This window comes from Gorillibacterium massiliense (assembly GCF_000455485.1).
In the GTDB taxonomy this organism is placed as follows: Bacteria; Bacillota; Bacilli; order Paenibacillales; family NBRC-103111; genus Gorillibacterium; species Gorillibacterium massiliense.
Genome location: NZ_CBQR020000176.1, coordinates 1 through 48,894, shown reverse-complemented (window position 1 = coordinate 48,894; position 48,894 = coordinate 1). Strand labels below are relative to the sequence as shown.

At 51.6% G+C, this 48,894-nt stretch carries 46 protein-coding genes and 1 tRNA gene; 3 read left to right on the top strand and 44 right to left on the bottom strand.

The window, feature by feature from the left end:
• Positions 1-275 precede the first annotated feature (275 nt).
• From lysS to TJ79_RS24955, 25 genes are all read right to left on the bottom strand, one after another.
• Complete coding sequence (lysS, locus tag TJ79_RS25080; RefSeq protein WP_040953077.1) at positions 276-1,769, bottom strand: lysine--tRNA ligase; 1,494 nt, start codon at positions 1,767-1,769, stop codon at positions 276-278.
• 217 nt (positions 1,770-1,986) lie between these two features.
• Positions 1,987-2,463, bottom strand: coding sequence for a transcription elongation factor GreA (gene greA / locus TJ79_RS25075; protein ID WP_040953076.1), 477 nt, complete (start codon positions 2,461-2,463; stop codon positions 1,987-1,989).
• A gap of 292 nt (positions 2,464-2,755) precedes the next feature.
• Entirely contained in the window at positions 2,756-3,808 is a 1,053-nt protein-coding gene (gene dusB / locus TJ79_RS25070) for a tRNA dihydrouridine synthase DusB (protein WP_052340006.1), read from the bottom strand.
• Positions 3,802-4,032, bottom strand: a complete 231-nt coding sequence (locus tag TJ79_RS25065) for a helix-turn-helix domain-containing protein (protein ID WP_040953075.1) — start codon at positions 4,030-4,032, stop codon at positions 3,802-3,804. Before TJ79_RS25065 ends, dusB begins: the two co-directional genes overlap by 7 nt.
• A complete protein-coding gene (gene folK, locus TJ79_RS28595; protein WP_040953074.1) occupies positions 4,020-4,862 on the bottom strand; it encodes a 2-amino-4-hydroxy-6-hydroxymethyldihydropteridine diphosphokinase in 843 nt (280 codons plus the stop codon). Before folK ends, TJ79_RS25065 begins: the two co-directional genes overlap by 13 nt.
• A gap of 12 nt (positions 4,863-4,874) precedes the next feature.
• A complete protein-coding gene (gene folP, locus TJ79_RS25055; RefSeq protein ID WP_040953073.1) occupies positions 4,875-5,723 on the bottom strand; it encodes a dihydropteroate synthase in 849 nt (282 codons plus the stop codon).
• A gap of 18 nt (positions 5,724-5,741) precedes the next feature.
• Positions 5,742-6,620: an aminodeoxychorismate lyase gene (gene pabC, locus TJ79_RS25050; RefSeq protein WP_040953072.1), complete on the bottom strand. Its 879-nt coding sequence runs from the start codon at positions 6,618-6,620 to the stop codon at positions 5,742-5,744.
• Between the two features lie 2 nt (positions 6,621-6,622).
• Positions 6,623-7,204 carry an aminodeoxychorismate/anthranilate synthase component II gene (gene pabA, locus TJ79_RS25045; RefSeq protein WP_040953071.1) on the bottom strand — a complete coding sequence of 194 codons (582 nt, stop codon included), beginning with the start codon at positions 7,202-7,204 and terminating at the stop codon, positions 6,623-6,625.
• Positions 7,205-7,233: 29 nt separating this feature from the next.
• On the bottom strand, positions 7,234-8,799 hold the full coding sequence (locus TJ79_RS25040) for an anthranilate synthase component I family protein (RefSeq protein WP_155988033.1): 1,566 nt from the start codon (positions 8,797-8,799) through the stop codon (positions 7,234-7,236).
• 188 nt (positions 8,800-8,987) lie between these two features.
• Positions 8,988-9,926 (bottom strand): cysteine synthase A, encoded by a 939-nt coding sequence (gene cysK, locus TJ79_RS25035; RefSeq protein ID WP_040953070.1) that lies wholly within the window; start codon positions 9,924-9,926, stop codon positions 8,988-8,990.
• Between the two features lie 82 nt (positions 9,927-10,008).
• Positions 10,009-10,956 (bottom strand): peptidylprolyl isomerase, encoded by a 948-nt coding sequence (locus TJ79_RS25030; RefSeq protein WP_162162990.1) that lies wholly within the window; start codon positions 10,954-10,956, stop codon positions 10,009-10,011.
• 59 nt (positions 10,957-11,015) lie between these two features.
• Entirely contained in the window at positions 11,016-11,882 is an 867-nt protein-coding gene (hslO, locus tag TJ79_RS25025) for an Hsp33 family molecular chaperone HslO (protein ID WP_040953069.1), read from the bottom strand.
• Between the two features lie 47 nt (positions 11,883-11,929).
• Positions 11,930-12,694, bottom strand: coding sequence for a type III pantothenate kinase (locus tag TJ79_RS25020; protein ID WP_040953068.1), 765 nt, complete (start codon positions 12,692-12,694; stop codon positions 11,930-11,932).
• A complete protein-coding gene (gene nadC, locus TJ79_RS25015) occupies positions 12,691-13,557 on the bottom strand; it encodes a carboxylating nicotinate-nucleotide diphosphorylase (protein ID WP_040953087.1) in 867 nt (288 codons plus the stop codon). Before nadC ends, TJ79_RS25020 begins: the two co-directional genes overlap by 4 nt.
• A gap of 52 nt (positions 13,558-13,609) precedes the next feature.
• Positions 13,610-15,268 carry an L-aspartate oxidase gene (gene nadB / locus TJ79_RS25010; RefSeq protein ID WP_040953067.1) on the bottom strand — a complete coding sequence of 553 codons (1,659 nt, stop codon included), beginning with the start codon at positions 15,266-15,268 and terminating at the stop codon, positions 13,610-13,612.
• Between the two features lie 80 nt (positions 15,269-15,348).
• Positions 15,349-16,287, bottom strand: coding sequence for a quinolinate synthase NadA (nadA, locus tag TJ79_RS25005; protein ID WP_040953066.1), 939 nt, complete (start codon positions 16,285-16,287; stop codon positions 15,349-15,351).
• 123 nt (positions 16,288-16,410) lie between these two features.
• Positions 16,411-17,166, bottom strand: a complete 756-nt coding sequence (locus TJ79_RS25000) for an alpha/beta fold hydrolase (RefSeq protein WP_081757150.1) — start codon at positions 17,164-17,166, stop codon at positions 16,411-16,413.
• A 2-nt stretch (positions 17,167-17,168) separates the two neighbouring features.
• The gene (locus TJ79_RS24990) at positions 17,169-17,603 is read right to left on the bottom strand and encodes a pyridoxamine 5'-phosphate oxidase family protein (RefSeq protein WP_040953065.1); all 435 of its coding nucleotides are present in this window, start codon (positions 17,601-17,603) and stop codon (positions 17,169-17,171) included.
• A complete protein-coding gene (locus TJ79_RS24985; RefSeq protein WP_238323144.1) occupies positions 17,604-18,095 on the bottom strand; it encodes a MarR family transcriptional regulator in 492 nt (163 codons plus the stop codon). It abuts the gene before it with no gap.
• A gap of 63 nt (positions 18,096-18,158) precedes the next feature.
• Entirely contained in the window at positions 18,159-18,992 is an 834-nt protein-coding gene (locus TJ79_RS24980) for an alpha/beta fold hydrolase (RefSeq protein ID WP_040953084.1), read from the bottom strand.
• A 178-nt stretch (positions 18,993-19,170) separates the two neighbouring features.
• On the bottom strand, positions 19,171-21,195 hold the full coding sequence (ftsH, locus tag TJ79_RS24975; RefSeq protein WP_040953063.1) for an ATP-dependent zinc metalloprotease FtsH: 2,025 nt from the start codon (positions 21,193-21,195) through the stop codon (positions 19,171-19,173).
• 98 nt (positions 21,196-21,293) lie between these two features.
• Positions 21,294-21,830: a hypoxanthine phosphoribosyltransferase gene (hpt, locus tag TJ79_RS24970; RefSeq protein ID WP_040953062.1), complete on the bottom strand. Its 537-nt coding sequence runs from the start codon at positions 21,828-21,830 to the stop codon at positions 21,294-21,296.
• Positions 21,831-21,935: 105 nt separating this feature from the next.
• On the bottom strand, positions 21,936-23,378 hold the full coding sequence (gene tilS, locus TJ79_RS24965) for a tRNA lysidine(34) synthetase TilS (protein WP_052340001.1): 1,443 nt from the start codon (positions 23,376-23,378) through the stop codon (positions 21,936-21,938).
• A 46-nt stretch (positions 23,379-23,424) separates the two neighbouring features.
• On the bottom strand, positions 23,425-24,363 hold the full coding sequence (locus TJ79_RS24960) for a protein kinase domain-containing protein (RefSeq protein ID WP_040953061.1): 939 nt from the start codon (positions 24,361-24,363) through the stop codon (positions 23,425-23,427).
• Positions 24,353-25,117, bottom strand: a complete 765-nt coding sequence (locus TJ79_RS24955) for a vWA domain-containing protein (RefSeq protein ID WP_040953060.1) — start codon at positions 25,115-25,117, stop codon at positions 24,353-24,355. The genes TJ79_RS24960 and TJ79_RS24955 overlap by 11 nt, the downstream gene beginning before the upstream one ends.
• A 149-nt stretch (positions 25,118-25,266) precedes the next feature.
• Here TJ79_RS24955 and TJ79_RS26405 point away from each other — a divergent pair, with 149 nt between their 5' ends.
• From TJ79_RS26405 to TJ79_RS24940, 3 genes are all read left to right on the top strand, one after another.
• Positions 25,267-26,127 carry a TetR/AcrR family transcriptional regulator gene (locus tag TJ79_RS26405; RefSeq protein ID WP_052340000.1) on the top strand — a complete coding sequence of 287 codons (861 nt, stop codon included), beginning with the start codon at positions 25,267-25,269 and terminating at the stop codon, positions 26,125-26,127.
• 153 nt (positions 26,128-26,280) lie between these two features.
• On the top strand, positions 26,281-27,756 hold the full coding sequence (locus TJ79_RS24945) for a DHA2 family efflux MFS transporter permease subunit (protein WP_081757149.1): 1,476 nt from the start codon (positions 26,281-26,283) through the stop codon (positions 27,754-27,756).
• 101 nt (positions 27,757-27,857) lie between these two features.
• A complete protein-coding gene (locus TJ79_RS24940) occupies positions 27,858-28,121 on the top strand; it encodes a universal stress protein (RefSeq protein ID WP_052339998.1) in 264 nt (87 codons plus the stop codon).
• A gap of 58 nt (positions 28,122-28,179) precedes the next feature.
• Here TJ79_RS24940 and TJ79_RS24935 read toward each other — a convergent pair whose 3' ends face one another.
• The 19 genes from TJ79_RS24935 to TJ79_RS28350 form a co-directional block, all read right to left on the bottom strand.
• Positions 28,180-29,736 carry an MDR family MFS transporter gene (locus tag TJ79_RS24935; protein WP_040953059.1) on the bottom strand — a complete coding sequence of 519 codons (1,557 nt, stop codon included), beginning with the start codon at positions 29,734-29,736 and terminating at the stop codon, positions 28,180-28,182.
• A gap of 155 nt (positions 29,737-29,891) precedes the next feature.
• Entirely contained in the window at positions 29,892-32,402 is a 2,511-nt protein-coding gene (locus tag TJ79_RS24930) for a family 43 glycosylhydrolase (RefSeq protein ID WP_081757148.1), read from the bottom strand.
• A gap of 189 nt (positions 32,403-32,591) precedes the next feature.
• The gene (locus TJ79_RS24925; protein ID WP_040953058.1) at positions 32,592-34,358 is read right to left on the bottom strand and encodes a glycoside hydrolase family 2 protein; all 1,767 of its coding nucleotides are present in this window, start codon (positions 34,356-34,358) and stop codon (positions 32,592-32,594) included.
• A gap of 6 nt (positions 34,359-34,364) precedes the next feature.
• Positions 34,365-35,441: an acyltransferase family protein gene (locus TJ79_RS24920; RefSeq protein ID WP_238323143.1), complete on the bottom strand. Its 1,077-nt coding sequence runs from the start codon at positions 35,439-35,441 to the stop codon at positions 34,365-34,367.
• Positions 35,442-35,443: 2 nt separating this feature from the next.
• Complete coding sequence (locus tag TJ79_RS24915; protein WP_040953056.1) at positions 35,444-36,250, bottom strand: carbohydrate ABC transporter permease; 807 nt, start codon at positions 36,248-36,250, stop codon at positions 35,444-35,446.
• A gap of 1 nt (position 36,251) precedes the next feature.
• On the bottom strand, positions 36,252-37,139 hold the full coding sequence (locus TJ79_RS24910; RefSeq protein WP_040953055.1) for a carbohydrate ABC transporter permease: 888 nt from the start codon (positions 37,137-37,139) through the stop codon (positions 36,252-36,254).
• 81 nt (positions 37,140-37,220) lie between these two features.
• Positions 37,221-38,567, bottom strand: a complete 1,347-nt coding sequence (locus tag TJ79_RS24905) for an ABC transporter substrate-binding protein (protein ID WP_040953054.1) — start codon at positions 38,565-38,567, stop codon at positions 37,221-37,223.
• Positions 38,568-38,757: 190 nt separating this feature from the next.
• A complete protein-coding gene (locus tag TJ79_RS24900) occupies positions 38,758-39,696 on the bottom strand; it encodes an ArsR/SmtB family transcription factor (RefSeq protein WP_040953053.1) in 939 nt (312 codons plus the stop codon).
• Between the two features lie 489 nt (positions 39,697-40,185).
• Complete coding sequence (spoIIE, locus tag TJ79_RS24895) at positions 40,186-42,624, bottom strand: stage II sporulation protein E (RefSeq protein ID WP_272944768.1); 2,439 nt, start codon at positions 42,622-42,624, stop codon at positions 40,186-40,188.
• Between the two features lie 372 nt (positions 42,625-42,996).
• A tRNA-Met gene (locus TJ79_RS24890) sits at positions 42,997-43,073 on the bottom strand.
• Positions 43,074-43,140: 67 nt separating this feature from the next.
• Entirely contained in the window at positions 43,141-43,929 is a 789-nt protein-coding gene (locus TJ79_RS24885) for a formate/nitrite transporter family protein (protein ID WP_040953051.1), read from the bottom strand.
• 91 nt (positions 43,930-44,020) lie between these two features.
• Complete coding sequence (locus tag TJ79_RS24880) at positions 44,021-44,542, bottom strand: S1 domain-containing RNA-binding protein (RefSeq protein ID WP_040953050.1); 522 nt, start codon at positions 44,540-44,542, stop codon at positions 44,021-44,023.
• 125 nt (positions 44,543-44,667) lie between these two features.
• On the bottom strand, positions 44,668-44,988 hold the full coding sequence (locus TJ79_RS26400; RefSeq protein ID WP_052339995.1) for an FtsB family cell division protein: 321 nt from the start codon (positions 44,986-44,988) through the stop codon (positions 44,668-44,670).
• 374 nt (positions 44,989-45,362) lie between these two features.
• The gene (gene yabQ / locus TJ79_RS26390; protein WP_052339991.1) at positions 45,363-45,593 is read right to left on the bottom strand and encodes a spore cortex biosynthesis protein YabQ; all 231 of its coding nucleotides are present in this window, start codon (positions 45,591-45,593) and stop codon (positions 45,363-45,365) included.
• Positions 45,590-45,871, bottom strand: coding sequence for a sporulation protein YabP (yabP, locus tag TJ79_RS24865; protein WP_040953049.1), 282 nt, complete (start codon positions 45,869-45,871; stop codon positions 45,590-45,592). Before yabP ends, yabQ begins: the two co-directional genes overlap by 4 nt.
• Positions 45,872-46,080: 209 nt before the next feature.
• On the bottom strand, positions 46,081-46,338 hold the full coding sequence (locus tag TJ79_RS24860; protein WP_040953048.1) for an RNA-binding S4 domain-containing protein: 258 nt from the start codon (positions 46,336-46,338) through the stop codon (positions 46,081-46,083).
• The gene (locus TJ79_RS24855) at positions 46,338-46,610 is read right to left on the bottom strand and encodes an HU family DNA-binding protein (protein ID WP_040953047.1); all 273 of its coding nucleotides are present in this window, start codon (positions 46,608-46,610) and stop codon (positions 46,338-46,340) included. The genes TJ79_RS24860 and TJ79_RS24855 overlap by 1 nt, the downstream gene beginning before the upstream one ends.
• A 97-nt stretch (positions 46,611-46,707) precedes the next feature.
• Positions 46,708-48,276 (bottom strand): bifunctional methyltransferase/pyrophosphohydrolase YabN, encoded by a 1,569-nt coding sequence (yabN, locus tag TJ79_RS24850; RefSeq protein ID WP_040953046.1) that lies wholly within the window; start codon positions 48,274-48,276, stop codon positions 46,708-46,710.
• A 116-nt stretch (positions 48,277-48,392) separates the two neighbouring features.
• Entirely contained in the window at positions 48,393-48,554 is a 162-nt protein-coding gene (locus tag TJ79_RS28350) for a hypothetical protein (RefSeq protein ID WP_238323142.1), read from the bottom strand.
• Positions 48,555-48,894: the final 340 nt, after the last annotated feature.

Sequence of the window (48,894 nt, the reverse complement as noted above, 5' to 3'; positions counted from 1 at the left end):
ACCGAGTTAATCTTTGTCGTTTGCGCCATGTTTCAGCGGCGACTTGATTAATATATCACAGGTGGCAAAGGGTTTGCAACCTGTATTTTTTTCCAGCTGCTCATGATCTTTGTTTCAATCCGAAGCAGCAAGTGATACTGTACCACAGCCGCCACTTCGTTGGCAACAGTAATTTCTATTCCGCCCAAACTGGAGCCACCATCGTAACAAAAAAGCGCAGCCCTGAAGACCATAAACATGATCTTCAAAGACTGCGCACTCGGTTCAACTAATAATTACTCTTGACGATCCCGCATCAGCGGGAACAGCAGCACATCGCGGATCGAAGGTGAATTGGTCAGCAGCATGACCAGACGGTCAACACCGATTCCGAGTCCCCCTGTAGGCGGCATGCCGTATTCCAAAGCACGAACAAAGTCATCATCCATTTCATGAGCTTCATCGTTGCCCATTTCCCGTTCTTTCAGCTGAGCTTCGAACCGCTCCCGTTGATCGATGGGATCGTTCAGCTCAGTAAAGGCATTAGCATGCTCGCGAGCAACGATAAACAGCTCGAAACGGTCCGTAAAGCGTGGATCGTCGGCATTTTTCTTGGCAAGAGGAGAAATCGCCACTGGATGGCCGGTGATGAAAGTCGGCTCAATCAGCGTTTCCTCAACGAAGGCTTCGAAAAACTGGTTGACGATATGGCCAAAGCCCATGCCCGGTTCTACCGGAACATGATGTTCTTTTGCAAGACGAATGGCTTCTTCATCCGACATTTGGACGCTGAAATCAATGCCTTTTACTTCCTTGATGGCATCCACCATGGAAACCCTGCGCCATGGTTTGCCCAAGTCGATTTCGGTTCCTTGGTAGTTGATAACGGCAGAGCCCAATACGTCCTTGGCGATATGGACGACCAGATTCTCCGTCAACTGCATGATGTCTTTGTAATCGGCATAGGCCTCATACAGCTCGATCATCGTAAATTCCGGATTATGGCGCGTCGAAACGCCTTCGTTCCGATATACCCGTCCGATTTCATATACTTTTTCCAGCCCGCCGACAATAAGCCGCTTCAAATGCAGCTCGATGGCGATCCGCATGTAAAGCTGCATGTCGAGAGTGTTGTGTTTGGTGATAAAAGGCCTTGCCGCAGCGCCGCCGGCAATGGCGTGAAGGGTCGGGGTTTCCACCTCGAGATAGCCTGCGTTATCCAGATAACGGCGCATGGATTGAATGATCCGCGAACGCAAAATAAAAGTCGTCTTCACGTCTTCGCTCATGATCAAATCCACGTAGCGTTGGCGATAGCGCATCTCGATATCTTTAAGTCCATGGAATTTATCCGGAAGCGGGTACAGCGATTTCGTCAATACCACGACCGAATTGGCTTTGACTGTGGTTTCGCCGGTTTTCGTCTTGAAGACGGTACCCTCGACGCCGATGATGTCGCCGATGTCCAAGAGATCGAAGGCTGCATATTCGTTCTCCGGCACGGAGTCCTTGCGGACGTAAATTTGAATTTTACCGCTAAGGTCCTGGATATGGGCAAAAGACGCCTTCCCCATGCTCCGTTTCTGCATGATGCGGCCGGCGATGTTTACCGGAATAGCCGCTTCCTCCAGCTCGTCATGGGTCTTGTCGCCATAGGTGCTCAAGATCTCCTTTGCACTAGCGTTCCGATCAAATTTACGGCCAAAAGGATCGATTCCGAGAGCCCTCAGCTCGTCCAGTTTGTTGCGGCGAATCACCAGCAGCTCGTTTAATTCCAATTCCTCACTCATGACGCTGTCCCCCATTTATACATATCTGCATTTCCTTCACCTATCTGACCAGGATAAACGAATGATGCCATTCTTTTAGAACGAGCGACGTTTAGCTTAGTCGAACAAGGCTTTTTATAGTGCCAAGCTTATTATTTCCTATAAAGTAAAGGGAAAAAGCTTCCCACGGAAGCTTTTTCACAAAACCAGATGGAAAGTCGTTGATCCGTTTATCTTCTTACTTCTTAATATCGATAATTTGGTATTGAATAATACCTGCTGGAACGCTGACTTCCACGTTAGAGCCTTTTGTCTTGCCCAGAATCGCCTTGCCTACCGGGCTTTCATTCGAGATCTTGTTTTGAAACGGATCGGATTCAGCTGTGCCTACGATATTATATTCAACGAAATCCCCGAACTCAAGGTCCTTTAACGTGACGATGGACCCTACGCTCACCGTATTGATGTCGACTTCATCATTGTTGATGATGCGGGCATTCCGCAGCATTTTCTCCAGGGTGATGATGCGGCCTTCAATAAAGGCTTGCTCGTTCTTAGCATCTTCATATTCGGAGTTTTCGCTGATATCCCCGTAACCGATTGCAATTTTGATGCGCTCTGCTACTTCGCGCCGCTTCACGGATTTGAGGTTCTCCAGCTCTTCCTCCAGTTTCTTTAACCCTTCTGGGGTTAGGATAACTTCTTTCTCACTCATTCCTTCAAGTCTCCCGTCGTGTAATTTAACGAAATGCGCCGCAGACGGTTGACGACGCCAGCGGCTTACCCTTTACTCTATGAAAAGCGGCCGTACTTGATGACTTGCGGCCAGCAGCCTTCGGCTTCCGTACTCCAAAGGATGGTCGATTTATCGTTCCGGTTTGAAGGCTAATCAGACAAATCCGTGCTGTACAAGCAGCACGGCTCTGTTTATTGCCTGATTATATTGCAAGGTTAATGAATTGTCAATCATCTGGAAATCCAAGGAAAAGGTTGCAGACACTGGTCTTTTATTGTACGGAGCAAGCCTCATCGGAAGGGTAATCCGCCAATTCGGCATCACGGTCAGACAGGCTGTCCGGCATGTCATCTGAGTTGAGTTTTATGACGAACTCTTCCAAGGTATCAACCAGCAAATCACGGCTGGTCATCTCCATGATCACGTCTTTCACCCGTGCCGCCCCCGGCAGCCCCTTCAAGTACCAAGCTAAATGCTTGCGCATTTCCTTGACCGCAACCAGTTCTCCCTTCAAGGAGATCAATCGGTCCATATGCAAAATCGCGATACGGATCTTTTCTTCCGGTGCCGGCTCGGCAGGCAGGACGCCTTTGGTCAAATACTCTACCGTCCTGTACAGCATCCACGGGTTGCCCAGGGCACCCCGGCCGATCATGACGCCATCCACCCCGGTCGTGTCCAGCATTCGTTTGGCATCCTCGGGAGTAAACACGTCGCCATTGCCGATAACCGGAATGGACACGCTCTGTTTGACTTCTTTAATGATATCCCAGTTAGCTGTTCCGCTATACATTTGCACGCGGGTGCGCCCGTGAACGGAAACAGCTGCGCCTCCGCCATTTTCTACCGCTTTGGCGTTGCGCAGTGCATAGATATGGTCATCATCCCAACCAATGCGCATCTTTACCGTAACCGGTTTGGATACGGCGGCAACAACGGTAGAGACCATCTCTTCGATTTTGTCCGGAACCAGGAGCCAGCGGGCTCCAGCGTCGGATTTCGTGATTTTGGGGACAGGACAGCCCATGTTGATATCGATGATATCGGCGTTTGTCTCCTGATCGACCACTTTGGCCGCTTCGACCAACGATTCCGTGTCCCCTCCGAATATTTGCAGGCTGAGGGGTTTTTCCCGCTCATCCACATATAACATCTCCATCGTCCGCTTGTTGCCGTGTACGATGGCTTTATCGCTAACCATTTCCGCACAGACCAAGCCTGTGCCGAACTCCTTCGCAATCAGCCGGAAGGCGGGATTGCAGACGCCGGCCATAGGTGCAAGAACCACGTTGTTCGGGGCGACTACGTTTCCGATTTTTAGCACTCCATTCTCCTTTCCTGACGGGAAGAAAGCAAGATCTCCTCTTCTCCGACATGCAAGACTTCAGCGATCCGCCGAATAAGCGCGGCATCAGGCTTGCGAGCGGCTCTTTCCACCGCACCAATCACCGATACCGATACGCCCATTTTGTCAGCTAGATCCGTCTGGGTCAAGCCCTTCAGTTTGCGAAACGCCCGAACCCGGTGTGAAATGCCTATGCGATCCATATGCGCACACCGTCCTTTCCCTCCAAATGTTTCAAACGCTCCGCAAGCGAATCGATTCCCGGCACGGCATCATCTGCCACGATTTCCGCCAGAGGGATGAGCACAAACGCCCGCTCGCCCATACGAGGATGAGGGACTGTCAATTGGGGAGTCCCCTTGATCTCTTTTCCGTACAAAATCAAGTCCAAATCAAGGGTGCGCGGACCAAAGCGAATCTCCCGAACTCGACCTAGAACCTGTTCCGTTTCCAGCATAAATGCAAGAAGCTCTTCGGCTGTAAGATCCGTTTTAACAGCCACGGCCATATTCAAAAACGGCCCCTGGTCCGTGTAGCCGACCGGGTCGGTTTCATAAACCGCTGAACGGCGGAGAACCGAAACATTCGGATGTTGATCCAGGAGGCGAATCGCCCGCTCCAAATAATCCATCCGATCACCCAGATTGGAACCGAGGGAAATGCACGCTTCGACCGGACGCCTCCGTTTGATCTCGACCGTAACCCCTGCAAAATAGATGGCAAAAGGAGGATTCGGTTTCGTCACCCGAATGGCGACTTCGCTCAATTCCGGATAGCGCTCAAGTAGCGCATCAGCCAGCTTTTCAGCCAGAGCCTCAATCAGCTTAAAGGGAGGGCCTTCGACAATTCCTTTAATGAGCTCATAGGCTTCCGCGTAATTGATCGTCTCTGCCAGGTCATCGTTCCTGCCTGCGTTTGATAATGGTAAGACAAGTTCAGCATCGACAATGTAACGCTGACCCAATTTATTTTCTTCCGGAAAGACTCCATGATATCCAAAAAAGGCCATGGCCGACATCACGATTTTGTCCATTGTTCCCACTCCTCAATTGCCGCTACGGTAGCGTTTAACCGCATCGGCCATTTGTGCGGCCCGTTTATTTGCCGTTATATCATGAACGCGGACGATGCCGGCTCCTTGCATGATGCCCATCACCGTCGTGGCCAAAGTTCCTTCCACGATATCATCGGCAGGTAAATCGAGAACCCAGCGCAGGGTGCTTTTCCGCGAAGCAGCCAGCAAGACGGGGTAACCGAGTCCGGTGATCCGGTCCAGGTTCGCCATCATCGCCAGGTTCATCTCATGGGTTTTGGCGAAACCGATGCCGGGGTCGAGGATGATCTGCTCCTCCCGGACGCCCGCTTGCCGCGCTAACTCCACGCTTTCCAAAAGATCTCTGACAACATCTTCGAGAAAATCACCGTAATTCATATCCATTCGATTATGCATCAAAATAATCGGGCAACCGTACTCCGCCGCTACGTTCAGCATATCCGGATCCTTTTTACCGCCCCAAATGTCGTTGATAATATGTGCCCCGGCGGAAAGCGCTAGCCGCGCCACCTCCGCTTTATACGTGTCGACAGAGATTGGCTTGCTCAAACCTGCCCGGCTCAAGGCCTCGATCACCGGCAAAATGCGCGCCAGCTCCTCCTCAGCCTCCACTTGTGCATGGCCGGGCCGGGTGGACTCGCCCCCTACATCGATGATATCGGCACCTTCCGCCGCCATGGCAAAGGCCCGCTCGACAGCTGCCTCTACCTGCAAAAACCGGCCGCCATCGGAAAAGGAATCCGGCGTCACGTTTAAAATACCCATGATTTGTGTTCTTGCACTTATATCTAGGCGAAACTCTCCGAATTGCAAGGAGTTCCCTGCCGCATTTTTCATCATGCTCCGAACCTTCCTTTCCTAAACCTGATGCTTTGAGGTCCCGATCCAATACCGGTCTTGCAGACGTTTGGTATAAGATGTGGGGAGCCCGTCGGGACATAGATCCCGAACCGTGCCGTCCAGGTCAAAAAGCCGGGTAACGGGAACGATCTCCTGAATGGAGCTGGTAAAAAACGCCTCGTCCGCCTGCCATAGATTTTCCCATGTATAGTAGCCTTCCCGGCACAGCCATCCTTCATCGGAAACCAGCTTCATTATATAGGCACGGGTGATTCCAGGCAAAATGCCGGTACCCACCGCAGGTGTATGCATGACACCGTCTTTTACAAAGAAAAGATTACTAACGATCCCCTCCGCCAAATACCCGTCGCCATTCAGCAGCATACCCTCCGCCGAAGCGGCGGCAGCCCAAGGGTAGCGGACCAGCTCTCTTTTAGCCAGTATATTATTCATGTAGTGAAAGGATTTCTCCCGTACGGTTCCTTCCGGCGTGTTCCTCCTGAGTTGGAGCAACTGCAACGGACGGCCTCTCGCCGCAGACGGGGGAAGGGGCTTCACATACAAGACGATCTGCGGGGACTCATAAGGCTTTACGGTCAACCCCAGCTCTTCCCGGCCTGCCGAAACGGACAAGCGAAAATAGCCGTCTTCCAGATGGTTTACCTCCAGCAGCCGGAGGACAATGCTGTCGATTTCCTTCTCATCCGGCTCATAGACGATACCGAGCGAACGGCAGCCCTGAAGCAGGCGGTCCAAATGCTCCCTGAGCAAAAAGGCTTTGCCGCCGTAGGACCGGAACGTTTCGAACAATCCGATCCCATAGAGATAGCCGTGATCGTATACCGAAACCACGGCTTGATCCTCCGATACGAAGGCTCCATTTAGATAGATGATCATCGTTAAACTTGCGCCTTTTCCTTAAGCGCCAGGAAATTGCGCAGAATGGTCTTGCCGCTTTCCGTAATGATCGATTCCGGATGGAACTGAACGCCTTCCACTTGATAGGTTTTATGGCGCAAGCCCATGATTTCTCCCTCTTCCGTCCAGGCGCTAATCTCCAGATCGGCGGGCAGCGTTTCTTTTTTAACGATAAGGGAGTGATAGCGGGTCGCCGTAAACGGATTGTCCAATCCGGTGAACAGCGTTTTGCCGTCATGATGGATTGGCGAGGTTTTGCCGTGCATCAGCCGATCCGCCCGTACCACGTCGCCGCCGAAGATTTGGCCGATGGCTTGATGGCCGAGACAGACCCCCAATATCGGAAGCTTCCCTACAAAATGGCCGATGGCCGCGAGACTGATTCCCGCCTCATTGGGAGTGCAAGGCCCTGGAGAGATCAGAAGGTGGTCGGGACGAAGCGCTTCAATCCCTGCCAGATCCACTTCGTCATTGCGGCGGACGATAACCTCGGCACCCAATTCTCCTAAGTATTGCACCAGATTGTATGTGAATGAATCATAGTTGTCGATAACCAAAATCATGTGAGCCGCCCCTTTCTCTTACATTCCATTTACGGCGTTTCCGAGTTGCATTCGGTACCGTCATCGATCTCGCTTTCGCTCCACTGGACTGCCTGCCATACAGCTTTGGCTTTACTGATGGACTCCCGGTACTCCCGTTCCGGCACGGAATCGATAACGATTCCCGCCCCTGCCTGGAGGTGGCCGTTCCCGCCGGCAACAGCCAGTGTGCGTATGACTATATTTAATTCCATATTGCCGTTATAGTCAATCCAACCCATCGAGCCCGTATAGGGGCCGCGGCGGACAGGCTCCAGTTCCTCGATGATTTCCATGGTGCGGACTTTCGGCGCCCCCGTTATCGTCCCGCCCGGAAAAACCGCCGCTATGACGTCAAAGGCATCTTTTCCCGCCGCAAGCGTTCCACTCACCTCGGATACGAGGTGCATGACGTGGGAATACCGCTCGATGGCCATGAGCTCGTCCACTTTGACGGTGCCATATTCGCAAATTTTCCCCAAATCGTTTCGTTCCAGGTCAACCAGCATGATATGCTCGGCCCGTTCTTTTTCGCTTTCGGCCAATTCTGTGGCGAGCCTCCCGTCATCCTCCGGCGTTAACCCGCGGCGGCGAGTTCCGGCAATAGGCCGGGTGCGCAGCCGCGCCCCTTCCTTCTGTACCAAAAGCTCCGGCGAAGCACTGACCAGTTGATAATCCGGAAAGCGGAGCATTCCCATATAGGGAGACGGATTAACAACCCGTAACCATTCATAGACGGCTTCAGGGGAAGAGTGCAATTGGAAGGTTTGACGGACGGACAAATTCACTTGGAAGACGTCGCCCGCGCGGATGTAATCTTGGATGCGGCGAACAGCCGAAACGAAGCCCGGTTCATCGAATGCGCGTTTGACTCGGGATAAGGGTAAAGATTCGCCTGGAGGCTCGCCGGAACGCACTGCTTTTTGCCGGCTGCGGTATCGCGCCATAGCGGATGGCTCGCGACCCGCGGCTATGATCTCATCCCATAAACGCTTCATTTCATCGGCAGCCGCCCTGGATTCCGCAAATAAGTGAGAAAGTTGAGCTTCATCTGTAGTCGATGCGGAGGAAGCTCCCGGGTTCTCCGAGGCGCTACGGGGGACCGATTGATGAACGGCGCAAAAGAGGCGACTTTCCCGGTGATCGATGATCCACAGCCGTTCGATGCGCATGAATGCATAATCGGGAAAACCGGCAAAGTCCCCATCCTCCGCCGCCAGCATCGGCAACCGTTCCAAGGAACGAACCAGATCGTAACCGAAAAATCCGGCGCAGCCCCCTAGCCATTTGGGCAGCCCGTCCACTTGCGGTGAGCGGTACGGCGCCATCCACTCCCGTACCACGTCGAGAGGCTTCCCTTCCCGTTTTAGACGCATTCCTTTTTCCCGAATGACCGCATGATTGCCTTTGCCTTGTATGACGGAAGCGGGAGAGAAGCCGAAAAACGTATATCGGCCGTCCTTGCCACTTTCCCAAACGAAAGCCTCGTCATTCCCGGCGATCCTCCACAAGCCAGACCATTCCGTCGGAAGTGTTTCGCCTTCCTTCAGATCATAACCTTGCACGTAAGGGAGCATCGTCCAACCTGCACAGGCCCATTCCACCCATTCTCCCCAACTCGTCAACTGCAACGTTGTCACCAACCATTTCCTTTTGTATGAAAAAGACCTCCCGAGGGGCTTGAGTCGTACCCGGGAAAGTCACTCGTGATGATTTTCCCGGGTAATCCAAAAGCCCCAAAGGAGGTCAATCGCATCCATACGGATTAGTTTTCGAAATTGTAGAGCGGGGTGCTCAGGTAACGTTCGCCATTACTCGGGATAATCGCTACGACACGTTTGCCTTTGCCCAGTTCCTTTGCAACCTTCAGCGCGGCGAAGATCGCGGCGCCGGAAGAGATACCGCCCAAAATGCCTTCTTCCTTGGCAACACGGCGGGAAGTTTCAAAAGCGTCATCATTTTCAACCTGGATGATTTCATCATAGATGGAGGTGTTGAGAATGTCCGGCACAAAACCTGCGCCGATACCTTGGATCTTGTGAGGTCCCGGTTTGCCGCCAGAGAGAACAGGAGATGCAGCCGGCTCAACGGCATAGATTTTAATGTTCGGGAAGTTTTCTTTCAAAACGGTGCCTGCACCGGTAATGGTGCCGCCAGTGCCGATGCCGGCAATAAAGGCGTCCAGTTTGCCGTCGTGGGATTTGATCGCTTCCACGATTTCCGGACCGGTGGTTTCCCGGTGAACTTTAACGTTAGCAGGATTTTTAAATTGCTGCGGGATGAAGTATCCCGGATTTTCCGCTTGAATTTCTTCTGCACGTTTGATTGCGCCTTTCATGCCTTCTGCTCCGGGAGTCAAAACCAGCTCCGCACCGTAAGCGCGAAGCAGATTGCGCCGTTCCAAGCTCATCGTTTCCGGCATAACCAGAATGGCCTTGTAGCCCTTAGCTGCTGCCACCATGGCAAGCCCGATACCCGTGTTTCCGCTGGTCGGCTCGATAATCGTATCTCCCGGTTTCAGCTTGCCTTCTTGCTCAGCCACTTCGATCATGCTGATGGCAATACGGTCTTTGACGCTGGCGCCAGGGTTTTGGTATTCAAGTTTCAAATAGATTTCCGCGCTGTCTTCCGGAACAACCCGATTCAAACGGACAAGGGGCGTATCGCCAATCAATTCCGTTACGCTTTGCACTAACTTCGCCATATTAAACATCCTCCTCTATATTTCCGAGTAATCCAGTAGGTATTTATAATATTAGCAACCAAAGCGAACCTTGTCAACTGAATTATTGGCTTGGAGAGGGAGTGGTATTCGTTTCGGGGGCTAGAATCCGGGCATTGTATTTTATTCGCAAGGAATCGATATATTCGTTGATTGGCGTTGCTTTTTGCAAGGCCAGTTGCTGGCGCACCTTCTCCCGCAGCTCTTGCTGGGAGCCCTTGTTTACGGTCTTGCGGTCCGACAAGCGAATCACCGCGTAGCCTGCATCGATTTTCAGCGGCTTGCTGATCTCACCGATTTCCATAGTTTGAGCCGCCTTCATAATCGGCATGGGGACAAATGGATCATTCTCGTCTACCCAGCCGAGATCGCCGCCGTCATTGGCCGTGTTTACGTCGAGCGACCGTTCCTTCGCAAGAACGGAAAAATCTCCGCCTTGCTGGGCTAGCTCGTAGGTCCGGTCCGCCTGTTCCAGCGTTTCGTTGATAATTTGCTGCAGCCGGAGCTGCACCGTATCGCCGAACTCCTCGGGGTGTGCGGTGAAGTAATCATCAATTTCCGCATCGCTAACAACAATATCTGCCGTAACCAACTTTTCCGAAAGCAGCTTGTAAAAGACATCCTCCCGCAGTTCGTCCCGGCTCATCCCCACCTGTTCCAACATGGCGCTGTAAAATTCGTCCTCGCTATTATAGCCTTCCATCATGGTGGTGAGTTCTTTGTTGATCTCGTCATCGCCGACTTGTATGCTGCGGGCTGCCGCTTCCAATTCCAGAGCCTTCCGATCCAGCATTTGATTCAACTGCTGCTGGCTGTATTTTTGATAAACCTTATCCTGCAGAGCACCGGCATTTATCTCTTTATCGCCGATAACAGCCACGACGGCCGCTCTTTCATCCTCCACTGCTGGAGGGAGAACCCGATCTGCCCGGAGATTAGCCATACGTGCCAGCACCAGACATATCGCGACAAGCAGAACGATCGTACCCCATAACAGTTTGACGTTTCTCATTTCCATCCCCCGGTCGGACGCTTCATGCCCCATCCCATAACATGATGCCGCCTTATCCCTTACATTTTGTCTAGTAGACCCTTTATTTCCTGTTCCGAAAAATGATACGCCTCATTGCAGAAGTGGCATACGATTTCCGTTTGCCCGTCTTCTTCCAAAATCGCGTTCAGTTCGTCTTTCCCCAGACTGATCAGCGTTTGTTCCACTCTTTCTTGGGAGCAGCGGCATTTGAAGACCAGATCCATCGTCTCCAGGACCTGAACCCCCTCCACAACTGACGAAAGAATTTCTTCCAAAGTTGCACCTTGATCAAGCAGCGTAGTAACCGGCTTGAGGGACGCCAGCTTGCGTTCCATCTCTTCAATTTCTTCCTCATCCAGACCAGGCAAGAGCTGCAAAATAAAGCCGCCGGAGGCTTTGATTTTGTAGTCCACATCCACCAGCACCCCGAGGGCAACGGCAGATGGAGTTTGTTCTGACTTAGCAAAATAATACGTAAAATCGTCGGCAATTTCCCCGGAAACGATAGGGGTACTGCCTTGGTAAGGCTCCTTCAATCCCAAATCCTTCGTCACATAAAGAAACCCTTCGCCAACAGCCGCAGATACGTCCAGCTTGCCATTAGGCTTAAGCGGAAGGTCGACAACTGGATTTTCCACATAACCCCGCACTTCACCGTTTGCATTGGCGTCGACGACGATTTGGCCAACAGGGCCATCTCCCTTGATTTGCAGCGTCAGGCGCTCGTCGCCTTTCAGCATCGCCCCCATCATGGCGCCCGCCGTTACGGTACGGCCTAAAGCCGCAATCGCGACGGGAGAAGCTTGATGTCTTCTTTGCAGTTCATTGACAATGCCCGTTGTCAGCGCGGCAAAAGCCCGGACTTTTCCGCCAAGTGCGGTGGCCCGGATCAAATGGTCGTTCATGATCCACCTCTATATTCTAAGTTGTGTATTTGTTTTCCAAATAACCTTTACATATTCCGTTCGTATATAATTCGCAAGCCTTCCAACGTCAATAACGGGTTCACTTCTTCGATGGTTCGGGATTCGGGAGCGATCATTTCCGCCATCCCGCCTGTTGCTACAACCCGGGGATTCGTCTTAAACTCCTCGCGAATGCGGGTTACGATGCCGTCCACCTGCCCGGCGAAGCCGAAAACAATGCCGGCTTGCATCGATGCGACGGAATTGCGTCCGATAACGCTCTTCGGCTTCGCCAGCTCGATGCGGGGCAACTTGGCTGCCCGCTGATACAACGCCTCGGCCGATATTCCGATACCCGGGGCAATAGCTCCGCCGATATATTGAGCCCGTTCGTCAATATAATCGAAGGTCGTCGCCGTTCCAAAGTCGACAATGATGAGCGGCGCCCCGTACAATTCGATGCCCGCCACTGCATTGACAATCCGGTCCGCTCCCACTTCCCGCGGGTTCTCATAACGGATATTCAAACCGGTGCGAATGCCCGGCCCGATGACCATGGGCGTGCGCTTCACGTATTTGCTGATTAAACTTTCCAAAACGTTCATGAGCGGCGGAACAACGGAGGAAACGATGACTCCCTCCACCTGATCGATCCGGATTCCCGCATGCTGAAACAGGTTGAACACCGTCATGCCATATTCATCGACGGTGGCGGAACGATTGGTGCTGAGCCGCCAGTGATGCAGCAGCTGCTTCCCCTCGTAAATGCCCAATACGATGTTGGTGTTGCCAACATCCACAACCAGAATCATTCCGGCCGCCCCTTTCGATCATTCAGGTCGAGGCTGATATCGAGTGCATGAACAGAATAGGTGAGCCGGCCGACAGAAATGACATCGATGCCGGTTTCGGCAATGGTCCGGACAGTTTCCAGTGAAACGTTGCCTGAAGCTTCCGTTGTGATGTGGGGCGCCTTGGCACGGATGCGTTGTACCGCTTCCTTCATGGAGGCAGGGGGCATGTTGTCCAGCATGATGATATCGGCGCCGGCTTCCAAGGCTTCCTCCAGTTGGACGAAGCTTTCCACTTCCACTTCGATCTTCATGGTGTGAGGAATTTGCTCCCGCGCTGCTTGCACCGCTGGGGTGATGCCGCCGGCGCCTTTGATGTGATTGTCCTTGATCATAACGGCGTCATAGAGGCCGAACCGGTGGTTGTGGCCACCGCCGACCCGCACCGCATATTTCTCCAGCATGCGGTGGCCCGGCGTTGTCTTCCGGGTGTCGACCAGCCGAACCGGCAGCCCTTCCAAGGCATCGACAAACGCGCGGGTGCGCGTAGCGATGCCGGATAGCCGCTGCATCAGGTTGAGGGCGAGTCGCTCACCCAGCAGGATGCTGCGTGTGCTGCCGGTGACTTCGGCTAGAACCTGACCCTTGGCAACAAGGCTGCCTTCGGCGGCCTTGGCTGCAAACGTCAGGTCCGGGTCGACCACGCGGAAGACGGCTTCCGCCACCGGTAGTCCAGCCAGGACGCCATCTTCCTTCACGTGGATAATGCCGACGGATCGGTTTTCTGCGGGAATCGTGGACATCGTCGTCACGTCGCCCGATCCGATATCCTCATCCAGCCAATCACGGATTAGCTCCGCCAGCTTCTTTTTATTTATTTCCATTATTCCCGTTCCTCTAGTCGCATTCGTCTCGGAGGAAGAAAAAAGTGTCCGCTCATCCTTCAAGGTCTATCGCCTCCTCCGATCTGCCATGTACCCGGTTGAATACGATATGCTTCCGCCAAACCTGATCGTCTCTCTCCGGAAAATCCTCCCGATAATGACCGCCCCGGCTTTCCTCCCGGGCAAGGGCCGCCTCGCCGCTAATCAGCGAAACCGTCAGCATGTTGGCAAATTCAAATTCCTCGCGGCTGATAAGCTGGGCATCGAGAATGGAAAGCTGCCGCTTCATATCCTCCAGCCCTTTTTCCAAACCGGCTGCCGTCCGCTTCAAGCCTACACAGCGCAGCATCACCTTTTGCAGCTTCAATCTGCGTTCGATGACAGGAGACATCAGCGGTTCCTTACCATGCTTGGATGCACCGCTCCAATCGCTGCTCGCCGCCGCTTCTTCCTCGGATAGCGGGGGAATGGGCAAATCGGAGATGGAAGGCAGTTGGCGGATTTGACTCACGATTCTCCGGCCGAAAACGATCGCTTCCGACAGCGAGTTGCTCGCTAAGCGATTGGCTCCATGCACACCGGTAGAAGATACTTCGCCGCAGGCAAAAAGCCGGGCAACGGAAGTCTCTCCGTTCAAATCGGTTTTTACCCCACCCATCATATAATGGGCAGCCGGCGCCACAGGAATCCAGTCGGTGGTCATATCAAGACCGTACTCGAGACACGTGTCGTAAATCATCGGAAACCGGCTCTTAACCATTTCCGGATCTTCATGGGTTATATCTATATAGACAAACGTATTTTTCGTTCGTTCCATTTCACTTACAATAGCCCTCGCAACAATGTCCCGCGGCGCTAATTCCAACTGCGGATGATACTGCTCCATGAACCGTTCCCCGTTGCTGTTGCGCAGGATTGCGCCTTCACCCCGAACGGCTTCGGAAATGAGAAACCGCGGCGCTCCCGCATAGCAAAGAGCGGTCGGATGAAACTGGATAAACTCTGCGTCCCGGATATCCGCACCGGCACGATAAGCGATAGCGATTCCGTCCGCCGTGGCGATCTCTGGATTAGTGGTGTAGCGGAACAATTGCCCGGCTCCGCCGGCACATAATATCGTTGCGTCGCCCCTGGCTAAAACCCGGCTGCCGTCCGGCCGCTGCACGATAGCGCCCCGGCATTCGCCGTCTACGGTGACCAGATCGATCACGAAGTGATCGTTCCACAGCTCGATGCGGGGATGCTGCAGCACCTTTTCCGCCAAAGCCCGGACAATTTCCAAACCCGTGGAATCGCCATGGGCATGCAAAATGCGCCGCTGACTGTGCGCCCCTTCCCGGGTAAGCGCCAATTCGCCGTTCTCTTTGTCAAACTGAGCACCCAGTCCGATCAAATCGCGCACGCCATCTGGTCCTTCGTGAACCAGCACATCAACGGCTTCCGTGCTGCATAGCCCGGCTCCCGCAAACAACGTGTCCTGCAGATGGGAGTCGAAGGAATCCTCATCGGAGATGACCGCTGCAATTCCCCCCTGGGCGTAGCGGGTGTTGCTTTCAAGCAGCGCCTTTTTCGTGATCATCAGAACATTTTTCGTCTCAGCCAAGCGAATGGCCGTGTACAAACCGGCGACGCCGGAGCCGATGATGATGACATCTGCTTCATGAACGGGAAGCGATGCCGGGTCCGTATCTGTCAAATAACGAGGAATCAATGCCTTCACCTGTTTCTATAATATATAAAATAGAAAATAAACACGAAGTTTACGCCCCAAATGACGCAAAGCAGCGCATGCTACTTCACTTGCAGCATGCGCTCTAACGATTGAATGGCTTTTGCGGCAACCGATTCCGGAACGTGGATCTGCGGGGATAACGTCTCCAGGCAGCGGGCCACTTTTTTAAGGTTATTCACCTTCATGTTGGGGCAAACCAGGTACTTCGAAGCAAAATGGAATTCTTTATCCGGGCTATCCACTCGCAATTGGTAGCCGACTCCATCTTCGGTTCCGACAATGAATTCCTTATGGTCCGACTCCCGACAATATTTGAGAATGGCCGTTGTGCTGCCTACGAAATCCCCCAGCTTCACGACTTCAGGTCGGCATTCGGGATGAACTACGAATTTAGCGTTCGGATATTGCGCCTTCATTTCCATGACGTCGCGGACAGACAGCATGTCATGGGTGTTGCAATACCCTTCCCAGATGATCATCTTCTTGTTTGTGAATTTTGAAACATAATCGCCCAAATTTTTATCGGGCACCCATATCACTTCGTCCGATTCCACCGAGTTAACCACATTGACAGCGTTGGCCGATGTACAGCAAATGTCGGTTTCCGCTTTGACGTCAGCCGAAGTGTTGATGTAAGCGACAACGGTGGCGCCTGGATGCTGCCGTTTCAATGCGCGCAGGCCTTCTACATTGACCATGTCCGCCATTGGGCAGCCCGCACGTTCATCCGGAATGACAACCGTCTTGCCAGGAGCCAATATTTTCGCGCTTTCCCCCATGAAATGAACGCCGCAGAACACGATGACATCCGCATCCGTTGTGGCTGCCTTTTGCGCAAGAAGAAAAGAATCTCCACGAAAATCAGCGATTTCCTGAATTTCGTCCCTCTGGTAGTAATGAGCCAAGATGATGGCGTTACGCTCTTTTTTCAGCCGCAAAATCCGCTCTTTCAGTTCCCGGTTCTGTTCGGCCTTACGCTCAAGCGCTTGATCTCCCATGATGAATACCACCCTTACGCTATAAGATTACACCTAATTTACATAAAGTTCATCTAGGTGTCAATCAAAACGAGACCCAATTGCATATTTCCTGGCGAAATGCAAAAAGAAAAAGCGCAGCGCTTAGTTATGCGCTACGCCTTCAAGAAATTCGAGAATACGAATGTTCACTTCTTTCACGCTGTCCGTCGGCATATGAGGACGGTGGCCGCAATCAGGCACGATCCATCGATTAGCCTGCGGGCATCGTATTTGTATCGCAAGCAGTCTTTCTTCGGAAGCAAAAGGATCATGTTCACCCGCGATGCAAAACATCGGCATCGTCAGCCGGAGCCAGCCCTTTTCCGATAAATGAGGGTAGAGGCGCCAATCCCGCGTGCTCTGCCTCATATGATGCTGCCAATCTCCGCCGTGCGCTTCGGCATGCAGCCTTTTTATGCGCTCGATGAATGCGGTTTGGCCATCTCGCAGCAACGCTTCCGGCTCGTAGTCATCGGCACCGACCGGATCGGCGACGCCGCCGCATCCGATGGTCACGATGCTGCGCACCCGCTCGGGATATTTCGCCGCCAGATGAAGGGCTACTCCCCCGCCAAGACTGTATCCGATGAGATGCGCCTTTTCGATCCCCAGTGCCTGGAGGAAACCCGCCATATCCTCTGCGATAGATGGCGTATCCCAATCCAAACAGGCGCTTTTCGTACGGCCATGTCCCCGGAAATCGGGAAGCAGGCAGCGGTATGTATGAAAAAAAGGCTGGATTTGCCCGCCAAACGCAACGATTCCCCGACTGTAGCCGCTATGTAAAAACAGAATCGGTTCGCCGATTCCAATATCCTCGTAAAAGACCGAGCAGTCCCCTACTTGTTGATAAGGCATCCCTACCAACCCCTTGCTTCATCCACGCTAAACAGATGCTTCCGCAAGCCGTGGTAGTAATTGCCCTTATCCGCCGTAAAACGGAGAATGCAATAATCCGGATCGGTGGGACCGAGGGGATAGTACTTTTCATCTCCTTCATTCCAAAAGGATGCCTTGATTTCATCATCCGTCAATACCTGCATTCTCCCCGTTAACATCAACCCGTGAAAACCTTCGTGATCGACGAAATAAATGCTAGCTTCCGGACGTTTCTGCCAGTGCCCAGTGCGTATGGCGGAAGTATTCGTGGAAAACCAGAAGGTTTGCAGACCTTCGTTTCTTGCCCTGAACATGGTTTTGGCGTTTGGATATCCATTTTCATCGATAGAACAGGCGATGGCGTCTCGGCTGCCCTCCACTAAAGCCAAGATGTCTTGCTTAACTTGACGGTCCATTCAAATACCCTCCTGACGGAATTCCAAATTGGCGATGATCCGTTTGAGCTTATCTTCAAATTCCGTTACTTCCGCTTTGGAAAAACCCTGATAAAACAAAGCGTTCATCTGCTCCGACACCTTGTCGTAGGCCTCCCGGTACTCTTTCGCTTTGTCCGTGATGGTAATGATGATTTGTCTGCGGTTTTCCGTATCGGGCTTCCTCTTCACCAGTCCCGCCTCTTCCATCCGATCCAGCATGCTGGTCAGCGTGGTTTTCGCCAGGGATGTGAGACGGCCAATCTCGCTGATCGTCAGGCTTTCGTTTTCCCAAAGCACGTACAAAATTCTGCCCTGCGCGCCGTTAAAGGCATCTACATCGCTATCCTTCAACATCTTTTCAAAGGCCCTGCCCTGAAGCTGTTTGATCTGCGAAATCAGGAATCCTCCGTAGGTTTTCGTTGAAGCCACCTCCTTACCATATAGAATAGTTCTATATAGTACTATAGTCAAGAAAAAAATGCCTGCATCGGAAGAGATTCTCTCCAGCCGGCATTTATTTTGATCGGAACGCGGTTAAAAACTTTCCAGAAACTCATCGATATACGAATAAAAGGTCATCTTATCCGATAGATGGACATTGTGATCGGGGTTCGATATTTCGCGGACTTGACTATTCAGCAGCATCGATTGCATACCCAAAAGATTATCGTCCTGTACCGCATCATTCCCTTTTGCCCGAACCAGCAGCACTGGACACTTTATATCCGGCAACAAATGATACCAGCTCTCTTTATGCGCATAATAAGCCGCAATCGCCCGGGTACTGAACATCATCTGGTAGCCCTCCACCGTTTCGATCAAGCTGTTCATGTAAAAATCATAGTCCAACTCGGTTTCCGCCGCCTCTGCGATAAATGACTTTGCTTCGTTCAAGGTTGAAAAGGGCAGCGGCCAATCTTGCGTCAATGGGATACGGTCCGGAATTTGTTCAAAAGGAATGAGGTCCGGTTTTGCCGGCCCATCTGCCGTTATATCCAGGATCGCCGCCGCCTTAACGCGCGCCGGATATAATGCGGCCATATAGCCCGCCGTTTTGCCGCCCATGGAGTGGCCGACCACTACCGCCGAATCGATGTTTAAGCTCATCAACAGCCCGGCTGCATCTTCCGCAAACTCCTCCATGGTATAGTGGGACGCCGGTTTTCCGCTAAACCCATGACCTCTTTGATCCGGTGCAATAACCCGGTAACGGCCGCCGTAATGCTGTATAAATTCATCCCAGGTCTCGGCTCGTCCATGCAGTCCGTGTAAACACAGAATGGCGGGACCATCGGTTTTCGTGTCCATGTAAAACAATTCGGTTTCTTTCAGTTTAATCAAGCTGCGATAGATCTTTACTCTTTCCATGCTCATCACCCATCCTCTCCGACATCATACCGCTCGCTTAACCCATATAGGTAGAGAAAGTATCGGTATAATCATGATTAGGCGTTCGGGAAGCGAAGAGAACTTGAACCAGCACGAAAAAAAGGAAGCCAAAACCGGATATCCGGTCTGGCTTCCTTCTGTTTCAATATAGGTTGTATCAGCTGTGGGGAGTGTCGGAGTTTCCGCCGGTTTCACCCGTGCTTCCGTTATCGGCTTCATTATTGTCGCGTTCAAACCCAAGCTTCAGCTCTTTTTGCTCATCCTGACTTTGGATATTCACCTTCACGTCTTCCACCGTGCCGGGAGCCGCAGTCGGTCTTCCTGCCGGTTCAGATGATTCATCCACCTTGCCGGTTTCGATCAACTGAACGATTTGATCTTTATCCAGCGTTTCCAGACGGAGCAGAGTCGTTGCCACAGTTTCCACTTTGTCTTTATGTTCGGCCAGAATTTCCTTGGCCCGATCATAACAACGGCTGATGATGGCGCGGATTTCCTTGTCGATCTCGTAGGCGATAGCATCGCTGTAGTTCTGCTCGTGGCCGATATCCCGGCCGAGGAACACTTGACCTTGAGCCTGACCGAACTGCATCGGTCCCAGTTTCTCGCTCATGCCATAGTCGACTACCATGCGGCGGGCAATGTCCGTCGCCTTGCGGAAGTCGTCGTACGCCCCGGTGCCAATTTCTCCGATAAAAAGTTCTTCCGACACGCGGCCGCCGAGTAAACCAGTGATTTGATCCAGCAGTTCGCTTTTGGTTACAATCAACGGATCTTCTACGTCCTTCGGCAGCATCATGACATAACCGCCAGCACGCCCTCTGGGAACGATGGTAACCTTGTGGATCATCTGGGCGTTACGTTCATAATAGCCGATAATAGCGTGGCCGGCTTCGTGGAAGGCTACCGTGCGCTTGTCGCGTTCGCTGACAACACGGCTCTTCTTTTGAGTTCCGACGACAACGCGGTCGAAAGCTTCATCCACTTCCGCCATGGAAATGTCCTTGCGGTTACGTCTAGCGGCGATCAACGCCGATTCATTTAACAGGTTTTCCAGATCGGCGCCGGTGAAGCCAGTCGTATAGCGCGCCAGCGTATCCAGCTTGACGTCTTTGTTAAGAGGTTTGTTGCGGGCGTGAACTTTCAGCACCGCTTCCCGGCCTTTAATGTCAGGGCGGTCCACCGTAATTTGACGGTCGAAACGGCCCGGACGAAGCAGAGCGGGATCGAGAATATCCGGACGGTTGGTTGCGGCGACGATGATAATCCCTTCGTTGGCGCCAAAGCCGTCCATTTCAACAAGCAGTTGGTTCAGCGTTTGTTCGCGTTCGTCATGGCCACCGCCAAGACCGGCGCCGCGCTGACGGCCCACTGCGTCGATTTCATCAATGAAAATAATACAAGGCGCGTTCTTCTTCGCATTTTCAAACAAGTCACGGACCCGGGATGCGCCGACACCGACGAACATTTCCACGAAGTCCGAACCGCTGATGCTGAAGAAAGGAACCCCTGCTTCGCCGGCAACCGCCCGGGCCAGCAAGGTTTTACCGGTTCCTGGAGGACCGACCAGCAGCACGCCTTTCGGAATGCGGGCGCCTACCGCCGCAAATTTGCGGGGATCTTTCAGAAACTCAACCACTTCCACCAGTTCTTGCTTCTCTTCGTCGGCTCCGGCCACGTCTTCAAAGGTGACGCGCTTTTTCTCTTCATTATAAAGACGCGCGCGGCTCTTGCCGAAGTTCATCACTTTGCCGCCGCCGCCCTGAGCCTGATTCATCAAGAAGAAGAAGAGGATGAAAATGATCACCATCGGAAAGACGGAAGTGAAGAAGGTTATCCAGACACTTCCCGTATCTGCTTTCTCGTAGATCACATTTACTTTGTTGAGACTGGCCTGATCCAACATGGTGATCAGGGTCGAGTCCAGCGGACCGCGGGTTTTGAAGGTGGCTTTGTTTTCGTATTCACCACGGATCAAATATGTGAGGCCATCCGGCTTAAGGGAAACCTTAATTATCTTTGATTCCGGAGGAGCCGATGCGACCTGGCTCAGTTCCGTGCGAAACTCGCTATAGTCCTTAGGAGTAACCACATTGTTCTGCTTGCTGATGATGCTCACGATTCCGATAATAATCAGAATAATGATGAGATAAAATCCAGTACTGCGGAGGATTCGATTCATCCCCAACCTCCTCTCATGCTTGCTTTATTTTACCACAGCCCATTTCGGCTTCTCAACTGAACTGAAGCTCGTCAGGCGTGATCCATTTTCCCAGCTGTTTAGGAATAAATCTCTTCCTTAAGTATGCCGATGTATGGAAGATTACGATACTTTTCCGCATAATCCAGACCATACCCGACGATGAATTCATCCGGGATCGTAAAGCCCTTATAATCCGGCTCAAGATCGACCGTACGACGGTGAGGCTTATCGAAGAGCGCAACTACTGACACGGAAGACGCGCCACGGCCTTGCAGCAAATCGATCACATAGCTCAGCGTCATGCCGCTATCGATGATATCCTCGACGATGAGCACATCCCGGCCTTCAACCGAGACGTCCAGATCCTTGATAATCCGAACAACCCCGGAAGATCGTGTGGATGCTCCATAACTGGAGACCGCCATAAAATCAAGTTCAAGAGGAACGGTTATGGATTTAACCAAATCCGCCATGAAAACGAACGCCCCTTTGAGGACGCAAATAACAAATAGATTTTTCCCTGCAAAATCTTGGCTTATACGTTCGCCGAGCTCTTTAACCTTCTCTTCAATTTGTTCCTCGCTGTACAAAACTTCCTTGATGTCGTTTTGCAACGGAAGACCTCCTACCCTATCCTATGAAATGATGAAACTAAATAAACTCCGGAAGCGGTACGGTAAAAAGGATTGGTATAACATGAGAATAGCCACCCGAAAGCCTTATTCTGTCAGAACCTCCGGAAAGTGCGCCTCTGCGTAAAAATAGCGCCTCGTCTTCTCCGTCACGACGGAATACGCGGAGCGCCGGTAACCGGGGAGCCAAAGAATGCGACCTTCGGCGTCCGTAAGGACGGGAAGGCGGCTGCGCTGGCGTTGCGGAACTTTCTCCTCAATATATACATCTTTCACCTTTTTAGAGCCGTTTAAACCGGGGATGCGGATACGATCCCCTTCCTGGCGAGTTCTTAAACATAAAGGAAAGCTCAAATCGTCCATATCGAAAACTGCAGACGTTTTGTTGCTTTTCCAATTCTCCGGCAAATCGATTAACCGATCCGACAGGCGAAAGGTGAACCGCACTCCCGTCTCAGAGACGAATAAATCGCCGTCGCCAGCCTCAATCTCATAAGAGCGGGCATCCCGGAAAGCGAGCCGGTGGCGGGCGATGCTGAGACGATCGTATTCTCTGCGAAAAAGTGCCCCACCGCCAACGTCTAGAGTCAGGTTGGGCGGTTGCTGTTCCAGGGCCGCTTTGCGGATCAATTCCGTTTGGACAAAGCCGGAAGCGTCGCCGGAAGCGGATTCCGAAGAAAGATAATTCAATATTAGTTTAATCAACCGCCTTTGTAAAGCGAGATGAAGCCCGGCAAATTCCCTTTGGCTGAAAGTCCATCCGTCTTCGCAGGGCTCTGCGATCCGGGCAAAAAGCTTCTCGGTCTCCGACTGCAGATACCCATCCTCCGCTTCCATCGTCTGAGCCAGCCGTCCTAGGGAATCCGCAAGCCGCGGATTGAACCCGGAAAGATAAGGCAACGCATCAAGACGGATCCGGTTGCGGGTATAGATGCGCTTCTCGTTGCTGCTATCGATGGAATAGGGCAACCCGTGTTCCATGCAGTAGTCGACAAGAGCTTTTTTGTTTATACGCAAGAGAGGTCGGAAAAGTTCCACATTTTCCACCGATCGTTTCATCGGAATGCCAACGAGCCCCGTCGGTCCCGTCCCCCGCAAGAGACGCATCAGTACCGTTTCCGCCTGATCGTCCGCATGATGGGCGAAAGCGATTTTACCAGCCCCGACTCGATGAGCCGTCTCCAGCAAAAACCGGTAACGCAGCTCCCTAGCCGCATCTTGGCCGTTTCGGCCCGTCTCGCGGATATAGGCAGGAAGGTCGAGGGTGATGGTTTCAAAAGGGACCCCGAGAGACGCTACCCACTGAGCCGCCTGCTCCGCTTCTTGCCGGGACTCCTCCGGCCGAAAGCCATGATTGACATGGGCTGCCGTCAGTTCGAGTCTCCAACTGCCAGACAAACGATGAAGAATATGAAGCAGCGCAACCGAATCAGGCCCCCCGGAAAGAGCGACTACCACATGGTCGCCTTTCTGCAGTAAATCTTCTTCGATTAGCATCTTTTCTACTTGACGAACGAGATGATCCTCCAACAACTTAACCTCCCCAAGGGCACATCGATCGTTCCCGTTTGCTCGTTTAAAAGTAATCCCGGGCAACCAGCAAAATAGCGGACAGGAACAGCAAAACGGATACGGTGATCCCCATTTTCAGCCATCCTCCCGAAGAACCCTTGTTCTTCGAGCCTCTGGAGGCATGAGCGACAGATGCGGGAGCCGCCGGAAATACCGTCCTCCGCCAATCCTCCCGGGCTTCCCGGGATGAGGCATAGCTTCCGCTCAGCAGCTTTCCGATGCAAGACGCATAATTGCGGCACTCCGGCGTTTCCTCCATTGCCGCAAGCAACATGGAGACGTTGCGGTTTTGCGGGAGTACTTTGCTCGAGAAAATATCGCCGCGAATGCCCAAAAGCTGAAGCAGCAAAATGCCGCAAGCAAACAGATCGTAGCCTTCTTCCGCCGTTCGGAGCCCAGCATCCCAATAGCCCCGGTCGTACAACTCCGTAAACTGTTTGACGGCTTTTCCCTTGCGGGTCAGTCCGCCAAAATCAACAAGCCGGACTTCGCCATATCCGGAAACCAGGACGTTGTCCGTCTTCAGATCGCCAAAAATCCAGCCCCGCTTGTGCAGCTCCGTCAGTAAACCCAGAAGACGGTGGCCCACGACGCTTACCCAGTCTTTTCCCTTCATTAATATAAACTCGCTGATCTGTTTGCCCTCTATATATTCCATCACATAAAAAGGCAGCGTTCGGCCGCCTCGCATGCAATCATCCGCCTCTAGCATAAACCGAAAAAATGGGCCTTCCCCTTTCGACAGCTGGGAAAGAGCGTTTACTTCGGACTGCAAATCGGCGGTATCAAATCCAATTTTCAGTGCATACAGCCCTTTGTTCCGCTGCACTAAATAAACACTACCATTGGCTCCCGCGCCCAGCTTGCGGACGATGCGGTAGCTGCGGCCGTTCCATTTTCCCGTCAGATTGCCGCCAGGAGTCCAATCTCCATCAAAGGACATAATCGCTCAACATCCCATCTTCTCCCCTCGAAGCAGGAGGGAAGGGCTCTTGTCGGGAGGTTTTATCCTCCCATTCCGTTACCGGGGGAGCCGTCTCCGCGAAAAAGGCGACAGCCCGCAGCAAAGCAGGTCCAGTCGGAGTCGTTCCCTTCATGTTAATGTTATAAAATAACTCTGCCGCTTTTGCAAGATGGCGGCTCCAGTTGGCGTCAATCCGCAGCTCCTCGTCCCCTTGACCAGGAAAATGCAGCACAGCCAACTCACTTTTACCCTGCCGTGCCTGCAAGCTGGCCATCAGATCACGAACGGCTTCCCGCACCGCCCGGAGCTTCGGCTTCATGCTGGCGCTGGCGTCGACGAGAAGCGCCACACGCAAATCCGCCGTCTCCTCCAGCTCATCGATGACCCGTACCACTTCCGCCCGCTTACCCGGTGGCAGCTCCGTCAGCTCCGAAGTGCCGAGAATGGTCCGGAGTTCACTACCTACCGCTTGCCGGATGGTATGGGCTACGGTTTTCCGAGTCATCATCTGCACAGTTTGCGATAACGCTTGGGGATCCACAATACGGCTTAAGCCGCCGCCAGCCTTGGCGATGTCCGCGATTTCTTTTGCGCCCAGTTCGCCGATTTCGCCTCTATCTATCACTCCTACCACATTGACGACAATCCCTTCGGTCAAGGCATGGGCCGCTGCCACAACCGGACTAACTCCGACATTGGAGCATCCGTCCGTAATCAAAATAATTTGTTTCATCTCGTTAACCTCCCAATTTCAATCGTTATTCCGGCAATCTATGACGGAGTCGTTTCTCTTCTCTATTAACCAGTTTTGCCTTTTTCGCGAGAGTTAAAACCTGTGTTATAATGATGCCATCATTTTGAAAAGGGAGCATCGCGCATCTCATGAATGATAAAAGAAAATCAATTATTGATTGTGCGTATAAACTGTTTAAAGAGAAGGGCTATTTGGAAACGTCAATCCAAGACATATTGGAAGCAAGCAGCATTTCCAAAGGAACGTTTTACAAATACTTCACATCCAAAGGTTCCCTCACTCTTGAGCTGTTGCAGCAATTGCAAGAAAAATTGAATATGGAGCTCCATATCCTGCTGCTTAATGATGACGTTAAAGATGAAGAAGAACTCATCCGCAAAGCCATCTGCCATATCAAGAATTTTGAAAGTGAACATGCGCTTCGCCCCATCATTGGGGAGGCGATTATTGAAAAACAACCGGCTCTCCTTGCGTTTATCAAAGAGAACAGGCAAAAATCTTTGCAATGGCTCTATAATCGGATGAAGATCGCCTTTGGAAATCGGTATCCCCATGGAGTTTTGGATGCGACGTTATTTCTGCAGGCGCTTATCAAAGAACTGACTAAGATGAATGAATCAACAAACCAAGCCATTCCGATCGAAGCGATAGTAGACAGCAGTTTTAACAAGATGCTGCTTTGCATGGAAGAGATGAATAGCCATCCCCTTTTTGAGTCCGAACGCCTCATTTTTCAAGAAAACTCTATATCCAATACGGAACGGTTCATGAATAAAACGTTGCAGCTGGGGCAATGGTTGAAGAAGGATTTTGGCGATCACCCGAAAAAGGAGCTGTTCTTTGAATATTTACGGTTCCTTGCCCGCAATCGCGAACAATTAGGCCATTTCCCATCGATGGTGAACCAAATGATCCAAGACTTTGAACAATATCTCGGCGGCCGGTATCCGGCGATTCATGAATATATCCAACTCTTAAAAAATCTCTAACGTGCCCCTGGCTCGCTTAAGAGACCCTAACTCATCGCAAATCTTGCGATGAGTTTTTTGTTGAAGAAATGATTGATATCGTGTAATATACTCAAGGTATAAATTTATACACTTAGTTCATTTTTCATTTTTCGTCATAGGAGGTTGAAGAAAATGTCATCTACAAAAACGCCACCCAAGCAAAGTTACGGGTTTCTTGTTATTTTGATGGTCGGCGCATTCTTTACGGTCTTGTGCAGTACGCTTATGAGCAATGTTACCCCGATCATCATGTCCAAATTTGGCATATCCGCATCAACAGCGCAATGGATGACAACCGTCTATATGCTGACAGCCGGTATTTTGGTGCCAACCTCGGCCTTTTTGCTTTCCAAGTATTCCACCCGCCGGCTGTTTTTGCTGTGCATGGGGGTTTTCACCATCGGAACGCTTCTCGGCGGGTTGGCGCCGAACTTCGCCATCCTCATCATTGCCCGCGTCATTCAAGCCCTTGGCGCATCGCTGGTGATGCCGCTCTTGATGAACATTCTGTTCAGCACGTTTCCGCCGGATAAGCGCGGGAAAGCAATGGGACTGTTCGGATTCATTTTGATCTTTGCTCCCGCCATCGGACCGACCATTGCCGGATTGGTTTTAGAAGTGGCAAGCTGGAGAGCGCTATTTCATCTGATCTGGCCCATCACGCTAATCGTCTTTCTGTTCGCATACTTCAAGCTGGAAAGCAATAAAGAAACCCAACCCGGTCGTATTGATATCCTGTCCGTTCTTTTATCCGCTCTCGCCTTCGGAGGAATCATTTACGCCTTCAGCAGCGCCGGCAAGAGGGGGTGGGACGACGCCGTTGTAATCGTGAGCTTAATTGTCGGCATACTCGGACTTGTGACGCTTATCTTGCGCCAAAACAAATTGGCGGAGCCCATGCTGAGTTTCAAAATCTTCTTGAATCCAAAATTCACGGTTTCCATCATCACGTTTTGCATCATCCTTTTCGCGATGTATTCGGTCATGATCCCCATGCCGATCTACTTGCAGTCCGTCCGCGGCATAAGCGCGCTGAAGACTGGCCTGCTGATGATGCCCGGTTCGGTATTAATGGGCTTATTAATGCCTGTAAACGGAACGCTGTATGATAAATTCGGGGTAAAACCTCTCGTCTGGGTCGGCTTCCCGCTCATTCTCATTGCTTCCGTCATGCTGAGTCAGATGTCGCTTTCCACGACTTTCTTCTATATCTGCCTCGCTTATGCGCTTCGTATGGTAGGCGTGGGAATCGTGCAAATTCCGATGCAAACCAATTCCATGAACTCGTTGGACGAAAAAGAATTCGCCCACGGTACGGCGATGACCAACACGCTGCAGCAGGTAGTCGGCGCCATCAGCTCAAGCTTGATTATTACGACGATCACGACCCGTGCCACAGCGCATGGAAAAGATTTGATGAAAGAGGCCTTGCAAAACGGGACGGCGCTAACGCAGCAATTGAAAGAAACCATTTCTCACCAAGCCATGATCGCCGGAACCAATGACGCCTATTTGATCTCCATTGCCGTCGTCGTAGTCGGTTTCATCTTTGGTTTATTCGTGAAAACAAAAAAATCCCAGAAAGGGGCTCATCATCACGGAGTATAACCATATTTTTATAGCCGTGGACGGATCGAAGGAAGCGGAGTTTGCTCTGAAAAAAGCGATCGCCATTTCGAAGCGGAATCGAAGATTATGCGGATCAACTCTTGACGAAATATGCGAAAGAGTTAGCTGCCCATAACGTGCCTTATGAGATGGTTTTGCTTGAAGGCAATCCAAAGCATCAACTCGTAAAAAAGTTCAGCGCTTTGGACGAAACCGACTTAGTGATTTGCGGAGCGACCGGACTAAACCGGGCGGGGCACATTTTGCTTGGTTCGGTTTCAGACAACATCGTCCGCAACTCCAATTGCGACGTCCTTGTCGTTCGTACAAACGAGAACGCAAACGACGAACCGGGTACGCTATAAAAAAGATACAAAAAAAAAGGCCATGGGACCCATGGCCGTTCTCGTTTTTATTCGCTTCTTAATGTTGGCTTGCCGGCTCCGGTGCAACTGACGTTTCCGCCTCTTTCGGGGTAGCTTGAATCCGCGCGTTCCCCATAAGCAGCACGACGACTGCGGCGACGCCGATGGGAATCAGCGCCAGCAGGAAGGTGCCGGTGATGGAATCCGACATCGCGCCGACGATCCGATGCAAGATGTCCGCCGGAATTTGAGAACGCGCCCCTGACTTAAACAGCTCCTGTATATTGCCGCTGCTGAAGTTGGCGGAAGATTGGCCTCCGCCGGCCATATCTTTAAACGCATTTGTCATTTTAGTCGACATCAAATTGCTTTGAATGGTGCCAAAGATGGTAATCCCCAAAGTCATCCCGAAGGAACGCAAAAAGCTGTTGGTGGAAGTAGCCGTTCCCCGGAATCGCGGATCGAGATTATGCATGCTTGCCGTCGGCAGCATGGAGAAGGAGAACCCGACGCCGAAACCAGCCAAAGTCATAAAGATAGTCAGCATCCAACGGTGGGTATCCGGCGTCATCAGGCCGAGCATCAGCATACCGACGAAAAAGGTTATGACCGATACGATCATCAGATTGCGAAAAGTGGTTCTCGTTTGGAAGATACCGCCGATGGAACTGCCCACGACCGAACCGATCATCATCGGCATCAGGATCAAACCGGCGTTGGTCGCCGTTCCGCCATAGACCGCGCTGACGAAAATCGGAATGAACACCGTAAGAATGATGAACGTCGCCCCATACAGGAGAGCAAGAATTTGCGAAGTGGCGAACAATCTCTTTTTAAACAGCCAGAATGAAATGATCGGCTCCTTCGCGACCCGTTCGATCAAGAAGAATGCGACGAAGAACACGGCAAAGACAACGAACAAGCCGATGATTTTCCAGCCGTCCCACGGATAACCCTTCTCCCCGCCCAGTTCCAGAGCAAACATGAGGCTTACTACAGAGATCACAAGGGTGGACGCGCCCCACCAATCGATTTTTTGCCGCACGTGTTGGGGAGATTCCTTGTAGAAACGCAAAATCAAGAACAGGGCGACAATCCCGATAGGGAGGTTGACGTAAAAAATCCAGTTCCACTTAATATTATCAGTAATATACGCGCCCAAAAGCGGACCAAGCACACTGGATGCCCCGAACACCGCGCCGAAGAGTCCCGTCATCTTGCCCCGAGCCTGAGGCGGGAAAATATCAAAGATGATCGTAAAGGCGATAGGCATAAGCGCTCCGCCGCCGATCCCTTGGATCGCCCGGAAAATGCTGAGCTGCACCATGGTTTGGGATAATCCGCATAAAGCCGAGCCGAGCAAAAACATAATCAATCCGAAAACGAAAAATCTCTTGCGTCCGTACATATCCGATAGCTTGCCGAAAATCGGCATTCCCGCCATCGTAGCCACCATATAAGCCGACGTAACCCAAATGAATTTGTCGTAATTGCCGAGTTCGGAGACGATCGTACCCATCGACGTCGCCACGATCGTGTTGTCCATGGCTGACATCAGAATCCCTAGCAGCAAGCCGGTGACGACGAGCTTCAAGTTGCTTCCTTTTTGCATCATAAAATCATCCCCTTCATAAAACCAAATTCCTTCACAGGTAAAAGATAGCAGCAACAGATTCAGTGTAGGGTGTAGGCAATCGCCTGTCAAGAAATCTTAAGAAGCGAACATGCAGGAAAACAACCCGAGCAATCATACACCTTCAGCCTTAACCGTTAGGGTCTGATTTCAAAATGATCGAAGCGTGCCGCTCCATCCACCGCTCTCAATCCAGCCTTGCCATGCAAAAAAGGCGAGCCGCTATCGTCTACATAATGGATGACTGAATCAGCCGAATCATTGAGGTAAACGTCAAGCTGAGTCCCCCTTGCTTTGACCGTAAGGCGAAGCCATTGTTCCTTCGCCATTGAATCCACGGGGTATGGCACAGACGCCACGACCTCTGAACCATAATTGAACTTGGCCAAATGGATGCCCTCGGCATCTGCGTACGCCTCATATCCTTTCATAAAATCAGCTCGGTTTTGATTGATTTTTGTTCCGTCCGCCGCATCCGTTACCCGCAGCAAAACTCCCGCTTGTCCCTCTCCAGCCACGCGCATAATATCGGCACTTACCGTGTAATCCGTCCACCCGGTTTCGCCGATTACCGATTTTGCCGGTGTTGCCGATGAGGCCCGCAATTGCTTCTCTTTAACGGACCAAACGCCTTCATACCGAGTCCAGCCGAAGTCATTTCCATCGTCAAATGTATCCTCTGTTGCGGTGACCTCAGTATACGGCGATACCTGAATCGTATCCAAGTTCATGCTGCCCTCTTCCACCTCAAGCTTCCACCGCTCAGATCCAGCGTTTAATGATAGGCCGGAAACCGTGACGGTTTGCCAGGTATCGGGTTTCATGCCGGGAGAGGCTTGAATGGAAGCCATTATGCTCCCATCCTGGGTGACGCGGAACTTCACACCCTTATCTCCGGGGATGATCCGGAAGCTTAAGCTGTAGGTTCCGCTGTATTCAGGCCGAACCAGGTAAGACAGCCATTCTTTCTTTTGCAAATCCGCAACCCAAAACCTGCCGCTGCTATCCAGAGCAGTACCAACGCGGGCTTTCTCAAGCGAATCGGCGGCGTCATTCTCCTTCTTGACGGCATCCGTATTTCTCAATGCCCCCTCTTCAAAGCCGGCACCCTGAATCGTACCGGGAAGCGGTTGATAAGCGGCGTATGCACTGCTGCCATTCACCTTGTTGCTAAATGCGATGTAGCCGAATACAGCGTCGGATTTTTCAGCGGCATACCCGACCCTTCCGCCGGCCAGCGAGGTTTTCGCCGTGACCTTGAGCATCTCGTCCACATAAACCCGCAGGTCGCCAGCTGCTTTTTCGATGCGCAGTTGATGCCACTGAGTCAAATCAAAACCCGGGGGCAAATCCGCCTGACCGGCCATGGTTCGTTTCCCTTTTTCATAAATGTCCACCACAAGTCGGTTGGAATCCGGCATCAGCCAAGCCGTTGCGTAATTACTCTCATCTTGATAGCTGAAGACCGCTCCCGCTTTTCCCTCCGATAAACCTATCGTTCCCTCCGCTAGCCGTACGTTAAACGCGGCGGTAAAACTCGCTTCGCTCTTCGCTTTCGTAAGCCGTTTGCTGACAACCCCGAAATCGGGCCGAACTGCCAATCCCTGGCCGGAAAGAATCGACCACGCGCCGTTCTTCTCTTTTCCCCACCAAGCGTCACCTATCGAATCCCGTTCAAAGCGGTCGGCAAAAGCAGGCAGCTCCGGAGCCGGTTGCGGCTCTGAAGTAGGACCCCATACGGTGAAACGCTCGCCATTCCAAACCATTCGATCCATGTCCATATGCCGCAAAGGCCCAACCACGCCCGGCCCCTCCAAATTATGATAGATCATAAATTGAGAATCCAGGTCCGGACCGATCACGACCGAGTTATGGCCCAGTCCGACTGTTTTGCCTTCGGTACGGATCAGCACAGGGTTATCTGCGAATGTTATAAACCCGCCTAAAGGTGACTCACTGGTTGCAGCATCGATCCGATACCCCTCGCTAAAAACATGGTTGCCCGTATACGTCATATAGTAACGGCCGTTGCGTTTGAATACCGTTGGCCCTTCCGTCCAGCCGCCCATGTACGCTTCGGTTGTAACCGTGTCTCGATCTACGGATATCGGACTATCCATCTTCGCTGCTTGGATCCCCATCGGCCCAGCGTAATAAAAGTACCATTGACCGTCGTCATCCACGAAAGTCGTTCCATCGATGCTCATGCCGAAATTGTCGGTGACGATCGAGAACGGCCCGACGGGGCTAACGCTTTCCAATACATAATGTCCTTGTCCGGCAGGTGAAGTATACATATAAAATTTCCCGTTCCAATACCGCACTTCAGGAGCATAGGCAGCTGCGGTAAGTGGCTCCTCCGTGCACAAACCGCGGTACGTCCAATTCACCAGATCCGGCGAGCTCCATACCTTCACCCCCGCATCCGTGTCTCTCGTGCTAACATATAAATAGTAGTAACCATTGAAGAAAAAGACATAAGGGTCTCCAAGCCCGTAATCTTCCCATTCATCGGGAAGCGATATGGGGTTTGTCCATGTCTGCACCGTTTTTTCCGGCGGCGGGGATGAACATGCCGCAAGCCCGGCAAGGGCCACGAGCACGAAAACGGTGATTCTCCCCATTATTCGGCACCTCATCTTCATCATATACTCTCCTCCAAAATAAAAGCGGAACAGTCTGGGATCGACTCTTCCGCCTTATCTATCCTTGCGATTCTTAAAGCAATTGATCTGCCCTGAAATAACCTTCTTCCATATAGGTTAAGCTTCAGGCGGCTTCGCCGGTTTTCATACATTCGCTGATCTGCGATAGCGGCATGTATGTTATATACGCGATTACCTATTTCCCTCCACAATAGCCCGGATGGTTTCCAGCGGCGCTTTGGGTACGCGGTCATACGTCAATAAACCGTTAATTTCCTGTTCGACGTCCGTCAACTGCGTATAACAGAAGCCTTGCACAACCGGCGATTGCACCAACGGCTCCACAACATCCTTCAACCGTTTGACGAAATCCTCTTCCGTTGATGCTCCTGAGTATCCCCAGCCTTCCCACTCGCTCTTTTTAAAGGAAATGCCGCCAAACTCCGTCACCAGAATCGGCTGATTCTGATAGGAGAACCCGGGAACAAGAATGAAGCGATTGCCCGGACGTGCAGACAAGGCATGATCACTAGAAGAATAGCGCTCCGCAAGTACCTCTCTCCGCCATTCGTAATCATGGATAGCGATCAGGTCGGTGTTCACCATCTCCCAACCGTCATTGGAAATGACCGGGCGGGTTTGATCCAGCGACTTGGTCATGTGATACATGGCGAGGGCATGCTGCTGTTGGGCTTTGTCGGTGGCGATATCCACGACACCCCAGCTTTCATTAAGCGGAACCCAAACGGCTATACAAGGGTGATTGTAGTTATATTCCACCGCTTCCAACCATTCTTTCGTCATTCTCGCTACATACGATTCGGTAAATTGGAAGGCATTCGCCATTTCGCTCCAAACGAGCAGCCCCAGCTTATCAGCCCAATAAAGATAGCGGGGATCTTCAATCTTCTGGTGTTTGCGCGCACCGTTAAAGCCCATCGCTTTGGTCAATTCCACGTCCTTGCGCAGGTCTCCGTCTTGCGGAGCTGTAAGGAGACCATCCGGAAAATAGCCTTGGTCCAAAACCAGTCTCATGGTATAAGGCCGATTGTTCAGCATCAGAACTCCGCCTTCGATGGACACTTTACGCATGCCGAAATAACTCGTCGCCCGATCCGCTTCTTGACCGTCAACCAAAAGCTTCAGTTCCAGATCGTACAGATTAGGCCGCTCCGGCGACCACCAACGCCCAGCGCTGTGATCATTAAAATCATGCAGACAGATTCTTCTGCTTTCTACACTATGCCGCACCGAGAAAACATCATCGGCCACCACGCTTCCCGCAAAGGAAACTGTCACTTGCAGACGGACATCTTTTTCCGAGCAGTCCATTCCGTCAAAAAAGGCTTCCAACGCGATCTCATTATGATCGATGTCGGGGGTCATGCGCAGACGGCGGATCGAAAGCGGACCTACCGGCTCCAGCCAGACGGACTGCCATATGCCCGTCGTGCGGGTGTAAAAAATGCCGGTGGAATGTTCTTCCCAATACTGCTTGCCCCTCGGCAGGCTCACATCCTTGCTGTAATCCGTCGCCTTTACCACAAGCAGATTGTCCGTTCCGTTTATGGCATCGGTAATATCCGCAGTAAAGGGAGTGTGTCCGCCCTCGTGTACGGCTACCAGACTTCCATTCACCCAAACGCGGGCTTCATAGTCAACGGCACCAAAGTGCAGCAACAGCCGTTTACCCGCATAACCGTCGGGAATCGTCAGCGTCCTGCGGTACCAGACGGTATCATGAAAGGCAGGGTCGCCGATTCCGCTTAGTTTGCTTTGAAAGCAAAAGGGCACCTGAATTTTTCGGGAGAAAGAATAACCTGCATCTGCTGCATACCAGCGTTTCTGTTCCCCCACATTCTGATCGTCGAATTCAAACTCCCACTCCCCATTCAGCGACAGCCACTGATCACGGATAAACTGCGGACGGGGATATTCATCGCGTAAAAACTTCGTCATTTCTCTCTACTCCTCTATGATGTTTATTTGTTTTATAGATTCACTCCGATGGTCTTGTTGATCCTGCACCGGCACTTTTGGAGGTTTCGTGATCATGCTGACGCTGAAAATAACGATGCAGAGGAAAACCAGAGCCAGCCAAAACGCATTTATCGGGCTTACCATGTAAAGCTGCTGACTGCGTTTTAAAGCAAAAATCATCACGTTGCTCATCACGAGAAACCACAGTACATTTCTCCCCATTATTTCAATGGGTGCTAGATAGCGCACTCCCTGCTCCAGCCATTTTGCCAGCAGGTAGTACCCATACAAGACCGCTGCCGGCCCGATGATCCACCAAATGGAAGGCGGGAACCGCTCCGGAAGATCGCCCTGCATCTGCCACTTCCAAAAGAAAGCTCCGGATGCAAGGAGCGCTGCCGCCAGCACTCTCCAATCCCAACGAATGCGATAGCGCGCGAACAGCATACCCGCTAAATAGTACGGAAAGTACTGAACGACCGGAAAAGAAGCCATATCCCGGGTACCGATAAGCGGTGCCAATTGAGGAGCATGGATCGATCCATAGGGGATAAACGTTGCTCCAAGTAAAATAAAAGCTACGGCGAAACTCAGCCATTTACGCTCGGCCAGCCACTTAAGCGGAACAAACAACACCAATCCAGCAATCGTTACATAAGTAAATGAAGCCAAAAACTCCGACCATCCCGGCATATCATCCAACAATAGAATCGGACGAATCGTGCTCCAGCCGACGGGACGCTGATCAATAAACAACCGAAAGGCGGTGCCGGAAACGTAAAACGCCAAAAGTGTTTTCACGCCTGCTAGAAGCATCCGCGGAGCCGAACGGCGGAAAGGTTTGCTGTAATACGCCAACTGAGACACATAGCCAAAGCTGAACACGAAACCGGAAAAAGTAATTAAATTGATAAAGTCGATCCATTTCTGCCCACCCGGATAAACCTGAACATCGCTGAAAAACTGAAGACTGTGGCAATAGATCATGCCGATAACCAGCAGCCCTTTGAATAGATCGATCGCCCTCTCCCGCGGAGGACGCGGAATTCCGGTCGCGGACAAGGTCATCCCTTAATCCCGGAAAGGGTAACGCCTTTGACGATTTGCCGTTCGAAGATGAGAAACAAGGCGATGATCGGCAGGGAAGAAATCGTGTTGATGACCATAGGCTTCACATAATCTTCCGTATACTGGTTCATGAGGGTCGGGATCCCCATGGGCAAAGTGAACATCCGATCATCCGTAATCGACAGAAACGGCCAAAGGAAGTTGTTCCAGGATCCGATAAACGTGAGGATCGCCATAGAAGCTAGCGCCGGTCTTGTCAACGGAAGCATGATTTGGGTAAAAATCCGCAGCGTTCCACCGCCGTCGATTTGCACGCTTTCCAGCAGGTCGTTGGGAACGCCGTCAAAAAAGCTTTTAAGGATAATAACCGCCATTGGAGAAGCAAGCGCCGGCAAGATCAACCCTTGATAGGAATTAAGAATGCTCATATCCTTCGCCACTTGATAAAGGGGGATAATCAGCGCTTCACCGGGAATGAGCAGGCCTGCTAAAATGACAAAGAACATAAACGTTTTATAGCGAAACGGAATTTTCGAGAGAACAAATCCGGCCATTGCAGCAAAAATAACCGTGAAAATCGTGACGCATACGGCAACGAAAAAGCTATTCCAGACCCAATGGGTCAGCTTTGTCTCCGACATCACCTCATGATAGACGGCGAATGAGTACGGCGGAACGAACCAGTCTGCCAGCGTGGTGATTTTCATCCCCTCTTTTTTCACGGATACCATGAGCATCCAGATCAGAGGCATCAGGAAAATCAAGGCGATAGCGGCAGAACCCAGCCGATAAAACCACTTCATATCAGACTGCCTCCTTCCGGTTGTTAAGCCAAAATTGTATCCCAGAGAGAATCAAGAGGATGATAAACAGCATATAGGACATGGTTGAGGCATAGCCGAGATCATTTTTGCGGAAGCCGGTTTGCCAGATGTACTGAATGACGGGGCGCGTTTTGTCGAGAGGACCGCCGCCTGTGATGACATAGATTTGTAAAAACACCTTAAATGAAGCGATAATTTGCAGCATGGTGATGGTTTTGGTAATGGGACTGAGAAGCGGTAGTGTGATCCCCCAGAAGATCTGTCTGTCGTTGGCTCCATCCAAACGAGCTGCTTCATAAATGTCCTCGGATATCTCTTGCATCGCTGATAGATATAAGATGAAGTTAAAGCCTACCGTCCACCATAACGTCAACACGGATAAAGCTATCCAAGAAAGCGCCAGTTCCGTTAACCAAAAAACTTCCTTGCCATCGGGAAGCAGCCCGATCAGATGAAGCAGTCCGTTCAAAAATCCGGTGTATGGCTGGAATACGAAAAGTCCGAGAAAGGAAGCGACTGCAACGGACAGCACGCTCGGCAGAAAAAATACGCTGCGATACAGCTTTTGCAGACGGGACTTGCGGTTTGCGATGACGGCTAAAAGAATGGCGAGAGCGATCATCGTCGGGGTCGTGATCATGACGAATATGGTGGAATGCCAGAGAGAGGACCAAAAATCCGAATCATGAAACATCCGGCTGTAGTTGTCAAAACCGATGTATTTCATCTTCTTGATTAGCGTCCACTTGTAAAAATTCATCTGCAGCCCTTTAAGCATGGGCCATATAGTAAAGATCAGATAAACCGCAAGAAAGGGCAGCAGAAACAAAAGAGCCTGCAAATCCGCTCTCCACTTCTTGATCTTCATGACTATCACCCCTTCCTCTTTATGCCCGACAAGCTTGCGGACATTTACCGCAAGCTTGTCGGATGCATGATCCGGCTGCTTCTACTCCTTCAGAATCTTATTGATTTCCGGCTCCATTTTTGCAACGGCGTCGGCAGGGCTCATCTTCTGTGCCCAAACTTCATTTAAGAATTTGAAGGAAGACAGATCGCGAATTTGCCAGTTTTTCGTGGAAGGCTTGTTGAATTTAACCGTATCCGCTACAGAAACATAGTCGCTGCGATAAGGCAAGCTCTTGAATTCCGGTTTTTCAAAGACAGAGGGTTTGGCTGGAATATGTCCGGCTTTCGCCCAGATTTGCCCATTGTCCGCCACCCAGTTGGCAAAGGTGATAGCCGCCTGACGTTTCTTTGCATCGTTGCCTTTAGTTGTCGGCAGGATGATCGTGTGGGAGTCGCCCCATGTCGCTTCTTGATCGTAGATTTTCGGAATCGGCATAGCTCCGAATTCGAGGCCCTTGGTGGATTCCCAAGTCCCGGTTGCCCATACGCCGGTCATCATAATCGCCGCGGTGCCGCTTTGGAAATTTTTATAGAAGTCCGGGTCATTTTTCTTGATATAGCCGTTCTTGAAAAGATCCTGAATATATTGTGCAGCCTTAACGGCTTTGTCCGTATCGATCTGAGCTTTCGTCAAATCGTCGGAAACCAGGTCGTTGCCCCCCTGTTGGGAGTATAGCGCCCACCAGAGACGGTAAGGATCGTCATTGCTGTTGGAGAGGGCAAATGGGGTGACGGTTTTAGGCAGCTTTTCCTTCAAAGTGGACAGGAACTTGACGAAACCATCGGCGGATTGCTCCATCACCGGCTTGCCGTCGTCGCCCAAAAGTCCTGCGTCTTTCAGCAGCTTTTTATTGTAGTACATGATGAACGGGTGGGTATCGATGGGAACAGCATAATGCTGGCCATCCACAATCGTGGAGTTCAAAATGTTTTGGTTAAACGTGCTCCAGTCTACGTTGGCCGGACCCGCCACATCGTCGAGAGTTGTGACAACCCCTTGATTGATCAGATCGGGAAGGCGAGAAATATGAGAGATGCCGATATCCGGACCGTTGCCATTGCCCACCGCAGTAATTAACTTGGTGTAATATTCGCCCCATTCGAGCTTCGTGTTTTTGATTTGAATGTCGGGGTGGGATTTGTTGAATTCGGCGATCAAAGCGTCCATATTGTCGCCGTCGCCACCGCTGAATAGGGTCCAGTAGCTCAAGGTAACTTTGTCTCCCCCCGCAGCGGGTGGTGCCGACGTTTCCTTTGCCGGAGCTTTTGTTGCAGAGTCTGCAGGAGCCGACGTGGAGTCCGCCGTTTTTCCTCCGCCTCCGCAAGCGGTTACAAGAAGAGAGAGAGAAAGAACTGCAGCCGAGAACAAGCCAAGCCTTTTTTTCATATTTGCCTCCCCAATCATGATATCTATTTTAGGTACAAAACATAAAGTTTGTTTTTAAACAACATTTTTGTACCTAATGACATCATAATACGGGGTGAACCGTCCTTTGTCAACGGTTTCATTCAGTATTTTTGTAATTAATAAGCAGATTTATTTATTCATTACAATAATTATGTTTATATTAACCATTTTACTCTTGATCCGCCTGAGCATATTGGACACGCATGATGAGATCTTGATCATAATCCCCGAAATGTTTGCCAAACAGATTAACCCCGCCCTTATGGACGGCATCGGGTTTTACGCCGATCCGCAAGCGGATTACAGGCCGCTGGGCTAGGTTAAGATCGCTTAACGTCACGGAGGAGACCTTCTTCATATCCAGCGTCGTTCGCTCACCGTCAATGCGCCACGTTTTTAGCAAGCCGTATTGAGTAGTCCAATCCAACCACCAAGCCGGATTGAGTTTGCCGCGGCGGTCGCCGAAATCCCCAGGGCTTGTCCATGTACCGATTTCAACCCCATTGGCCCATAGGGTGATATCCGAAGGCCAATCATTGTCGTAATTGGGCGCCTCTGAGCACATCTCCATAGAGAACTCCACGGCTTCGATTTTGGCATTCAGCGGAATTTCCAAAGGCAGCAAATATTCAATATAACCTTTTCGAAACCAAATGATCTGTGCAGCAATATGATCCGGATGATAGAAGCTGGCTGGCTCGTCTTCCACGGTAATCATTTTGTCTTTACTGGCCATGCCGCAGGTTGGGTAAACCTCACAATCGCTGTACTGCCCGATCGGAACCTCCACCTCGTAGATCCGGGAGCTGTCTTTCGCTATGCGCATGGAGCTGTTTAGAGCCATATGGATGTCATCGTAATTCCGGCTGCACACCTTCATCGCGCCTCTCACGGCAGGCAACAGCTCCGTGTAGATCAGCTTGGCCTTTTCCAGCACCTTCACATTGTTGGCAACGGTAGATACCGGCTGCCCTAAAGCCTCCGCCAGTTCCACGATATTCATGCTCTTCTTGTTCAAAAGCCGCAAAATATCAACTCTGGCGCGGGTTGACAAGGCATGAGCCACCAGCACAAGAGGCTCCGGCTCGTTAATATTTAATTCCAACATTCTTGCTTCGCTCCTCATTTTTATCTTCGTTAACTTCAGTTTACTATTAATTTATGTTTTATTTCAATATTTTTGTAATAAATGCATCAAGAAAGCGCACAACCGTTGTCCGCCCGGCTGTGCGCTTCTCTGCTCCTGTTCAAACGAAAGCTCATCGCTCATTTTTCATCTATATAAATAGAACTATAGCTTGTAAGGATTTCATCACTGCAAAACCTGATTATTCTGGAGAGTCGCTGTTGCGCTCAGATTCCATGATTAGATAATCCCATAAAGGTAGGAATCCGATCACAAAGGCGACCGCTGACTCTATCCTGAACTACTCTTCGTTAAGCTAAGATTGGTTTCAGGCGGCTTCGCCGATTTTCACACATTCGCTCGTGACGTTCAAGCGGCATGTGTGGCGTTTCCAGAACAATCGGTTGCTCCGCTCCTTCATCCCTTACTTTCGTTCCAATCATATAGTAAAAATACAATTCACCTTTGATCTCAACTTACCACTTTCGGGCGCTCCACCCGGCCGACTCCCGGCCAACGGAAGGCAGCCCAGTCCGGCCGGTACAGCTCGACCCGGGCGACGACAACGGTCATATCGTCGCTAATTTCCCCTTGCTGGTGCCGCACGATCTTTTCCAGTAGGCAATCGGCAATTTCTTGTGGATCTTTCGCCTGAATTTCCTGGATGATGCGCTTCATCCATAATTCTTTGTTGACGGCATACCCCGGCGCGTCATAGATCCCATCCGTCATCATGATCAGCACGTCTCCGGGATGAAGCTGTAGACTGACTAAGTCGACATCGATATCCTTTAGGATGCCCACGGGCAGGTTATTAGCCGAGATGGAGATCACTTCGCCATCCCGCTTGATGAAGCTGGGCGTGGATCCGATTTTCATGAAGGTCGTCTTGGCGTTGTATTGGTCAATAAGTGCCATGTCCACTGTGGCGTAAATTTCTTCAGGCGAGCGCAGCATCAGCACGGAGTTCACCGATTTGATGGCCAGCTTCTCGTCCATTCCGGACTGAAGCAGCTGCTGCAAGATCGTCAGCGCCGCGCTGCTCTCGGCTCGCGCCCGCTCTCCGTTGCCCATGCCGTCGCTCAAAGCCACTGCGAATTTGCCGTTGCCCAGCTCCACCGTACTGAAGCTATCCCCGGACAGCAGGTCCCCGCCTTTAGCCGCTCCGGCAACACCCGTTTCCACCTCATAGGTTTTTGCCGAGCCGAAGGTGACCATATTGCGCCCGTCTCCCTTGGCGTAAGGCTCCTCTTTCTTCACTGTGATGGTTTCTCCGAGAATATCCGAGAGTAGGGGAGCGATGATTTTCCGGCACTCATCGAAGCCCCGGGTGTAGGTATGGATGATTTCGATTTCCACGCTGCCTTCATCCAGACTGATGATATCAATCGCTTGAATCGCCAAGCCCAGTTCCTCCAAAGCGCTGCGAATCTGCTCCTCCTGCTCGTAAAGCTCTTGACCTTCGCGTTTGATTTCCCGAGCCAAATCCTCCATCACCTGAGAGACGCCAACCAATTGGTCGGCTACCAGTTGACGGCTCTCCAGGATCTGCCTTTTCCAGCGTTGATCGTTGCGGTACAGCATATATTGCTGCTTCATAATGGGAAGAACCGCATCGGTTTTGATACAAGCTTTCTTCCATTCCGGCTTGATTTTGGACTTATCGAAATTTTCGTCTCCGTCGATAGCCGTCATCATTTCCGTCATGAACTTGTAGGTTTGATAAAACTGCCCGTTCCAACAAACGTCCTTCCGGTAACAAGAGGCGCAAGCCTTCTCGGCAACGGCATCCATGAAATGTTCTCGCTCCGCTTCCTTCCGATCCTCGCTATCGCCGTTCAACTGCTTAAAGCTGCTGGAGAGCTGGCGGAACACCTCGGAGAACTGTTCCACCCGGCCTGCGGTTATATCCCGTACCCGTTTGGCATATTCATAGTGAGACTTCATATTTTCCTGAGTGCCTGGAATGTAGCGGGATAATCCCCTGACCAAGCCTTTTCCGGTTAGCAAAAACAAAGCGATCGCTATAGCCGATTCCCAAGCCGAGCTTAAGACCGCCGTTTCGCTGCCAATGTAAAAGGAGAGGATCGAGGAGCCGAGGAGCGTCCCGAAGGCCACAGCCATCCTCCCCCCCTCCTTCATCAATCCACCCAGCATGCCGGCAAAAGCGAGCAGGCTGATTTGATAAACCGAATTGGTGTCCGCCAAGCTGAGAATCATGCCTGTCACTACACCGACAGAGGCTCCAAGAGGCGCTCCCCCGACAAATGCGAAGAGCAGCACCAGGTAGCGGGACAGCACATTTTCCAAGGATAGCGTGCCGGCCCCCCACCCCACTGTACCTGTCATGACCGATGCCAGCAGGATGATTAAACAGATGATTTCCTCGTTTTTCAAACGATGGGATTTACGGCCCGGTGCAAACACTGGCACGGCCTGAAGAAAGATCAGCGTCAAAATAAAGCCAAGCACGCCTTCGATAGCCGCCATCAGAGTCATAAACAAACTAATCTCGCTACCTACCAAATATTGAAACAAGCGGACGACAAAAACAGTAGTTCCTACCAAAAGGGGGACTACCGTAAGATCGGTGCGTTGATACTTCTCAATGGCACGATACAAAAGCAGAAATACGAGCAGCTCCGTAACGATAGCGGCGGTGTGAAGATGCGGAGAGAACAGACTGCCGGCGACAGCGGCAGCACCCGCTAGAGCGACCATATCCTTTCGCAAGGAAACCACAACCGCAAAGAAGGCAATGGCAAAGGGAGAAAGTTGGTCCAATATCGAGGCTCTCCCCAACATAAAAGCAGCCACTGTCAGTATAACGACCCATTTCTTCGTGCTCCAGACTTGCAACCACCGGCTCTCCGACGCTTTCTTTTCCACCATTTTGCCGGCATTAGCCATTTCTAACTCCATTCGCCGGATCGTCTTTCGGATGTACATTTGTCCACCACCTATTGGGATGTAGTGTTCCCTATTATAGGAGGGCGCTATCGGAAAGTTTGTCAGATAGAGTTGGTAGTTTCAAAGAAATTTCCGACACGCTGCGAGAAATGGCTCCCCCTTGTTAAAATGGGGCGGCGTTTGCTTTCATCCTCGTTTTCACATATTTGCCGACAACGGTTTCTCGAATCAAGCCGGGGGATGATAGCCAAATGTGGCGGCTTCTGATGTCGACTTGACCAACACCGAAGGCGGCGCCGGAAAAAAAGGAATTTTCACCTACCCGTCACAAATAAAAAAGCCCCGTCTCCGGGACTTTGGTCTTGTTAAAAGTGGTAGCGGCGAAGGGGATCGAACCCCCGACCTTTCGGGTATGAACCGAACGCTCTAGCCAGCTGAGCTACACCGCCGCAACAGCACGATTATATCCTGACTGGCCATCTTCCGTCAAGATACAGGGGCAGCGTCCGCTTTTGGCTAACTTTCTTCGGAATCAAGAAAAGGCTTGTTCACATAATAATACATCCATCCCATCATCAGAGCGCCGCCGAACAGATTGCCGAAGGTAACGGGGATGAGATTATGGAGCACGCCGGCAAAGGAAATGGTTCCCGGATGATGCAGCACCAGAGCGATGGCAAAGGTACACATATTGGCGATACTGTGCTCGTAGCCGGAGATGAAGAAGCAGAACACAAAGAGCATCATCGCAAACATTTTCGCGCCGTCGGCCTTCATGAACATTGGAACAAAAAACGCGAGACACACCAGCCAATTACACAAGATCGCGCGGAAAAACAACTGCCATATCGGCGCGGCCATCTTGTGCTCGACAACATTCAGCAGAAAACCGTTTACCGAGTTGTCGGCAAAGAGCCCCGTGAGAAAAATCAGCAATGCAAAGGCGGCAGCCCCCAACAGATTTCCCCCGTAGCTCATGAGCCACAGTTTCACGACTTCCGACCAACGCAGCTTCTTCCGAAACGCCGCATATGTATAGTAGAACGTGTCTCCGGTAAACAGATCGCCGCCGCCGTACGAAATGAGGATGATTGCAGCTCCGAAGGTGATGGCCGCCATCGGATAAGTTAGCGGGGAATGCTCGAGAAAGAAGAAGTTTCCTGTCTTGAACGCGACGATAACACCAAAGCCGATGAACATGCTGGCCAGCATCGAACGGGACAAGTACCGCAGCTTGCTTTGCTTGAAGATCTTGTGCTTTTTAAGTGCTAATTGTTCCACTTTCGCAAGAGCTTCTGTCTCCATGAGTTTCCTCCTGAATTCTAACGGGAATAGGAAACGATTTAGTAAAAAACCGTAGAGCAGAAGGTCTGCATTCTACGGTTTATGGTTCCCATCAATCGCGTCTGGCTCCACGGCCGCCGCGCTTGCCTTCGGTGTTCTTTTTCAAAGAGGAAATCCGTTCCTCGCTATCTTTCAAAAACTTCGACATTTTATCTTCAAAAGAAGGCTTGCCATAGGCCGGTTTGCCTGCACCTGATTTGAAAGGACGTCCTCCGCCACCACCTGGTCCGCGACCGCCGAAACCACCGCCGCCGCCACCAAATCCGCCGCCTTCGCGTCTTCCTTCACCGAAGTTTCCGCGAGGTGCAGGACGATCTGGACGCTGCTCCGAAACCGGCTTATCGACAGCTTGCTTGATGGATAGACCGATTTTCCCATCCTTGTCCACATTGATCACTTTCACTGTAACCTTATCGCCCAACTTCAAATGATCGTTGACATCCTTAACGTAATTGTCGGCGATTTCCGAAATGTGCACAAGTCCGGTCCCGCCTTCCGGAAGCTCCACAAAAGCTCCGAAATGGGTGATCCCCGTAACCTTTCCTTCTACTTTGGCGCCTACTTCAATGGCCATAAACGATAACGTGCCTCCTCATAATATTTAAAAAACATAGATACGGAGATTATAACCGAAGAGCCTCCGAAAATCAAGAAAGCTCCCATCCCATACGGTATTCCATACGGATTCGGGAGTTTTCTTCAAGGCGCTGTCGGTGTATCGAAAACCGTCTCGCCGTCTTTAGCGACGTTCAGTTCTTTGCGGATTTTCTCTTGCCTGTAATCGGGATCCTTCATCATGTCCAGTTCCCGCTTGATCTCTTCGTTGGACTTGGTTTTGCTGTCCAGCGCGGCTTTCAATTCATTCAGCTGCATCGTATTCGTCTGCAATTTCCCGTACTGGTTCCAGGCAGCCATTGCGATGGGAATAAGGAGTCCGACGGTCAGGATGGTTGCCAACTTCATCCGCCTGCCAGGCGCTTTATTAATCCGCTTCGCTTGCTGACTCGGAGTTTGTGGCATACCAGCTTCAACCTCCCGCCATCAGTCAATGAATTTACGGAGTCGTTTACGTATCCAGGCCATACCTTTTGTCTTGATCTTCTTCATGAGCGGTACCCAGGGGATCCTGCCTAACGTGATTTTCCATAGCCAACCACCCAGTATCCGAAAAGGGTAAAGCAATTGTAGCACAATTCTGAAAAGGAAAACAGCGACTGCAGCCAAAAATGAAAAAAATAGGACGACCAGCCTAAGCAATCCCTGCAGCGGACGAACCACTACCAGTACAAACATCTTAACCAGAAGAGCGGCGGTCCAACGTACAGCCCGCACAATCAGGAGGACAAGACGAATCAGCAGCCCGCTGAATAGCAGGTAATATAAAACAGCCCCGGCTACCAGCCCGACAAAACAAAAAAACGCAGCTGTCCCTGGTTGCTCGCGCCCAGCATTTGAAATACGAACACCGTCACGCTAATCCAATACAAAATATCGAGAAACGGAAGAATCCAGCGGGAAATCCGCAGCTGTCCCGTCAGGACGCGGTACGTATCAAACACAGCTCCCATAGCCGCGCCGCTCAGCAGCATCATCCCAAGGGTCAGAAACTGTACCTGGAGCGTCATTTAAACAGTTTCCCGAGCAGACCTTTGGATTTGTGTTGTCCGTTCCCGTCCACGTAGCCAAGGTCGTTCACCAAACCCTCGATCGCGACGAGACCCTGCTCGAGGTTGAGGTTTTTTATATGCAGATTTTGCCCTTTGATGGTCAGAAATCCGCACTCCGTTTCCAGCAGAAACTCTTCGGCATCAAAGCTTTCCACATTCAGCACGCCGGTAATCTCCAACACCTTGCGGTTCAGCATCCGCACTTCCTGCCGTTTGGTCTTGACTTGTTCCACCATGGCACGTCCCTCCCTATAGTCTATTGTTATGGAGGGATGTCCCGGTTTAGAACAAGCTGATCCTACGGTAGAAGATGCTCCTTCCCTGTTCCACCTGATCTTCGGCTGATTTTATCGCACCTGAATCCATTCAGTCACCGAATAAATAAAAACGGGCTGCCCGCTTGCATCCTTTTTTGGATGCCGGGCAACCCGTTTCGTTTTTTCGTTTACTGGCGCGATTCTTCGCGAAGGAGCGTATACATCTCCCCCGCCTCTTCCTTCCGGGCGTTTTCGGCGACCCGCTCTACGCGGACCGTCACGTTCTTTTGCCCGAATTGCACCGTTAGCTCGTCGCCTGGCTTCACCGTGCTGGAAGGCTTTGCTTCTTTGCCATTAATCCAAACTCTACCCTGATCCGATACATCCTTGGCGACTGTGCGCCGTTTGATCAGCCGGGAGACTTTGAGAAATTTGTCCAGCCGCATTATTTTACGGCTTCTTTAAGCTTGTTGCCTGCTTTGAATGCCGGAATTACGGATTCCGGAATATCGATGGTTTGACCGGTTTGCGGGTTGCGGCCCGTGCGGCCGTTGCGCTTGCGGGTTTCAAAGGTTCCGAAGCCGATCAGTTGCACTTTATCGCCTTCAGCCAGCGCACTGGTGACTTCTCCGAAAAATCCGTTAAGAACCGCTTCTACATCTTTTTTAGACATTCCGCTTTTTTGAGCGATGTTGTTGATCAGATCTGTTTTGTTCATTCGACATATACCTCCTTGGAATAAAAAACAAAGCTACCCTCGATACCTATTCTTTCCCAAAGCCCGATTTCCTGCCAGGATCCCGTTTTTTTTTGGATTATTCGCGATTTTTCGCCGTCTTGGCTTCCTGCCAGTAGGATTCCATCTGCTCCAGACTGGTTTCTTCCATTTTTTGGCCGGACTTTCGCACCTGCTCTTCGATATAACGAAAGCGGGAGACGAACTTACGATTAGTGCCGGAAAGGGCTTCTTCCGGGTCGACCTTGAGAAAACGCGCAAGGTTGACGCAGGCGAACAACAAATCGCCCAGCTCATCCTGACGCATATCCGCCGCATTCGGAGAGGGGTCGCCGATGGCCTCGCGAACCTCTTGAAGCTCCTCTTCGATTTTGGCCAACACGTCCTCGATATGGTCCCAGTCGAAGCCGACTTTGGCCGCCTTCTTTTGCAGCTTGTAGGCTTTCAGCAGACCCGGGAGATCCCGGGGTACCCCGTCCAGGGCGGACGCGGCGGCTGGTTCTTCACCCCGCTTCGCCTTCTCCTCCTGCTTGATAGCCTGCCAGTTGGCCAGGGCTTCGTCGGCATCCTGGGCGGAACGCTCACCGAATACATGAGGATGGCGGCGGATCAGCTTTTCATTAAGCTCGTTAATGACGTCGAAGACGGTGAAAGCACCGGTCTCCTCCTCCATCTGGGAGTGGAGCATAATCTGCAAAAGCAGGTCGCCCAATTCTTCCCGCATATGGTCGGGATCGTCGTCATCCAACGTCTCCAACACCTCATAGGTTTCCTCGATGAGGTTTTGCCGGAGGCTGGCATGGGTCTGCTCCCGGTCCCAAGGACAACCCTCGGGGCTGCGTAGAATACCAACGATTTCGTGCAGACGGTGGAACGTCCGGTTCAGCACATCATCCCGATCGCTGCGAGGCACCCAGATGAGGGACAGGTTTCCGTAGCCTTCCACCCGGTCCAGCTCATAGAGGGGCACTTCAATGATCTGTTCCTCTCCAACGACACCGAGAGCATGTCCGACGACAACGGGATAATCGTCCGGGTAGGCATCCATCAGCGCCAACTTGGCATCGGAGGCGGAGAACACATCATACACCTGACCGATCACCGTATGCAAGCGGGGATTGAGCAGGCTGGGTTGGAGTTCTGCCGCATCTAACAGCTGAAAGCCTTCGACCGGATCAAATCCGAAGCGCAAAAAAGCTTGATCCAGAAAGCTTTCGCCCCCCATGATGGCGAGTTCGATGCCGCGGGTGGCGCATTCTTCCCGCAAAAGCTGCGTCGTCCGCTCCGCCACCATGGGGTGTCCGGGCACGGCATAGACGATCTCGCTTGCGGCTTGCGGCTGGATTGGCGCAGGTGCCGATGGCGGGGTTGTCTCCGATTGGGATTGAATTTGCATGGCTTGAGCTTCCGCTTCCGACAGGAGACGGTCGACAATCGTCCGATAGACGGATTCAAAATCGTCTTTTTGGACGTAAATGCTGTCGAAGGATTCGTAAGCAATTTCGTGATCCTTTAGATACTGCACCACCGGATGCTCTTCCGTCCGCAAAAACAGGCGTCGGGCGCTCTGGATCCTCTTCCAGATGCCTAACGTCAACTGATTTTCGTCACCGGTCCCGAGACCGATGACGGTAATACGAGGGGCCATAGACCGTTTCCTCCTTCAATTGCTTGATAGCAGCTAATCGGCAGATCAGATTCATAATGAGTCGCCAGCCATTACAGCATAAGATGACTGGCTAGATTGCAAAAAGTACAACCGCGCTAATCCATATGTCCGCTATTGCCATGAGCAATTGCAAAAGCTGCAACTGAATTTCGCACACGAAAGCGATTTTGACGGTTTGGTTTGAGTTCAGTTGCACTTTTTGCAGGAGAAAGGTCAATATAATATAAAATATGGAAAAAGAATTGTACTTTTTGCAAGCAACCGCTAAATTGCCAGACGACAGCTGGGAGTGTGGATGGCTAGAGCGGTGCCGGGACCATGGGCATGAGCCGTAAACCGGAGCGCGGTGGCCGGAGCCATAAAGCCAGGGGGCGGGAAGCCCCGCGGCAGCCGGGCTGCGAAGACGCCAGAGCTCGGCGTCCGGTGCGCCATGGCGGCCGCATCAGCGCCGATCATCAGGCGGCGCGGCCGGCGGGAGCAGGCGCAGGCGCGTGAGCGGCGGAATGAGCCGGCGGCCGAGAGACGGCACCGTCTCGAGGTCCGCCCGGCTCACACCGCCGGTGCGCACCAGAGCCGCCGTGTAGACGGCGGCTCCCG

What these genes read in the sequence shown, in the direction of transcription:
- TJ79_RS26405 (WP_052340000.1), top strand. Translation starts at nt 25,267, where the DNA reads ATGAATGATAAAAGAAAATCAATTATTGATTGTGCGTATAAACTGTTT.
- TJ79_RS24945 (WP_081757149.1), top strand. Translation starts at nt 26,281, where the DNA reads ATGTCATCTACAAAAACGCCACCCAAGCAAAGTTACGGGTTTCTTGTT.
- greA (WP_040953076.1), bottom strand. Translation starts at nt 2,463, where the DNA reads ATGAGTGAGAAAGAAGTTATCCTAACCCCAGAAGGGTTAAAGAAACTG.
- TJ79_RS24960 (WP_040953061.1), bottom strand. Translation starts at nt 24,363, where the DNA reads ATGTCCTTTGATGGAGATTGGACTCCTGGCGGCAATCTGACGGGAAAA.
- TJ79_RS26400 (WP_052339995.1), bottom strand. Translation starts at nt 44,988, where the DNA reads ATGCCACAAACTCCGAGTCAGCAAGCGAAGCGGATTAATAAAGCGCCT.
- TJ79_RS25065 (WP_040953075.1), bottom strand. Translation starts at nt 4,032, where the DNA reads ATGGATCGCATAGGCATTTCACACCGGGTTCGGGCGTTTCGCAAACTG.
- TJ79_RS24860 (WP_040953048.1), bottom strand. Translation starts at nt 46,338, where the DNA reads ATGCGGCTGGACAAATTTCTCAAAGTCTCCCGGCTGATCAAACGGCGC.
- TJ79_RS24855 (WP_040953047.1), bottom strand. Translation starts at nt 46,610, where the DNA reads ATGAACAAAACAGATCTGATCAACAACATCGCTCAAAAAAGCGGAATG.
- folK (WP_040953074.1), bottom strand. Translation starts at nt 4,862, where the DNA reads ATGGACAAAATCGTGATGTCGGCCATGGCCTTTTTTGGATATCATGGA.
- TJ79_RS24905 (WP_040953054.1), bottom strand. Translation starts at nt 38,567, where the DNA reads ATGAAAAAAAGGCTTGGCTTGTTCTCGGCTGCAGTTCTTTCTCTCTCT.
- lysS (WP_040953077.1), bottom strand. Translation starts at nt 1,769, where the DNA reads ATGAGTGAGGAATTGGAATTAAACGAGCTGCTGGTGATTCGCCGCAAC.
- TJ79_RS24915 (WP_040953056.1), bottom strand. Translation starts at nt 36,250, where the DNA reads ATGAAGTGGTTTTATCGGCTGGGTTCTGCCGCTATCGCCTTGATTTTC.
- nadA (WP_040953066.1), bottom strand. Translation starts at nt 16,287, where the DNA reads ATGGGAGATCAAGCGCTTGAGCGTAAGGCCGAACAGAACCGGGAACTG.
- TJ79_RS25000 (WP_081757150.1), bottom strand. Translation starts at nt 17,166, where the DNA reads ATGCCTTATCAACAAGTAGGGGACTGCTCGGTCTTTTACGAGGATATT.
- folP (WP_040953073.1), bottom strand. Translation starts at nt 5,723, where the DNA reads ATGATGAAAAATGCGGCAGGGAACTCCTTGCAATTCGGAGAGTTTCGC.
- hslO (WP_040953069.1), bottom strand. Translation starts at nt 11,882, where the DNA reads ATGAACGACCATTTGATCCGGGCCACCGCACTTGGCGGAAAAGTCCGG.
- TJ79_RS24930 (WP_081757148.1), bottom strand. Translation starts at nt 32,402, where the DNA reads ATGATGAAGATGAGGTGCCGAATAATGGGGAGAATCACCGTTTTCGTG.
- TJ79_RS24990 (WP_040953065.1), bottom strand. Translation starts at nt 17,603, where the DNA reads ATGGACCGTCAAGTTAAGCAAGACATCTTGGCTTTAGTGGAGGGCAGC.
- TJ79_RS24925 (WP_040953058.1), bottom strand. Translation starts at nt 34,358, where the DNA reads ATGACGAAGTTTTTACGCGATGAATATCCCCGTCCGCAGTTTATCCGT.
- pabA (WP_040953071.1), bottom strand. Translation starts at nt 7,204, where the DNA reads ATGATTTTGGTTATCGACAACTATGATTCATTCACATACAATCTGGTG.
- TJ79_RS24900 (WP_040953053.1), bottom strand. Translation starts at nt 39,696, where the DNA reads ATGTTGGAATTAAATATTAACGAGCCGGAGCCTCTTGTGCTGGTGGCT.
- TJ79_RS25020 (WP_040953068.1), bottom strand. Translation starts at nt 12,694, where the DNA reads ATGATTCTGGTTGTGGATGTTGGCAACACCAACATCGTATTGGGCATT.
- TJ79_RS24955 (WP_040953060.1), bottom strand. Translation starts at nt 25,117, where the DNA reads ATGAAACAAATTATTTTGATTACGGACGGATGCTCCAATGTCGGAGTT.
- ftsH (WP_040953063.1), bottom strand. Translation starts at nt 21,195, where the DNA reads ATGAATCGAATCCTCCGCAGTACTGGATTTTATCTCATCATTATTCTG.
- yabN (WP_040953046.1), bottom strand. Translation starts at nt 48,276, where the DNA reads ATGGCCCCTCGTATTACCGTCATCGGTCTCGGGACCGGTGACGAAAAT.
- yabP (WP_040953049.1), bottom strand. Translation starts at nt 45,871, where the DNA reads ATGGTGGAACAAGTCAAGACCAAACGGCAGGAAGTGCGGATGCTGAAC.
- TJ79_RS24980 (WP_040953084.1), bottom strand. Translation starts at nt 18,992, where the DNA reads ATGGAAAGAGTAAAGATCTATCGCAGCTTGATTAAACTGAAAGAAACC.
- yabQ (WP_052339991.1), bottom strand. Translation starts at nt 45,593, where the DNA reads ATGACGCTCCAGGTACAGTTTCTGACCCTTGGGATGATGCTGCTGAGC.
- TJ79_RS24910 (WP_040953055.1), bottom strand. Translation starts at nt 37,139, where the DNA reads ATGAAGATCAAGAAGTGGAGAGCGGATTTGCAGGCTCTTTTGTTTCTG.
- cysK (WP_040953070.1), bottom strand. Translation starts at nt 9,926, where the DNA reads ATGGCGAAGTTAGTGCAAAGCGTAACGGAATTGATTGGCGATACGCCC.
- TJ79_RS24935 (WP_040953059.1), bottom strand. Translation starts at nt 29,736, where the DNA reads ATGATGCAAAAAGGAAGCAACTTGAAGCTCGTCGTCACCGGCTTGCTG.
- TJ79_RS24885 (WP_040953051.1), bottom strand. Translation starts at nt 43,929, where the DNA reads ATGGAGACAGAAGCTCTTGCGAAAGTGGAACAATTAGCACTTAAAAAG.
- spoIIE (WP_272944768.1), bottom strand. Translation starts at nt 42,624, where the DNA reads ATGGCTAATGCCGGCAAAATGGTGGAAAAGAAAGCGTCGGAGAGCCGG.
- TJ79_RS25040 (WP_155988033.1), bottom strand. Translation starts at nt 8,799, where the DNA reads ATGCTCCCTTACGTGCAAGGTTATGATCTGAAGGAAGGCGAAACACTT.
- pabC (WP_040953072.1), bottom strand. Translation starts at nt 6,620, where the DNA reads ATGATCATCTATCTAAATGGAGCCTTCGTATCGGAGGATCAAGCCGTG.
- nadC (WP_040953087.1), bottom strand. Translation starts at nt 13,557, where the DNA reads ATGGAAATAAATAAAAAGAAGCTGGCGGAGCTAATCCGTGATTGGCTG.
- TJ79_RS25030 (WP_162162990.1), bottom strand. Translation starts at nt 10,956, where the DNA reads ATGAGAAACGTCAAACTGTTATGGGGTACGATCGTTCTGCTTGTCGCG.
- TJ79_RS24880 (WP_040953050.1), bottom strand. Translation starts at nt 44,542, where the DNA reads ATGGCCATTGAAGTAGGCGCCAAAGTAGAAGGAAAGGTTACGGGGATC.